The sequence below is a fragment of the Protofrankia sp. Cas3 genome, assembly GCF_963555955.1.
In the GTDB taxonomy this organism is placed as follows: domain Bacteria; phylum Actinomycetota; class Actinomycetes; order Frankiales; family Frankiaceae; genus Protofrankia.
The window spans coordinates 1-57,671 of sequence record NZ_CAUVXP010000002.1 but is presented as its reverse complement, the minus strand read 5'-3'; the positions used below and the strand labels follow the sequence as shown (position 1 = coordinate 57,671).

Below are 57,671 nucleotides of genomic sequence, written 5' to 3'. Positions count from 1 at the left end.
TAACTGGTGAACCTCAGTAGCGTCGTGACGACGATAGGTGAACTCAACACCCTGCGCCAAGTCACCGAAATCCTCGACGGTGACGGACTCCGCTTTTCCGGCAAGCACGAATAGGAGGTGCCGTACCGTCCAGGCCCCTTCGTAGCGATTGCCGAACTTGTCGGCCTCACCACCAGACCTTGGACTCACGATACCTCCTCACCCATCCCCAGCCGGAATAGACTGCGAGTCAGCATATATGAATTCTCTCCAACTTTGTTCTTATTTTGAACCAGTTTGGGAGTATGTCAATGTGGCCTTGCCTAACGTGCGTACCCATCCTGTAGATACTGCACGCGCCCCGTCTTCAGTGCGTCGAGCGCCACCGCCACCCGTCGCCACACGTACGGCCGCAACCGTTGCTGCGCCTGCTCGGGCGTGCAGAACTCGAACGCCGACAGCTCTTCGTCACGCAGCTTGAGCCCAGCGATCTGCTCGTCGCTCAGCTCGCCGCCGTCGAAGACGAAGGCGAGCAGGTCATCCCACGGCCCATGTGGCGATACCCAATCGACCACGAGCAATCCGCCCACATGCACGTCCAGGCCGAGTTCTTCCTTCAGCTCACGGCGCACGGCCTCGTGCGGCGGCTCGTTGGCCTCGGCCATGCCGCCCGGTGTGTCCCAGTTGGGCTTGTACTGCGGATCAACGAGCAGAATCCGGCCCGCGTGGTCGCGCAGGATCACGTCGGCGCTGACTCGCTTGCGTGGTTGCTTCGCGTTGCCCTCTGCCAAGTACGCCTGCCAGGCTTCCGGGTCACGCTCATACAGCGGAGCGTCAGCGTTCACCATCTCTCCCCGAGCGCCGTTCCATCGCCACGTCCGTCCTGTGTGAGCCACTGGTAGAGCCACACCCGCTCCCTGAGCGCCTCATCGAGGCAGCTCAAGAACTCGGCCACCATCCGAGTACCCCGGTGCGGCTCCAGCAGGCGCTTGAGATCAAGAAGCTGCTGGATGACGAGATAGGAGCCGAGCTGCTGGGTCGCGTCCAGCACCTCCTAAGCCACGGCACAGGCTTCGTCGGGCCTGCCTTGGGCAATGAGCACAGTTACAAGGATGAGCTGCCCGAATGCCCGGCTGCGTGTGCGGTCCCCCGGCCGCAGCTCGATGACACGCTCCGCTTGCCGTTCCGCCTGAGTCAGGTCTCCGAGTTGGCGTAGGCACCGGGCGGCCTCGTTCGCTAGTGAGCCTTCATCGAAGTGGCTCACCCATGGCGACCGTTCCTCGGCCGGCTGCGCTTCAAGCACCCGCTCCGCCTCGGTGAGGAGCTGCGTGCAGTCGTCGGATCGTCGCAGCACTGCAAAGCCACGAGCCTGCATCGCAAGGAGACGAGCTTCGAGTTCAGGCAACCGCGGACCACGGGCCAGCACTTCACGTCCTCGTCGCGCGTACTGGATGGCGTCGGCCGACTTGCGCTGGTGGTGGGCTAGATGGCTCATGCTGGCCAGGATGTGTATGCCGAGCTGCCGGTCGTTCCCGAGCTTGACGAGATCAAGAGAGCGCGCAAAGTGCTGCCCGGCGGCTTGGTCCCGCCCGGCGTCGTGAGCCATCCACCCAGCCATCTCGGTCAACGCGGCTGCGGCCGTGAAAGCCAACCTTCCATCGCTGCCGTGATCGACTCCGAACATGCGTGGCGCGACCTCAGCTTGCAGGTACTTGACGACCGTGGCGTAGAGATGACCGCCGCCGACCTGGCGATCCGCCGCCCGGAATGACTGTATCGCGGAGGCGTAACCATTGCTGCTGCCAAGCGGCAGTCTGAATGACGGAGCCTGAAGCAATACGGGCCGCGGCGGGGCTTGCTGCGGTATAGTCGCCATCTCTCCCTCGGTCATACGGACGTTGCCATTTGCAGGCAGCTCACCGGGCAATTTGAACCACAGTAGATGCTCGGGAATGCGAAGCGTCCGTGCCCAATGCGTCAGGCTGTCGAGATGGCGGACGGGTGCGCCGTTCTCGATACGACTGATTTGCGCTTGCGTCAGGCCGAGCCAACCGGCGACAACACCCTGCGGAATGCCGTCTTTGCCGTATACGGCGATGTGCTGCGGGTGTTTGCGATACGCCCGCGAGACGTGGCCGATGTGCTGCGCAGTGAAAGCATCCCGAAACTGATCGGTGTCCCAGAACTCATCAGGCAAGTCCGGCGGCTGAATGATGAAGTCTCGGGCCTTGGTCTGGCACGGGGCGCACTGGCTGCTCTTGTTGTCGCGGGCAAGGCGCGTTCCGCAGCGGCAGTAACGTGCCGGGCGGTTCGCGTCCATGATCGTCCTGATCTCCGGGTGCGGCATCCTGACCAGCAATTCTAGAGCCTGGTCCACCCTACGCGGCGAACGACATACACGGCATGTATGGCGTGTATACCCCCGCGATCATGCCCGGTACGGCCCAGCCGGGCCACTCTCTGGTTACCCGGACACGTCCCCAACCAGGGAGAACGATCCATGACCCGCCAAACATCGGCTCCGGCCGCACCGATCGTCGCTGACTACTTCCCGCCGGAGCTGCGGCAGCTGTGCCGGACCGCAGTACGGGTACTGCACGAGCACATCGAGGTGGGCGGCCTATGCGTGGTCTGCGGCGTGAGCTGGCCGTACACTTACGTCGAAGTGGCCTCGCCGGAGTCACGCCATTCACGCAGGTTCTGCACCACTTCTTCGTAGAACTTCTCCAGCGTGTCCACCACCGAGGTGACGAACGTGCCCTTCCCGATACTGCGTTTCGTCCCGAGGGGAGCGCTCAAGGAAATACGAAAGGCCCTGATCTCACATCCCGGATCGGTGACCAGGATGTCCGGCTTCTGGCGCACCAAGGCGAGAAGCTCGGCTCGGGCTGCTTCCCGCGATCCCTGGTCGAACGATTCGACCCGCAGATTTCCGTTCGCATCCCCGAGCTGCCTCACCATCCACTTCACCCGGGTGAGCGGGCGTCCCTGGCGAGGTGCGTCAATGCTTACCGAGCACACGACCCGGCCTGCACGCAGATCCGCGGTGACGGTCACTGGACCGACCGCCCCGGGGATCCGCAGCATCGCAGACAGGGTGCCGTTCCCGCACAGCTCCTCGGCCAACATCTGCCGCCGCTGCGTCGCGTCCACACGGCGGTTCACCTGGGAGATGACCTCGATACCCAGCAGCCCACCCAGGTGTAAGCACAGACAGTGGGCAAACTGGTCGAAGCGTTCGGCGACGGAAGGCAGTCCTTTGTCCGTGGGTCGCAGCGTGCCCGCCGACACGCTGTCCCTCACCGCCACCCAGTGAGGTCCCAGGTCGTCGAACGTCTCCGCCCCGGAACGCCCGTGATCGAGGTACCGGAGAAACTCGCCGAGGATATACTCCTGGGTGGCGTCCGCCACCGAGCTATTCTCTATCAGGAGCTGGCAGCGGAATCGTATCTCCGCCCACGACAGATGGTAGACGCCGACTTTCTTCGTTTTCCGCCCGTCGATCGCGACAGGATGGCGTTCGTCTGCCGTCGTGATCAGATTGGAGATGGTGAGCACGGCGTCGAACCGCTGTTCCCGGGCAATGTCGAGGTACGCCTCGACCTGCCCCGAGCGGAGTTCACCAGTGCCCGTCTTCACCTCGACCAGCGCGGTCCACGATCGCTGCCCCCGGGTCACTCTGATCAGGCCGTCCGGCACGTAGGGGTCGTCGCCCCGGTTGAACGGCACCTCGATGAACGTCTCGACCTGGCCGGCCGGCGCCCCGAAGCGGGTGGTCAAAGCACGACCGAACTCGCGCACCGAACCCACGACGGCCAGCAACGCCGACGTCGCGCGCCGTTCCTGCTCCGCCGCACCACCGATACCCGCAACGGGGAACAGCCTCGCCGGTTGCCACCGCTGCTCTACCTCCCCGGCATCGGGCCTTCTCGCCTTCGACGCCGGCAGCCGCCGCGCTGACCTGCTTTTCTTCGTGGTGACCGTCTGGGTTCGCCGCTCCCTCCTGTTGGCCGGCGGGCGGGACACATCTGGCGGACCTGCAGCGCTGGAAGCATCTACCCCGGCAGTGGTGCCGGCACTGTCCGCAGGATCCGCGCCTACGGGCGCCACCTGCTCGGTTCGCCCGGGTGCGGGGCTGTCTTCCTCGTCGGAGTCGACCTCGACACCGTATTCGGTGACGAGGGTCGCCAGGCCTGTGTCGTATCCCTGGCCGACCGCGCGGAACTTCCACTGCCCGGAACGGCGGTAGACCTCCCCGAGCATGAACGCGGTCTCGGTGGATGCACCCGTGACGTCGTACCGCAGCAGCTCCACTGCGTCAGCCCCCCGCAGTAGCCGCAGCCGCAGGTACTCCAGCCGGCCAAAGCCATCACCTTCACCGCCGTCCAAACTGGCGGCGAAGAGCACCCGCTCGACGCTGTCCGGGACGTCATCCATGTCGACCTCAACGACGTCGGTGAAGGCCGTGTGCCGCTCCCCGGCAGCGGACGTCTTGCCGCGAAGCCTGACCGCCCCGCCTGCCCCGGACGGCTGGTTGTAGAAGACGAAGTCGTCGTTCGACCGGACCTTCCCGTCATCCCCAAGCAGCAGCACGCTCACATCCGCGTCAAGCGGATGCCCCTTCTCAGCAGCCCATTCAAGAATGACCGAGACCGAACCGAGCTCGTCAGCCAGGGCGCTGAGGGTTACGTTTCCCCCCTTGCGCATGGCCGCAACCGTCGCAGCGCACATGCCCGAACCATACAGCCAGAGACTTTAATAAAAGAAGATCAACTGCTTGATCTACAATCGAGCATCGATGGGAAAACAATAAGAAGCGATGCAACATAAAAATCGGCCGTTCCAGCCGGGCACGCAACCCGCTCAGATCTTCATAAAGCAGACAAAACACTGCTGCGTGAGACGCTGACGGGACTGTCCGGAGCCTGTGGATCGCGTGTCGGACCGTTCAGCTGGCCCGGCCAGCTGAGGGCGAAACCGATGACGTCGCCGACGATGGAATGACTCAAGTGCGGCCGGGGGCTTCCAGCCGGGTGGTCTGTCCGGCTGCGAGCCCGCGGACGGTATCGCCGCGGCAGTGTGCTCCCGAGTGGGTGGTCACGACGGTGCCCACGGTAGCGAGCAGTGCTCTGCCGGCATCGTCGAGGTTGTCACCGTGGTGTTGGTGAAGGCGTAGTGCCATTGCTCGTAGGTGAAGCCGACGGCCCTGTGCCGGTTCGCCGGGTTCTTGAGCACCGGGAATGTCGCCTTGACTGGGACGGGCCCGGCGCCCACGTGCTCTGGCACGGCAAGGGGCGCAAAGGGCGGATCACCCCGCTCAGGGCGCCCGCCGTCGCCGCACTGCGGCTCTGGCAGCGCGAGAACCCCGCGCCCGAGGACGCCGTCGTGTTCACCGCCCGCGGCACCACCAGGACGATGAGCACCGACGCCGTCGCCGACCGCCTGAAGATCCACGCCAGGGCGGCGGCTGCTGGCGCACCCTCCAGGGCCTGGTCGACTTCGCCGTTGTGCAGTCCTATCTGTCTACCGCCACCAAATGGGGATTGCACACCCTCGACGTGCTCATCCAGCTGTTCACTATCGGCGCCTGGCTTCCGTCCCGCGGCTCAACCCTCCTGAGGCCATGCTCAGCAACCAGCAACCAGCAACCAGCAACCAGCAACCAGCAATCCCAGCTGAACAGCTACATCTCCGCGGCTTTGGAGCGCCCGGCAACAGGGGACGCGGCGTCGCGGCGTCGCGGGCAAGGGCATTGCCCCGACCCGGGCACGGTTGAGATCATCCCAGGAGCGGGCGCGGTGAGGACAGGGCACCTCGTCCAGACCTCCGGGGCCCGGCCGGAGCGATCCGCACGCCAGACAAGGAGCTCCCGTGAGCGCGATGACGTTCCAAGAAATGACCCCGGTGTCCTTCCTCGAACGAGCAGCGAGGGTTTTCGCCCAGCGGCCGGCCGTGGTGGACGGCGATCTGCAGTATTCCTACGGCGAGTTCTGGCAGCGCGCGCAGCGGCTGGCCGGGGTGCTCGCCGAACACGGGGTACAGCCCGGCGACCGGGTGGCGGTCCTGTGCCCGAACACCCACGTGTTACTCGAGGCGCACTACGGGGTACCGCTCGCGGGTGCCGTGCTGGTGGCGGTGAACACCCGACTGTCCGCGAGCGAAATCGGCTACATCCTGGACCACAGCGGCGTGACGGTGGCCATCGTCGACGCCGAGTACCGCCCGGTGCTGTCGGACGCGCTGCGCGCCGGCACCGGGCGCCCGACCGTGATCCTTGCCGGGGACTGCGGCCCAGGGCAGGACGCCGGGTACGAGTTGCTGCTGGCGGACGCGCAGCCGCATCGAGTGCCGGTAACCGACGAGCGTTCGCTGCTGTCGCTGAACTACACCAGCGGTACCACCGGCCAGCCCAAGGGGGTGATGTACCACCACCGCGGCGCCTACCTGCAGGCGGTCGCAATGGCCTACCATGCCACGCTCGACACGTCCTCGCGCTATCTGTGGACACTGCCGATGTTCCACACCAACGGCTGGTGCTTCCCGTGGGCGGTGACCGCGTCCGGCGGCGTGCACCACTGCCTGCGCAGGGTCGATTCCGGCGAGATCTGGCGGGCGATCCGAGACGAGGGAATCAGTCACTTCTGCGCCGCGCCCACCGTGCTCGCCATGCTGGCTGATCATCCTGCGGCGCATCGCCCGCCGTATCCGGTCAAGGTGTTCACCGGGGGGGCACCGCCGTGGCCCGCGTTGCTGGAGCGGATGGAGACCTTCGGAATCGATGTACACCACCTCTACGGACTGACTGAGACCTTCGGTCCCGCCGTCGTGTGCGAGTGGCAGCCGGAATGGGACGGCTCGACCGTGCAGAAACGGGCGCGGTTGACCGCACGCCAGGGAATTGCCAACGTGATCAGTGAACCGGTCCGTGTGGTGGACGCGTCCGGAGCGGACGTACCGGCCGACGCGGCCACCCTCGGCGAGATCGTGCTGCGAGGTAACAACATCATGCTGGGCTACTACCGGGACGAGCAGGCAACCGCCGAGGCCTCGATCGGCGGCTGGTTCCACACCGGCGACCTCGGGATCATGCATCCCGACGGCTATGTCGAACTGCGCGACAGGATCAAGGACATCGTCATCTCCGGTGGAGAAAACATCACCTCCGTCGAGGTGGAAAAAGCCCTCGCCGAGCATCCGGAGGTCCTTGAGGCCGCGGTGGTCGGTGCCCCGCATCCGACGTGGGGCGAGGTTCCGATCGCGTACGTCACCCTGCGATCACAGGACGCCGCCGACGAGGCGGAACTCATCGACTTCGTCCGGACCCGGATCGCTCGGTTCAAGGCACCGCGCCGGATCATCTTCGGCGTCCTTCCCAAGACCTCCACCGGAAAAATCCAGAAAGCCATGCTCCGTGAACGAGCCATCGACCTGACATTCGGCTAGGAGAATTCCCGGAAGGCCGAACCCCGCCCCCGCGGGACCGGGCGGTGGGACCATCCCCGGACGGGCACACCGGTGCCCAGGCACGCAAGGAGGGGCGGCATCGTGAGCGTCGGTTTCGCGGAGAAGGACGAGCCGGTGACCGGCGCCCGTCGGTATATCAGACGATCCACCGGGCAGCCTCCGCTCGCGGTAGGTACACCGGTGGCCTGCCGCGACGGCGTGCAGCTCAGCACGATGCGGCTCCGCGCAGCCATGAAGATCTCAGGCTAGGCGGCCGTGTCGAATCCCTGGCTCGCGTTGGAACCCGGCAGCGACCCGGCCGAACGGACGGCCGCACTACGCCGGGCACACGAGGCGTTCGTGACCGCGGGCGCGGCACCCCCGGTGTGGCCGGTGCTGCGCCCAGTGGTTGCCGATTCGTGGCGCCGCTCGGCGGAGGCCGGTGTGGATCCCGACCGCAACCTGCCCCCGGTCGTCCTCACCGACGGCGACCTCGACGCCTACCGACGCATCCATCCGCTCGCCGACGTCCTGCCACTGCTGCGCGAACTCCTCGGCGGTGTCACCGATGACTGCCGCCACCTCATGGCCATCTCAGACGCCGCGGGGCAGTTGCTGTGGGTCGAGGGCCATTTCGGGGTGCGGCGCCTGGCCGAGCGGGTGAACTTCGTCGAGGGCGCGGCATGGGACGAGCGGAACGCCGGGAGCAACGCGCCGGGAACCGCACTCGTGGTCGACCACGCCGTGCAGCTGTTCGCCGCCGAGCACTTCAGTCGGATGTCGCAGTCGTGGACGTGTTCGGCGGCTCCGATCCATGACCCCGCATCGGGTGAAAGCCTTGGCGTGATCGACATCACCGGCGGCGACCAGCTGGCGACCCCATACAGTCTGGCTTTGGTGCAGGCCGCCGCGCGGGCCGCGGAGGGTGAGCTCGCGCGGATCCGGGAACGCCGCCGCGAACGGCTGGGCGACCAGGGCGAGATGGTGCCCTGGCTCCGTCCTGGCGTCCGTTCATCAGCAGGCCGGCTGCAGCTGGAGGTACTCGGGCGCGACGAGGGCCTGCTTCGGATCGGGGACCGGCGGATGCAGCTGTCGCCTCGGCGGAGCGAAATCCTCGTCATCCTGCTGGCGCACCCCGAGGGCCTCACCGGAGAGCAGCTGGGCGTCGAGCTGTACGGCGACGACGCCAACCCGATCACGCTGCACGCGGAGATGTGCCGGCTGCGTCGGCTTGTCGGCCCGCAGCTGTTGCACTCCCGGCCGTACCGGGTGGGGCCCGGTATGGAGGCCGACTTCATGACCGTCGCCGAGCTCCTTGAATCGGGCGCGCTCCAGGTGGCGCTACGTCATTACCAGGGGCCGCTGCTGCCGCGTTCCGAGGCGCCGGGTGTGCGTCGTGCGCGGTCCCTGCTCGAGCAGCAGGCCCGGGCGGCGCTGCTCGCCTCCGGCGACCCGGACGCACTCACCGCGTGGACACGCGCGCCGTGGGGACAGGACGACCTGGAGATGTGGCGGGCACTGACGGACAGTCTCCCCGTGTCCTCACCGCGCCGTATCCTGGCCGCCGCGCGGCTCACGCGGTTGTCGGCCGAGTTCGCCGCGCCCCAGACATCCGCTGCAAGGTCGCTGCAAGGTACCCGAACCTAACGTGCCGGTGACAGGCGTCTTTCCTGACGGAAGACGCTACTTCTCTTCGGGGAGGCACGTCTTGACGGTGTACGCAGCACCCGGCCAGCCGGGCAGCCCGGTCTCCTACGCGAGCCGGTACGAGAACTTCATCGACGGCACGTGGGAGCCCCCGGTCAAGGGACGGTACTTCGAAAACATCACGCCGGTGACCGGCAGGCCGTTCACCGAGGTGGCCCGCAGCACCGCGGAGGACGTCGAGCTCGCCCTCGACGCGGCCCACGGCGCCGCTGCGGCCTGGGGGCGGACCTCGGCCACCGAGCGGTCGAACATCCTTTTGAAGATCGCAGACCGGATCGAGCGGAACCTTGAGGCGCTCGCCGTCGCCGAGGCGTGGGACAACGGCAAGCCGGTCCGCGAGACGCTGAACGCCGACATGCCGCTCGTCATCGACCACTTCCGCTACTTCGCCGGTGCGCTGCGCGCCCAGGAGGGGTCGATCGCCGAGATCGACGAGGACACGATCGCGTACCACTTCCATGAGCCACTCGGCGTGGTCGGCCAGATCATCCCGTGGAACTTCCCGCTCACCCTGGCGGCGTGGAAGCTCGCGCCCGCGCTCGCTGCGGGCAACACCGTCGTACTCAAGCCGGCCGAGCAGACCCCCGCGTCGATCATGAAGCTGATCGAGATCATCGCCGACCTGCTGCCGCCCGGGGTGGTCAACGTCATCAACGGCTTCGGGCCGGAAGCCGGCAAGCCACTGGCGTCAAGCAGCCGGGTGGCGAAGGTGTCGTTCACCGGCGAGACGACCACAGGCCGGCTCATCATGCAGTACGCCAGCCAGAACATCGTCCCGGTGACACTGGAGTTGGGCGGCAAGAGCCCGAACATCTTCCTCTCCGACGTCGCCGCGGCGACCGACGAGTTCTACGACAAGGCGCTCGAGGGCTTCACGATGTTCGCCCTCAACCAGGGCGAGGTCTGCACCGCCCCGTCCCGCGCGCTCATCCAGTCCTCGATCTACGCATCGTTCATCACCGACGCGATCGACCGCACCAAGGCTGTGAAGCAGGGCAATCCGCTCGATACCGAAACCATGATCGGCGCACAGGTGAGCAGCGAACAGCTGGAGAAGATCCTTTCCTACGTCGAGATCGGCAGAGCGGAGGGCGCACGGATCCTCATCGGCGGCGAGCGCGCCGACATGGGCGGCGAACTCTCGGACGGTTACTACGTCCAGCCGACCATCTTCGAGGGTCACAACCAGATGCGGATCTTCCAGGAGGAGATCTTCGGTCCGGTCCTGTCCGTCACGAACTTCGACGACGCGGACGAGGCCCTGAAGATTGCCAACGACACACCGTACGGTCTCGGTGCCGGTGTCTGGTCACGCGACATCAACACCGCCTATCGACTCGGCCGCGGAATCAAGGCCGGCCGGGTCTGGACCAACTGCTACCACGCCTACCCGGCGCACGCGGCTTTCGGCGGATACAAGCAGTCGGGCATCGGCCGCGAGACCCACAAGATGGCGCTCGACCACTACCAGCAGACGAAGAACATGCTGGTGAGCTATTCCCCGCGCAAGCTCGGCTTCTTCTAGAACGACGGCGTCAGGTCGAACGACAGTGGAACCACGACTCCCGAAGGGAAAGCGATATGGACCATGCACTTCACCACGTCCTCGAACCAAGCCTGGAGCAGGATGTCGAACTCGCTGTCACTGCCGGGCAGTGGCCCGACAGGCTGAGCGGGCACGCGTTCATCATCGGCCCGTCCCAGCCGACGGCGGTCGACTTCTTATGGGGTGGCCCGGGGATCGTCACCCGCGTCGACCTGGCCACCCGACACTGGCGCTCGAAGCGGGTGGTCACGCCGGACCTGGCGATCCTCGGCGGGCTGGCGCAGACACTGCCGCCGGCCGAGCTGGCCGAGCTCATGGTCGGGGCGCATCCGTCCCTCACGAACACCTCGCCGCATTTCCTCGGCGACCGACTGCTGCTTACCTTCGATCCGCAGCGACCGGCGGAGTTCGACCCGGTCACTCTTGAATTCAAGAGCTTCCTCGGCGGGGTGGACGAATACCCCGAGGTGAACGCCCATCCGCTGTTCCCCGGCGTCTACACGACGGCACACCCGGTCGAGGATCTCGATGACGGCTGCATGTGGTGGTGCAACGTGGACCTGCGTCCACGGGGAAACTCGACCACCGATGTGGACAGCCCTTTGTGGGTGGTCCGCTTCGACGGTCAGGGCCAGCTCGACACCTGGTATGTCCCGGGTGCGCGGGTGCTGCACGGCATCCACGAGGTGACCGTGACCGAGGACTACGTCATCTTCACCGAGGTCGGCTTCCAGCCGGAGCCGGGCAGTTTCGCCGGACGCAACCGCACGAAGCCGCATCTGCCGTTCACCGACATCTACCTGGTGGCCAAGCGTGACCTGACCCGTTCCCGCCGGGGTGGGGCGGTGCCGGTGACCCATGCCCGGGTGCCCTACGAGTCGTTCCACGAGTTCGCCGACTACCGTCAGGACGGCGACGACGTGACCATGTACATCGCGCACTCCAACGGCTGGGACATCAACTACGCGCTCTCCGACCAGGACACGATCTGGGGCACGGACACGGCCATGCCCAAGGGCCTCTACGGTTTCCTCTCCACCCCGGTGGACGCCTCACCGGTGGGCCGCTACGTCATCAACGGCACCACCGGCGAGGTCAGGGACACCAAGCTGTTCCTCGATCCCGACCGGCACTGGGCCACGCTGCTCTACAGCCGCGACATGCAGCGCCCGGCGCTGGAACGCGGCCGCTACCTGTGGCAGGCGTACTGGGGATGCGACACCGAGATGCTGGCCACGCACATCGTCGAGATGTACCGTGATCACCCGTACCGGGTCGTCCCGGTCGACGAACTGCCCACCCGGGAGATCCCGTCCTCGCTGGTCTGCCTCGACCTGGAGACGATGACCGAGCAGTCGGCCTGGTCGTTCCCGGAGGGGACCTTCGGCCAGTCGCCGGTGTACGTACCGGACGACGCCACCGGCGGCGACGGCTGGGTTGTGATCTTCCTGCAGCATCGCGACCGGACCGAGGTGCAGATCTTCGACGCGCTCACGCTCGGCAAGGGCCCGATCGCAACGGCGACCACACCAGGGCTCAAGCAGTCGTTCCAGGTGCACTCCGGGTACATGCCGACCATCCGCTCGCAGGACACGGGATACCGGCGCTCCTACGCCGACGACCTCGGCGACGGCTGGCAGAACCTGTCTCCGGCCGTACGCGGCGTGGTCGAACAGGTGCTCGCACAGTTCGGCTGACGGACAGGCGGGTTCAAACGGTCGTAGCGACGGTTCGGTGGAGCGTGAAGTGGTCAGGGAGGACCTGCTCGCCCTCGACGCCAAGCACGTCGTGCGGCAGATACCAGCCCACGCATGTCCTCGCCGCTGAACTCGCTCGCCTGGGGCCGTGTGGCGTGCCGGCGCAGCGTCTCCACCTGGAGTCGGACCGGGGCGCGGTGGCAGCGTTGCCGCTGCTCCGTTTCCCCGGCCCGCTCCCCGCACCCGGCGTGCCCGTCACCAGGCACCGGGCGGTCCACAAGCCCCGCGTCTACTCGGGTCGTTTACCTCATGTTGTGGCAGCCCATGGGGAGGGAATGGCTGTGCCCCGGTATCGGTATAGCGCGTGGTGGGCACCCTCGCCGGGTTGAACAGTTCCCGTTCCCCCGTCGGCTGGCCGGTGACCACCCTGAACTCAGATGATCTCAAGACAGGCGAGCGGAAAGCTCAGCGCCGACCGGCCTCGTCGATGCGCGCGAGGAGCTCCTTGATGAGGATCTCGATCTGGTCGCGGATCGGACGGACCGCGTCGACGCCTTGGCCGGCCGGGTCGTCGAGATCCCAATCGAGGTATGCCTTACCGGGGAAGATCGGGCAGGCGTCGCCGCAGCCCATGCTGATCACATAGTCGGATGCCTGCACCGCGGCCGTAGTCAGCACCTTCGGCTTCTGGTCGGTGATGTCGATGCCTACCTCGGCCATGGCGGCGACGGCGGCGGGGTTGACTTCCTCGGCGGGCAGCGAGCCGGCGGAGCGGACCTCGACCCGGTCACCGGCGAGGTGGCGCAGGAAACCGGCGGCCATCTGGGAGCGGCCGGCGTTATGGACGCAGACGAACAGCACGCAAGCAACAGGGCTGGTGGTCACGGCAGTCTCGTAGCCTTCCTCAATGGGTGCCGGGCAGGCGGAGCGGCGAAACGATGTTGTCCGCTGACCGCGGCGATCAGACCGCGGCGATCAGACCTCGACGTCGACCAGGACTTTCAGATGGTGGCTGATCGTGGGCTGGGTCAGCCCGAGGGGCTCGGTCAGCTCGCAGACGCATTCCTAGCCACCCTCATGGGCGTAGATCAACGACAGCAGCCGCAGCCGAGTGGGATCAGCGACTGCCTTGAGCACGGCGGCGAGGCGGGCGGCGGCCTCGGCGGACAGCGCTTCGCGGGTCAGGGGGGTGCAACACGCCCATGCACCGGTCGCCCGGTCCGGGACGGCCGCGGGGGCTGACGGGTCGCGGGGGCGGGTTGCGGTGGTCATGGCATCCAGCATGCCTCAGCTATTGACAGCGGTCTATGCCTCGGCGCATCCTCGGCGCATCCTCGGCCCCGAACAGGTGCTATAGATGCTGGTCGATGTCTGGAGGTCTGTGATGGCGAGAGTGCAGTTGGCGTTGAACGTTTCCGACGTGGACGCCGCGGTGGACTTCTACACGAAGCTGTTCGGGGTCGCTCCGGCGAAGCGCCGGCCGGGGTATGCGAACTTCGCGGTAGACGTCCCGCCGCTGAAGCTGGTGCTGATCGAGAACCCGGACGCCCGGGGCAGCGGGGTCGCCGGGGCGCTCAACCACCTCGGGGTCGAGGTGGAAACCTCCGACGAGGTGACCGCGGCGACCGGCCGACTCGCCGCCCTGGGCATGGCCACGGCGACCGAACAGGGCACGACCTGCTGCTATGCGGTCCAGGACAAGGTGTGGGTCGACGACCCGGACGGAGCGCCGTGGGAGGTGTACACCGTCCTGGCCGACGCCGAGGAAGGCCGAGCGGGAACCCTGCCCGACGCCGCTGCGGGAGACGCCGCTGCGGGAGGGCCGGGGTCGGCGTGCGACTGCGGACCGGTCTGCGGCCCGCAGAGCACCGGCGCGGGTGAGTTTCTGACCATCGGGTTCGCGTCCGGCTTGAGCGTCTGACCACGTGATGTCGGGAAAACAGCGGCAGCCAGCGCTCGCGCGGCGACTCGCGGCGGAGGCGGTCGGCAGCATGCTGCTGGCCGCCCTCGTCATCGGCTCCGGGATCGCCGCGCAGCAGCTCAGCCCGAACCAGACCGGCTTGGAGCTGGCGGAAAACGCGGCGGTCACCGCCGCCGGCCTGTTCGCGATCATCCTGATGGTCGGACCGGTGTCCGGCGCACACTTCAACCCCGTCGTCTCCGCCGTCGACGCCGTGTTCGGCGGGTTGTCGTGGCGGGACGTGGCCGCCTACCTACCCGCCCAGGTCGCCGGCTGCACCGCCGGGGCCGTGCTGGCGAACCTGATGTTCGACCGGGCGGCCGTGTCGATCGCCACTCACCATCGAGCGTCCGGGCCGCATCTACTGTCCGAGGTCGTGGCCACCGCCGGCCTGCTGCTGGTCATCTTCTCCCTGGCCCGCTCCGGCCGCTCCGAGCGGGCGCCGGCCGCGGTCGGTGCCTACATCGGCGCGGCGTACTGGTTCACCTCGTCCACATCGTTCGCCAACCCTGCGATCACCGTCGGCCGGATGTTCTCCAACTCCTTCGCCGGGATCGCGCCGGCGTCGGCTCCCGGCTTCATCGCCGCCCAGATTGTCGGTGGCCTTGTCGGGATCGGACTGATCCACCTGTTCTACCCGCAGCTCACGCCCGCCGCCGCGGCCGACGTCGTCATCGCCCACCCCGGCAGCGCCAACGGCACCGCCTCACCTGATGGCACCGCCCCACCTGATGGCACCGTACCGTCCACCCGATCGGCCTCGAGAAGTGCGTCCCATGACTGACAACAGCGACCCGGCCAGCGGATTACCGGCCACGGAGCCAGCAGGAGACGGGCATCTACACGTCGATTTCAAGTCCCGGGACGTTCTGCTCGGAAGGCGGCCAGCCAGGGACGGGCAGACGGCGAGCGAGCGCAGCGATTACCCAGTCGTCAGCCTCAAGGCGCGTGACGAACGAATGCACAGGAATCGTGGCACCGTCCGGGTAGCACCCGATGCGCTCGGGGGCCGTCATGACCACGAGCTCCATGTCGGCCCCAACGACGTTCACCGCTTTGCGCAGGCCGGCGCCGTGCCGCAGCGTGGTGTAAACGGATCGCCAATGCTCGGCCAGTACGGCGAGCATGTCCCCGAAGCGCCGGTTGTTGGAGTCGTCAGCGGCAAGGTCTTCCGCCAGGTCGTCGTCACGCAGCCCTGACTCGCCCAGAACCCAGCCTTGCGCAAGGGCCAGGCGCAGCGGATCGTCGAGCACAACCCACAGGCAGCGCCCTGGCTCTCTGCCGTACAGGTCGCGAATCCAACGGGTGACCGTGGCTGCACCCCCAGGCTCTTCGTCAAGGATCACGCGTCGACCAGCTCGACGCCACCGCGGGCGACCTCAAAATGGAACTCAAGCCCGGTGGCCCTGCTCAACTTCGCGAGCGTGTCGAAGGAAGGCTGGTGATCGGCCCTCTCCAGCCTGGCGATCTGGGGCTGTACCAAGCCGACGATGGCCGCCAGCTCACGCTGGCTCAGGTCGTGCTCGGTCCGGTACCGGACCACCCTGTTGGCGACATCCCGCGCGAAGGCCATGCGGTCCCACACGTCACAGAACTCAGCGTCCTCACGCTGGTCCTCGATGACCCGGCCGAGGGCCTTCAGGTCTGAGAACTTCATGCGTCAGCCTCCACATCGTCGAGCCGTTGCTCGGCCAGCCTGACGGCTCTTGCGAAACCCTTCGGGTCGGTGTCGGCCTCTGGGCCGAAAGCACCGACGACCAGGGCGGGCCCGATCTGTCGGTAGAAAACACGCCATGGGCTGCGACCTTGGCGTGGTCGTAGTTCCCGCAGGTGCTGGGCGGTCTTGATGTCGCTGGTGTGTGGGTGGCCGAGCGCCGGCCCGATGGCACGCAGCTTGTCGAGGGCAGTGACGACCGCGGCACGCTCCCTCGAAGGGATCTTGCCCAGTTCGACGTCGGCGTCGGGATGGACGAGGACCTGCCACACCACCGTCTGACGATAACACGCGTGTTATAGGACTGACGTGCCGTCAACAGCAACCTGGATCTCATAGCCGCAAGGCCAGCTGATCGGCTCAACCCCCGAGACCGCTGTCAAGAACCTCCCTGGTCCGGGTTGCCTGCGACGGGACTACTGCCTGTCGCCGGACGGCTTTGGCAGGTCACGGCCCGGTGGGAACGGTGAAATCAGCTTCGCCCGAGTTGGGCAGGCTCGTCACCGACCTGACGATCGTTGCCCACACACCATCAGCACTCCCCCGGCAAGCCGACAGCATGGTCGACGAGGCCGGCGCGAGCAGCCTGCTGTAACCGCCAGAGATCGGTGTGCTCACTACGGCCAACCGCACAACCGTCACCGTATGCAACGAAAATCGAAAGAAGGGTGAGGGGACTCGAACCCTTGGCCTCCTCCGTCGGTCACGTGCGACTCCCGCTCAACCGTGTAGAGCCCCATAACCCAGAGGCACCCACCGAAAGACGTGATCTTCCACGCCGACCGGGGCAGCCAGTACACCAGCAAGGAGTTCGTCGACTTCTGCAAGATCAATAATGTGCGGAACTCGGTCGGACGTACCGGAATCTGTTTCGACTGCGAGCATCATGTTGTCGCTGAATCGTTTGGGCGACTTTGAAGAAGGAGTTCATCCACCTCCACCCCGTCGACACCGTCGAACGCCTCAGAATCGGGGTCTTCGAGTATATCGAAGTGTACTGCAATCGGTTGCGGATCCATTCCACGATCGACTATCTCACCCCCGTCGAGTTCGAGGAGGAATTTGACAAAAAAGGTGATCGCGCAGCACGATAAGGACTGTCCACGAAAGTGGGAACCCTCCAGTCTGGACGAGCGGGCCGGCGGTGCCCGGATGTGTGCCATCGCGCTGCTCACCAACAACGGCGCGAACGACTTCACCGTCAGCCGCGAGATCCGGTACGTGAATGGGCACCGCGAGCTCGACGCGGCATACACCTGGGGACTGGACTGGACCCCGGGGAGGAAGTGACGGCTGGCTGATAACCACCCTTCCGCCAGCGCGGACGATCCGGCCGATGCGGACCGGGATGACTCCAGCCGCGCCTGCACGGTGAAGTCGCTCGGGTCGAGGCCGAGCGCCTCGGTCGCCTCCCGGATGACAGCCTGTTCTACCGGCGGGGAAGTTGGTCAGACCGGGTCGGTGGCCGCAAACGCCCGCAGCCCGTCGCGTTCCGCCGGGTCGACCCGCCCGTCGGCCGCGGTCAGCCAGGCCATCGAGGTGGCGAGCCAGCGCGGGCTCTATGCCCTCACCCGTCTCGACCGGTCCCCCGGGCAGCACATTCCAGGCGTCCCCCGGCGGCCGGGCCAGCACCACCTGGCCACCGTCGCGTGCCACCAGCCGGACGTCGAGCCGGACGGCCATGGCCATCCCGACGCCCTCCCGAACACAGTGGCCGGCACCAGGCGGCCGGCCGGAACGCCACCATCAATCACCGAGCCGTGACGATCATCCGTTGTGCGGTGGCTGGCCATACCCGCCGGCCGGCGGCTGCTGGCCATACGGCGGCTGCGGCGGCTGCTGGCCATACGGCGGCTGCGGCGGCTGCTGGCCATACGGCGGCTGCGGCGGCTGCTGGCCATACGGCGGCTGCGGCGGCTGCTGGCCATACCCGCCGGCCGACCGGGGGCCGCGGCCGGGGATCGGCTCACCGCTGGCGAGCAGACGCAACACCGCGAAGCCGGTCATCACTGCGGCACCGATCAGGCCGAGGAACAGCCCGACCTCTGGACCCGACTTGATCTGCGCGGCGAACAGCGAGCTGCCCGCGTCGGGCAGTGTGATCCAGCGGAGCAGGATGAGCAGGACGGCCACGCCAGTGCCGAGGACGAACGCCAGCGACGGGCCGACCGGGCCGACCGTGGGCAGCCGCACGTTCCCGAACGTCGCCGCGGCGACGACCCCGGCCACGGCGAGGCAGAGCAGGATGGGGAACCAGGCGATGAACCCCGAGTTCCACCCACTGACGCTCGCGCGGTAACCACCGAAGCTCGCCCCGTACCACGGCAGGAAACTCGAGACGAAGACGGCGACACCGGCACCCATGATGCCGACATCGCCGGTCGCGACCGTACGACCACCGATCTGTACCACTACAATTCCACTCCTCCGGTAGCGCCGGACCCGATCAGTCGGTCTGCACGCCGAGCCCACTCGCGCCCGCGACCGCCGGCATCGTTGCAGCGGAGCAAGGATCCGAAATCAGGACACCTGCGCCACAAGCGCAAGATAGCAGCTATCCGACACCCGCCCCCGCCGGAGCACTGATCGTGGACCCACGCCGAACACCCATCCCGGTTCCCCTGGTCCGTACCGCCATCCTCGGACAGCACCGTGACCAGACGGATATCAGTGCCCCCGTTGGTACCCGCCGACGGGGACGTAGCATCAACCACGCGCCGGTGCCGACACCCGGACCGGATGACGTCTGTCATGTCAGCCTGGCGCGTCGGAACTACTCGTCACCGCATTCGTGCCGCTCGGCGCCGGCTCATCCCGCAGGGGTGCCCGGCCGGCGCTGACCGTCACAACCGCCCGCAGAGTAGTCCCCGACCGAGCAGGAGACGCCGCCTGTGCTGCCGCTGCCCACCCCGCGATCGCCAAGGCGCTGATCGCGTTCGCGATTGCGATTGCGATTGCGGCCATGGTCTGCTTCATCCTCGAACCGCACATCCTGAACTTTCTGAAACAGCCGTACTGCTCGCTGGTGCTGTTCGCGGCCGGCGGGTCCCTCGCCTACCTCACCCTGCCCACCGGGCTGAAGCTGCTACTCGGCTTCTCCGGCGACGGCCTCGTCAGCATCCTCGACGCCGAGAAATACCTCAGCTACATCACCACCATGCTGCTGATCTTCGGGCTGTCGTTCGAGGTTCCGCTGCTGGTGTGCATGCTCAACCTGGCCGGGGTGGTCAGCACCGCGAAGCTGCAGTCCTGGCGCCGGCCGGAAATCTTCCTGGTCTTCGTGTTCGCCGCGATCGTGACCCCCAGCCAGGACCCGTCCACCATGCTCGCGCTGGGCATCCCGATGTGCCTGCTCTACGAGGTGGTCCTGCTCATCGGATGGGCCAACGACCGGCGCGCAGCCCGCCGCGCCGCCACCTCCCCCTACGCGGGTCTCGCCGACGTCGAAACCTCCCCGCTCGACCTCGACGACCTGGAGTCCAGCCGGTCGCGGCGGGCTGTCCGCCGGGTCCGCTCCTCGCCGGTGGGCTTGACTCCCGCTGACTGACGCCGCCGAGGAAATGCCGCTACTCTGCCTGCCGGGCCGGCGGCCCTCCACCCAGCCGAGGATCATGCCGGTGGGGGTGGCCGGGCGCAACTCCAGCCTAGTCTGACGGGCGACGGTGCAGCCACCCGCGGACACAGGTGGTCAGCCCGTACATTTCCAGGTCTCGGCGCACGGTGAACGCGCGGCCGTCGTCGGTGGCGAGCCACTCGTCGATCGCGAGCAGCACGCCACCCCACCCGGCGTTGACCGGACGCAGGCCGGCGACGTCGACGATGCCGTCCTCGACGACGAAGTAGCCGCCGGGGGCGACGAACCGGCCGAACCCGGCCAATGCCGCCATGGTGGTGTCGTACTCATGCGCGGTGTCCTCGACAACCAGACAGCGGGCTTCGCCCGGCAGCACGGCGGCGACCCGGCCAGGCAGGTCGGGGTCGCGCACGTCCCCGTCGATGAAGACGATGCTGTCCGCATGGCCAGGGTCGCGCAGCGCAACCCCCTCGCGGGCTGGTGTGGTATCCAAGCTGACAGAAACGACCAGCGGCCTGCCCAGCGGCCGGTAACGGGCCAACGCCACCAGCCGGTCGCGGAACCACAGGGCGCTGCCACCCCGATGCCCACCGAGCTCGATCACCACATTGGGCTGGTACTCCCACAGCAGATGCTCATACACCCGCAGGTCTTCGGGGAACTTCTGGAGCCGCAGACCCATGTACCAGTCACGCACATGCTGATCGACACGGTGCTGCCACAGGCTCGCGACCGAGCTGTCCAGCCTTACCGACACCGGCGGCGGCAGCGCGGGCTGGCCGGGCCGCCGCGGCGCGGACGACAAGCTGATCAAACGACCCCCAACGGCCCTCACTTCACCGTCACCGGCGGCCATGCAAGCCAGCCGGAGCACCCCGTTCCCCGTTTATTCTGGCAGAATCTACCGGCAGCGACCGGACTGGCCAGGGCAGGGCAGACCCGGGTCTGCCGCCGGTCCGCTACGCCATCAGAGGGTTTACCGGCGGATAACCCTCTCACCCGTGACGTACCCGGCCGGGTCACGGCACAATGGGGTTGGCGCCGTACCCATTGAGCCGGAGCACCGTCTCCGGGGAGCGGATCTACCCGACCTGCGCGAATCGAGGAATCGTGATGGGTGCGTTGAGCCCCTGGCATCTGCTAATCGTCGCCGTGGTGTTCGTGGTGCTGTTCGGCTCCCGCAAACTGCCGGACTCGGCCCGTTCGATCGGCCGCTCATTGAGGATCTTCAAGTCGGAGATCCGCGCCTTGAACGACGACGACACCACCACCGCCCAGGCGGCCACGCCCGCTGCGGTGACCGGCAACGGGAGCCCGGCCGCCCTCGCCAGCGCCGATAGCGCCACTCTCGCCGCTGTCCGGGGCGGCCCGCAGGCCGGCTGACCGCTAACAGGCCGACGGTTGGATCGGCTGGCGGCGGAGGCCGAGGCCGAGGCCGGTCATGACGTTGCAGAGCTGCGGCAACGCGGGGGCCGCCGTCCGCTGGGATCATCCCCCGCGGACGTGGTATCGGTATGACTGGACCCGGAACTGCGGGCGGCGCTCGCCGCACGGCCGGCTGCCGATCACACGAACGCCGGCGACGTCATCCGCCAGACACTCCGGGCGTCGCTCGATGTCGCGTAGGCGTCGACGTCTCGCATGGGTACGGGGAACGACACCGACGACCGGAGCCCGTTGACCTACTCCGCGGTCTACGATCTGGTCGTCCGGCTGCGCCATATCACCGGCATTCTGTTCAGCCCACATCTCTTTCGCCACACATATGCGACCTGGCTGCTGCGCAACGGCGCCGGAATGGAGAGCGTGAAGGAGCTACTCGGTCATGCCTCCATCACGACCACCGTCGATACCTACGGGCATCTGAACAGTGGAAGACGCCCGGCGGGTGTTGCCCGCTGCGGCGAATTCCCCTGCGAAGTCCACCGCATCGGCCGCCTCTACCGCGTCAAGACCAGCAACCTCCTCCACACTCTCGACACCGCCCGCTGAGCCTGTCTGCGGGGACGACCCCTTTCTTACCGGCAGTCTCCGGGTCGGCGCGACAGGCCCCGCGCGGCCGTCACCACGGCGAGCACAACCAAGACGGCGGCGACGAAGGCCCGGCCGCCGATGCGCACAGCGCCGAGGCCGTTGTGGTGTTCGAACCGGTCGAGCCCCCCGCGACAACAGCGGCGAGCAGGGAAATGCCGGCGACTGGCCCTACGGGTGTCCCTGAGCTCCACGAACCGACGGACCGTGTGATGCTCACCGATCCAACCGGCAAAAACGATCATCAGGGTAGTGCGGTCCCTGGCCGCCTACGGGAGTTTCCCGTGGCCGCCGGCAGCATCACCAGGACAACGTCACGCTGGCGATCACAGTCGACACCGGCGGTGGTGCGATTCCCGGGACGGGTGTGGCTGGCCTCTGTCCAAGTACTGATCGCGCCTGAGCTACGGACGCCCGCAAAGCGGGCCCTGTGGTGAGGGTCACAACCGGCTGGTCCTGGAGGGTACCGGTCTCTGACGTCCAGTCCCGCGGACGAATGACGGACAAACGATCAAAGGCTTTGATCAGATCAATCTGATCAAAGCCATGACCTAACAATATGTGTGGAGGTGAGGGGACTCGAACCCCTGGCCTCCTCCGTGCGAGGGAGGCGCTCTACCAGGCTGAGCTACACCCCCTGGAGCTTCTGAAGCTTACCGCAGACCCGGACGGGCGTGACGAGCCGGCCCCGGCCGAAGAGAACACGATCGTCGTCCTGCGCAGCTCCGGAGGTCACCCTTCAGCTCAGCTGGTCCTGACTGGAGCCAGCGGAGCCTCTCCCGCCCTTGCGCGGGGTACCCGTACCACCGCCGGGCCGGCACCGCGGGCCGCGTCCGCCTCGGCCATCAGCCAGGCGAACAGCGTCGCCGCAGCAGCCGGCCTCAGCAGGCCCGCCTCGTGGCCACGCCAGCCACATTCCCGGCCACCGTCGAAGAGCACCTGGTGGTCGGGAGCCTCCTCGCGGTCGAAAACCATCCGCGCACGGTCGGGAACAGCGCTGGGGTCGGGAACAACGCTGGGGCGCCTCGAACCGCTGCCGCACGCATCGCCGCCGCACGCATCGCCGCCCGGGTCCGATGCAGACAGAACCCGGCTCCCGAACGTCCGATACCCCGACGATGGATGATCGATCGGATGGTTCACCCAGAGCGACAGACCTTCCTCCGGAGTCCACCTCGGGTCCCAGTGCGGCAGCTGCCACATCGCCCGCCCGGGGCAAAACAACGACAGTGTCACCCGCACGCCGCGGCAGCGCAGATGGAAGCCGAACCCATCCGGGCGCAGCCCGCGCAGCTCTACCGGCACCCCGCAGCTGGCTGGGCAGAGCCAGAAGCCGGCAGCGCGCAGATCCGCGGTCCACTCGTTGAACGTCCGCGCCCGGGCAGCGAGGCCACCGGAGAACCTTTTGTTACGCTGAGCGCTATGGTCATAACTCACCATGACACCCCTTTGCGCTCATATCAGTGCTGACTGGCGAATGGCAGGCAATGGCACAAGAAACAGGAGAAGCACATGATACCGAGCGATACCGGACACGGGCCGTATACCCACGTGGTCGTCAAACAGCAACCTGGTGGATGCATCAGCTGACTGCCGCCTGATCTGGACAGGTCAGGCAGAACCGATCAGGGCTTCTCCGACAACGGTCCCTCGCGTGCAGGACCGGTCGGACGACCAGGCCAGGGACGTCAGGACGGCAATGCCGACGTCAGCGCACGCGAGGGCACCGACAACAAACCCCCGCGTCGGCGCGCGCGACAACCCCGGCGATCAGCTCGGCGAAGCGCGGCGCGGACATGGTCACGCAGCCATTATGCACAGCCCGTGCGACCGCCAGCCCGTGCGTCCACCAACCCGTTCGACCCCGGTCAGCCGAGAGTGGACACCTCGACGACGGGAAGGCCCGCAACCCTGGCCTTGTCCACCAGATCGTCGGCTACCGACGCGCGGTGCGAAACGATCGGACGCAGCACCAGCGCGACCACTTCCTCCGCGGGTGTTCGTCTCAGTTGCGCGGCGCGTGCGAGCAGGCGGGTATTCGTGCGGTGATACACCTTCTCGTCCTCGACCTCACCGAGGATCTCCAACTCGCACGGCTTCAACGAGGCGATCAGCTCGTCATACCGGGCACACCAGAGCGGCCCGCGGTTCTCGACCGACGTCCGTCGGAACGTGTCGACGTCGAACGGCAGTACCACTCGCACGCCAAGCCCTTCCGCGCGCGCGACAGCCAGCACCACCAGGTCGGCCCCGGACGCAGCCGCCCCGACCAGCAGCCGTGGACGCAGTTTCGCGAGGGCCGCCGCCGTCCGCCGTTCGACATCAGCCAGGTCACACTCGCGGAAGCGAGGCGGGTCGGTATCACGGTTGTCGATCTGGACGCCACCGAAGGCAGCGATCATCGGCAGGCTGCGATCATCGGCAAAAAATGATCATCAACGGCTCATCACGAGGTAGATTTTTGCACACGTTCGTCAATCAGACGACTCACCCACCATATTCGATCTTCGCTCTGAGAGCCGCCGGCACCCGCCGGTGCGCTCAACTTCCGACCGCGTGCCGACGGAGCAACTCGTCGAGCTCGTCCGGATCCCTGGTCTCCGCCCCGGTCTCCGCCCCGGCTTCCGCCTCAGTTGCCGCTTCGGGTTGCTGCGAGCCGGCTGCCGGCGCCGGCCCCGCGGTCAGACCGCCATGCGTCCCCGGCGGATTCACCTGCACCCGCCCCGGCTTGGACGTGTTCGGACGGGTTCCCGACCGGCCCGCCGCACGTCCGCCACCTGGGGATCCCGCCCCCTGACCGGAGCCCTGCTCGGCATCGGCCAGGGTCTCATCCTCGATCGTGTCGGTGTACTCGGTGTACTCGGTGTACTCGGTGTAGTCGGCATCGGCATATGCCACATTCGCGGGGTCGCCGGTAGCGCCAACCGCGGTCGGCGCGGATCCCGCGGTGACCGTTGCGTTTCCGAGCAGGTCGTAGGTGCCCTGACCGGCGGCGCCCCGACCATCGACAACCGTGCCCTCGACAACCGTGCCGTCGACAACCTGCGGTTGCCGCCCGCCGCTGCCGACCCCGGTACGCGCTGCTGCTGCAGCAGCAGCCGCTGCGATCTGGGAAAGGTCGACGGTCTCCGCGGCGGCGGCCCCGAGATCGCGGTCAGCACCGAGGTCGGGGTCACGACGCACCACGACGGAGTCCGACAGCCGGAAGGGCTCACTGTCAGACGCCCACGGCCCGGCCACGCTGTCAGCGGCACCGGGGTAAGCCGTCCGATGGCCGTACCGGGCGACCCGCTCCGCCGCGATCCGGCGGTCCAGCGCCAACCGGGAGGCACGCAGGCGTTGGTCAGCCTGGGCGGTCCGGCGCAGATGCACGAGGTAGCCGATGAACGCGACATCCATCAGAAGGTGAAACGCGATCAAGATACCGCTCAACAACCCGGCGAGCAGCGCAGTCACCGATACGGCGGTGAACAGTACCAGGAGTCGCCGGCGGCGAAGCCGAACCAGCGCCAGCCGGTCCGCGTCGGCCTTCCGTCGCGGTGGGGGCGTTGCGCGCCGGCCGCTTCCGGCTCTCTCTCCGGACGGGACATGACCAGGAGTGACGGGAGCGGAAGCCCTGACACCGCGCGCCCGGGTTTCCGCCGAAGAGACAGAACGCGCAGGTCCGGAGGCCGCGTCCTCATCCGGCTGGGAAGCGACTGGCCGCATCACGGACCCCCTACCCGGCCGCGACGCCCCTCGCCGTGACAGGACTCGCATGGCCATCGTGAAACGTTCGGCTGACCGCTGTTCCAACGTGCTGTCATGGTGCCTCAGCCACATGGGGATTAGCACGAAACCCCAGACCGCGACGATCGCGAGCCAGATGAGCGCGCTCATGGCCGTGGGTTTGGAAGACAGTACCGTGCCGCGAACCCGCAACCACCCGCGCGTGGCTGAGGCGGCGCAGACTGCCGCGCGGGCGAGCTGACCATGGACGGTTGCCTTCCTGCCGACTCGGATATCGAAGATGACGCCGGCCGGCCCGGACCTCGCATGTCAGCTGCACCGAAATGCGAGGATGCCCGAGCGGCGCGATCATGAAATGGCTCGCGCAACCAGCGGCAGTAAGAGCGACCGGCAATAGGGACGCGGCGTCGCGGGGCCGGGGCACGCACCTCGCAGTGTTGTCGTCGGTCGACACCCAGAACCAGGGTGACTCCCTCCTCCACCTCGCGATGCACCCACCGCAGCCCCGCTCCTTGATCCACACCCCTATTGTCGGGCGCTCTAAGAAACGCTAGTGAGGGAATACCGTCTGGTCACCGACCTGATGCCCGCGTGTCGCACCATCGCGATCTATACCACGTTCACATCTGGCAACATCTTCGATACAGGCAGACACCATTAAAGTCGATCAACCCTCCGACGGCGCCGCTTCCACGTCACAAAAAGATCTTATCGGACCGACAAACCGTGACAACCGCATCCTTCACGTGGACACCATCACACGCGAAAGTCGTCATATGACTACCCGAAGTTAAGAAGCGACCGGTACCCGGTCGCACTCAGGTACGTGAGGCGCGGGTGTCACGCCAGCGGTTCAGTAAGCCCTCCGGGGCGTCCTCCACGGTGATGGCATAGCTGATGTGATCCCGGTAAGCCCCACCGATCGCCAGATAGCGCCGGTGGAACCCCTCCTCGCGGAACCCCAGTTTTTCCACCACCCGGCGGCTCGCCGTGTTCTCCGGCCGGACGTACGCCTCCACCCGGTGCAGTGCCGCCGCGGCGAAACAGTGGTCCACGACCAGCGCCACCGCGGTCGGCGTGATACCGCGCCCGGCATAGCCGCGGTCAACCCAGTAGCCGAGATGCCCGCTGTTCAGCGCACCACGAACGATCGTGGAGACGGTGACCTGCCCCACCAGTCGCCCCTGGAACGTCACCGCAAAGGGCAGTGCGGCACCGAGACGTGCCTGCTGATGCAACCGTCGCACCATCCGGCTGTACACCCCGATGGTCTGGCGCTGCGCCCATGCGTCCGCCGTGGCCGACATCGCCTTGGGGGTCGCCTCCCAGGGTCCGAGCCATTCACCGTTGCGTACCCGGATTTCGACCCAGGTGACAGCCTCACGCAGCCGCAGTGGACGTACGCCCACCGACCCGTCGGTGAGACGTGCCGGCCACCCCGGTGCCCTCATCCCGTCCCTCCGGACCCACGGCCGGAACGGCCCGGATCGACCCCGCCCGGATCGACGCGGCCCTGATCGACATGACTATGATCACCGCCGCCGCGGATCTGGGCCACCGCATGCCCGACCACCCCGGCCAGCACGCGCACCCCGTCGGAGACGCCGCCCGCAGAACCCGGCAGGTTCACCACCAGTGTTCCGCCGCGGACACCGACGACGCCACGGGAGAGCACCGCGGTCGGAACCGCCGCCCGGCCGGCATCGCGCAGGGCTGCGGCGAGCCCGGGCACCTCTCGGTCGATGACCTGTCGGGTCGCCTCCGGCGTGACGTCCCTGGGTGCGAGACCGGTACCGCCGGTGGTGACAACCAGGTGAATGCCGGCCGCAACGGCAGCCTCCAGCGCGATCACGATCGCCGAGCGATCATCGGGGACGACAACCACATCGTCGACGGCAAAACCGATCAGACCCAACGCCTGGGCAGCCAACGGCCCGGACCGGTCAGCGTAACTGCCGGCGTACGCGCGATCCGAGACGGTGATCACCCGGGCGCGGGCGCCGTCGGGTACCTCCAGCGCATGACTCACCGGGCGCCACCGCCACGCCCATCGGTCGGCGTGCGGTGCCAGTCACCGGAGCGCCCACCGGTCTTGGCCAGCAGGCGGATGTCGGTGAGCGTCGCCTCCGGATCAACCGCCTTGACCATGTCATGCAGGGCGAGCCCGGCCACCGCGACCGCGGTCAACGCCTCCATCTCCACGCCGGTGCGGTCCGTCGTCCGGGTGGTCGCGGTGATCTCAACTCCATGATCGTGGACGTCCAGCTCCACCCGGACCCCCGACAGCGCGATCGGATGACACAGCGGGATGAGCTCGGGTGTGCGCTTGGCGCCCATGATGCCGGCCACCCTGGCGACACCGAGCGCGTCCCCCTTGGGTACACCGGCGCCGCGAAGCAGATCGACGACGGTTGGTGCGACCCGCAGAAACCCCCGGGCGACCGCGGTCCGTACGGTCACGTCCTTGGCGGAGACGTCGACCATGCGCGCGGCACCGGTGGCGTCCACGTGGGTCAGCCGTGGCTCGATCATGTGTCCGCCGCCATCCCGGCATCGGACCACGACACCCCGGCATCGAACGGTGCCATGTCGTCACCGAGCCGCAGCGCGGTCAGCTCCGTCCCCGCCGGCCGGTCGGCACCGTCCTCCGGAACAATCAACAGGGCGTCCGCGACGGCCAGGGCCGACAGCTGATGCGATCCCTGGCCACCCGCCAGATGGGCGACCGGCGGCCGCCCGGCTCCGGCCGCGGCCAACCGGACCCGCAGATACGAACGCCGGCCCCGGGACGAGCGCAGCTCCTGCGCGGTCGTGGCGACCAGCGTCGGACGGTGGACGGACGCGAGCCCCCGCATCCGCAGCAACGCGGGTCGGACGAACAGCTCGAACGACACCAGGGCGCTGACCGGATTACCCGGCAACGTGAAGATCGGCACCCCGTCGATCACCCCGAATCCCTGTGGCATCCCGGGCCGCATGGCCAGCGGCTCGAAACGGACCTTTCCCGAACCGGCGAGGACCTGTTTGACCACGTCGAAGGCTCCCACGCTCACCCCGCCAGTGGTGATCACAACATCGACGTCGGCGAGAACGCCGGCAAGCACCGCGGCGAACGCGTCCGGGGAGTCGGGGACGCCGCCAAGCCGCCGTATCTGCGCGCCCGCCTCCCGTGCCGCCGCCGCCACCGCGTGGCTGTTGGAGTCGACGATCTGCCCCGGGCCGAGGGCTTCCCCCACCTCGACCAGTTCGCTGCCGGTCGAGAGCACCGCGACCCGAGGGCGCGGATGAACAACCGGAGTCGCCACGTTGAGCGCGGCCAGCAGGCCGATCTGAGCCGCACCGAGCAGCCGCCCGGCGGGCAGGACCAGGTCACCCACGGCCACGTCGTCGCCGGCCCGCCGGATGTTCTGACCGGGCCCGGGCGCGCGCGTCACGGTCACCCGGTCCATCCGACCGTCGGTCCACTCAAGTTGGACGACGGTGTCGGCACCGGGCGGCAGCGGCGCGCCCGTCATGATCCGCGCCGCGCTACCGCGCGTCACCGGCGACGGTATGCCCGCCGCAGCCGGAATATCCCCGGTGACCGCCAAGGTGACCGGACGCCCGGGGCCGGCGTCGGCCACGTCAGCGATGTGCACGGCGTATCCGTCCATGGCCGAGTTGTCGAACCCGGGCAGGGCGGAACCGGCGCGAAGGTCCGCTGCGAGCACGCAGCCGTGCGCGGACCGCAGCGACAGCGACCGCGACCGCAACGGGACGACCACGTCGAGGATGTCGGCGACATGCGCATCCACCGACTTCATCCGGCCATCACAGACCCCTGATCATCACAGACTCCGGTCAAACGGGCGCCCGGTCGACACTAGGCGCCCGGTCAGCACAGGCCGGGTTCGGCCTTGGGGCCCCCGGCGGAGACGTACTCCTCCAACCACGGGTACAGCTCCGGGCCGATGTCGGACCGCTCACAGGCGAGCCGGATCACGGCCTTGAGGTAGTCCACCCGGTCACCGGTGTCATAGCGACGCCCAGTGAAGACCACCCCGTGGACGGGCTCACCGGCGTCGTCACCGAGCGTCGCGAGTGTCCGCAGCGCGTCGGTGAGCTGAATCTCGTTCCCACGGCCGGGCGGCGTCTCCCGTAGGACGTCGAAAATCGACGGTGACAGGATGTACCGGCCAATGATCGCAAGATTGCTGGGCGCCTCGGCTACCGGAGGCTTCTCGACCAGGTCCCGGATGCGGACGGTCTGGTAACCGGCGGCCGGCGCTGTCCCGGCTGCGGTCGTGACGGGTGTCGGGTCGACGGTCGCGACCCCGTACAGGGAGACAAGATCCTCAGGTACCTCCATCAGGGCTACGACGCTGCCCCCGAAACGCTCCTGTACCGCGAGCATCTCCACCAGCAGCGAGTCACGCTCGTCGATCAGGTCGTCACCGAGCAGAACCGCGAACGGCTCGCCTCCGACGTGCGCGGCCGCGCACAACACCGCATGCCCCAGGCCGCGCGGTGCCTGCTGCCGGACGGAGTGCACCTCGGCAAACCCGGCGGACGCGCGGACCCGGTCCAGCCGGGTCGTGTCGCCCTTGCGTTCCAGGGCGGCCTCAAGCTCCGTCTCTCGGTCGAAATGATCCTCTATCGCCTTCTTGGTACGACTCGTGACAAGAAGGACATCTCGTAGGCCGGCGCGCGAGGCCTCCTCCACCACATACTCGATAGCCGGCCGGTCGACGACCGGCAGCATCTCCTTGGGAAGGGACTTGGTCGCGGGCAGGAACCGGGTGCCCAGCCCCGCAGCCGGAATCACCGCCTTCGTTACTGACATGGGCGAAACCATAGCCGGATGCCGGCCCGAGGGTCGCCGCGGCGCGCATCATCGCCATTTGCTCACAGCTGATCCCCTTGTCCCGGTGTGGTTCCAGCCGACGTGGTGCAGGCCCAGTCCATGGCAAGCAGGATCGGAGTGTCCGGCGGACCGGACAGAGCGAACCGGCACGTCCAGTCCGCGACTTTCGGGCGGCCGAGACGCTCCCAGGCGTCGATGAGCGCGATCGCGGTGTCGAGGGCGACCGGGTCCCCGGCGAGGATCACCTCGTCGTGGGTGAACAGCGCCGCGGATCCGGTGTCCGGGTCGAAGACGCCACAGCCGCCCCACTCCTCGGGCGCCCCGGCGACATGTACCCGGGTCACCCGTTCGTCCAGGCACGCCGCGGCGAAGCACAGGTCCGCCAGATCGTGCGGATGCAGGTCCGCGGGCAACACCCGGTGCCGGGTGACGGGCGCCGCGGTCGAACGGACGAACGGCGGCACCGAGGACGGGCCGTACCAACCGAGAGGTCCGGTGACCGGCAGAAATCCGGCCGGTGCCAGGCCCCGGCCATGCATCGCGCCGGCGGCCGCGTCGGTGCCGGCAGCCGCGTCCGCCGCGCCGGTCGTCACCAGAATGATCGGTGAGAGGCCGCCGTGACGCATCGGAGCGAGAATTCCCCCCCGGGGGCCGAGCTGCTCCACCCACGACGGCGCCAGGCCGTTCACCGCGCAGGTGACGACCACCCGGTCATAGGGTGCACCGTCGGGCCAGCCCTGGTAGCCGTCGCCGTGGACGACCGTGGCGAGCGACGTGTCGACACCGTCCGCGGCCAGCCGTGCCAGCGATGCGCGCGCCTCGGTGGCAACGAGCGGGGACACCTCGACCGAGGTCACCCGGCATCCCAGCACGGCCAGGAGCGCCGCGTTGTATCCGGTGCCGGCGCCAATCTCCAGTACGCGCATGCCCGGCATCACATCCAGCCATTCGATCATGCGGGCGACCAGCGACGGCTGGGAACACGACGACAACACCGCGTTCTGATCCCCGGAAGTCTGTGTGCCACCGGACGTCTGCGGGATGTGGGTGACCAGCGCGCTGTCGGCATAGGCCGCGTCGAGGACGTCGCCGGACGGTGGGTCGTCCTGAGAGACCGTGAGGTAGCGCGGTGTGGGCCCCACACCGTCATAGAAGCCGGTCAGGCAGCGGTCCCGGCGGACGGTGGCAAACGCGCGCGCGACATCCGGCCGGGTGACGGCTCCGAGCATCCGCAGCCGCTCAACAAAGGCGTCGAGCCGGGCCGATATCGATGGACCGTCGTTTGCCGCATCCGCCGGGCCGCCCACGGCGGACGCTGCCTGATCCGTTTCGTCCACCTTCCCAGCGTCGGCCAGCGTGGCATCGTTTGCCAGCCATTCGACCGATTCATGATCGCAGTTGTTGATATATTGGCCATCTCCGCAATACAGACCACAAATATATCAATGGAGCATCCAGTTTCGGACAACAAAGAATCAGGCCGTTCACCTACCGGACACGCCGCAGATCGGCCAGTTCGCGGCGCAGGTTGGCACGGGCTGCCGGCTCCCAGTGGTGAAATGCCCAGGGCGTCGCATATACCCGGCAGTCGAGCAACGCACGCAGGACGGCCGCCCGGCCGGCGACCCACTGCTCCGGGGAGGCCCAGCCGTATTCCCGCCTTACTCTGCGGACGTAGACGTCGTACGCAGGCGCCGGACGGGCGAGCACCCGCAGGTCCGCATCGTTGATCATGGCTTCGTCGGGTTCGGCGGACACATGCGTCCCCGTTGCCCGCACCAGCCGGTCGACGTCCCGGATCACCGACCGTGGACATCCCAGATCGGTCAGCGTGGCAACGGCCAGCTCCCCGGAGCGGGCCTCGTTGTCGCCCGCACATGTGTCATAGACCGCGTCATGGAAGAAGATCGCAAGCCTGCCGCCGGCAACCGCCGACAGCGCGCCGGCGCGCCCGGTCAGCTGATCCCAGGCCCGATCAGCCGCGACGAGCAACTGCAACGCCGTCAGCGTCTCGCCGACGTGACGGAGTGTATGGTAATAACGACCAGACTCGCAGTAACGACGAGCCAGATCCGCAAAGGCGGCCGCCCGCCCGGCCTCGTCCGCCCGCGCGCCCACAGCCAGCAGCGCGCCGTCAAATGATCGCGCCAGCGGCGACAGCACGGCGGTGCCCACATACCCCTCCGATGATCATTACTTCTGGGCGGCTCCGCGCACCGCACCTGCGAGCGCATACCCAGACCCGATCATCGGCGCATTTCCGCTCCGAGGCGACGGAAGCGCGGACCACAGCGTTGCTTTGATCGAACACACGTGCGATCATTAAACGGTGGCAGCGATCATCACCATCGATGGCGAGGACTACCCCCTGCCCGACGACACCAATGTCGAAGAGCTACGCCGTCGCATCGCTCAAGCAGTGTTCAGGTGCGAGGTCGAGCAGCTGCACCTCGCTGACAGCCACGTCATGCTGGTCAACTGGCGGTCGGTCCGGACCATCCGGATCCGCCGGGTGGACGCGACGGCTCCGGGCTCCCCCACCCACCACCGCCGGGGGTACGGATCATGACGACCGCGCCGGCTGCCAGCTCAAGACTTGTCTTGGGTGCCAGCGCAACACCGTCCACCTCGTTACGACCCACCGCGCCCGGACCACCGCCGGCGGCGCCCTGTGGTGCATGCCGACGGCGATCGGTGAGCACCGACAGGGTCGCCGGTTCCAGCACCCGGATCGACCGCACCAGCCCGGCGCCACCGCGATGGCGCCCCGGCCCGGATGTGCCCGGGTCCAGCTCGTAGCGTTCGACCCGCATCGGGTATTCCAGCTCCAGCGCCTCGATCGGGGTGTTCAGGGTGTTGGTCATACCGACATGCACACCGGACGGCCCCGGTCCGCGAGAGGAGGCGCCCTGGCCACCGCCCAACGTCTCGTAGTACGTCCACCCACGCCCGCCGATGATCAGATTGTTCATCGTGCCCTGCCCCTGCGCGGGCAGATCGGCCGGCCCCGACTGGACCGTCTGTGACCGGGCGGCGAGGGCCGGGGCCAGGGCCGCGAGCACCGTGTCCGCGATCCGCTGGGATGTCTCGACGTTGCCGGCGACCACCGCTGACGGCCGGCGCGCGTCCACCAGCGACCCTGGCTCGGTGCGCACCGTGAGCGGAGCGTAGGTGCCGTCGTTGGCCGGGACGTCGTCGGGCAGCAGCACCCGCAACGCGAAACAACAGGCCGACCGGGTGACCGCCCGCGGGCAGTTCACGTTGCCCGGTACCGCCGGCGAGGTTCCCGCGAAGTCGACGGTCAGCCCGTCCCCCTCGATCGTCGCGGTCACCCGGATCGGGATGTCGTCGTCCCTCACGCCGTCGCCCTCGACCTCGCCGACAGCGGTGTACCGGCCGTCCGGCAGACTCGCGATCATTGCCCGGCTCCGCCGTTCGCCGTAGGCCAGCACCTCGGTGAACGCCTCCAGCACGACGGCCAGACCGCGACGGTCGACGAGTTCGGCCAGCCGGGTGCCGGCGAGCCGGTTGGCGGCGGCCTGCGCGCGCAGGTCGCCACGCCGCAGCTCGGGGGTCCGGGAGTTCGCACAGATCAACTCAAGGATGTCGTCCTGCCACTCACCGTCGGCGACAAGCCGCACGGGTGGGATGATGAGCCCCTCCGCATAGATCTCCTGCGAGTCGGCCGGCATCGACCCGGGCCGCATCCCACCCACGTCCGAATGGTGCGCGCGGGTCGCGGCATAGGCGATGATCTGGCCATCGGCGATCTGGCCATCGGCCGCCAGCGGCGAGACGAGGGTGATGTCGGGCAGATGGTTCCCCCCGGCAAACGGGTCGTTGAGCACCCACACGTCACCGGGCACGGCACCGCGTTCGGCCACGGCGCGCACCGACTCGTACATCGCGCCGAGGTGCACGGGGACGTGGGCGGCCTGGGCGACCATCCGCCCGGCCGCGTCGAACAGGGCGGCGGAGCAGTCCCGGCGTTCCTTGATGTTGGACGAGTAGGCGCTGCGCACGAGCAGTGTCCCGGTCTCCTCGGCGACACCGGCAAGGGCGCTGGCCAGTACCGACAGCGTCACCGGATCCATCCCGTCCTCCGTTCGAAAGCAGGCGGATGTCCGGTGTCGCCGGCTCCCACAGCCAAGGCTGGCATACGCCGTAGAATACGCTTCGGGTAATTACAGGAGTACCAGTGATCATCACCCCGGAATTACTTCCGGGGTGATGACCAACCCGCCGGTGTGGGCTGGTCGGTGTGGGCTGGTCAGTGTGGGCTGGTCAGTGTGGCCGCGGGCAACAGCCGGGCCAGATAGAACGGAGAGGGCCATGGCGGATCTGAGCAACAGCACCGATCCGGCCACGAAGGCTGCGCTGTCGGCACATGTGACTCCCCGGCGCTGTTCGAGGGAATTCTACGACAAGGAACTCGTTCGCCTGCAGACCGAACTCGTGCGGATGCAGGAGTGGATCGTTCATCGGGGCCTACGGGTCGTGGTGGTCATGGAAGGCCGGGACACCGCGGGCAAGGGCGGGACGATCAAACGCGTCACTGAGAAACTCAATGCCCGGCACTGCCGGGTCGTCGCTCTCGGCACGCCAACCGAACGCGAACGGACACAGTGGTATTTTCAACGATATATCCAACATCTGCCGGCGGCGGGTGAAATAGTGTTTTTCGACCGGAGCTGGTACAATCGGGCGGGCATCGAACGGGTCATGGGATTCTGCACCGACGAGGAGTACGAGGATTTCCTGCGGACCTGCCCCCAGCTCGAACGGGCGCTGGTACGGTCGGGCATCATCCTCGTGAAGTACTGGCTGTCACTGAGCGACAAGGAACAGGAAAGACGCTTCGGTGATCGGATCAAGAACCCGGACAAGCGGTGGAAACTGTCAAACATGGACCTTGAAGCCCGTGCCCGCTGGGTCGACTACGCCGAGGCCAAGGATCAGATGTTCGCCTATACGGACCTCAGGGACGTGCCCTGGTACGTCGTGGACGCCGATGACAAGCGAAGCGCCCGATTGAATCTCATCAGCCATCTGCTGACCATGATCTCATATGAGACCCTCCCGCAGACGGACATTCAGCTTCCGGCACGGCAGGAACGCGCTTACATGCGTCCGCCGATCGACACCCAGACCTGGGTGCCCCGCCGCTACGTCGTCGACTGATCCGGCGCCGGCCGAATGCCCACAGTCGGCCGGCGCCCGTGGAACTTCTCCGTAGTCGGAGGTGGATGTGCGCAAGTTCGTCATCATGGGTGTGCAGGGCAGTGGGAAGGGCACGCAGGCGAAAATGCTCGCGGACGACCTCGACCTCGTCCACATCAGCGTGGGTGACATATTCCGCTGGAACATGCAGAGCCATACCAAGCTGGGCGCTCAGGTCAGACGCATCGTCGCCAGCGGCCACCTGGTTGGCGACGATCTCGTCGAGTCCGTCGTCCGCGACCGCCTAGCCAGCCACGACTGGAACTACGGCTTCGTCATCGACGGCTTCCCGCGCAACGCCCGGCAGGCCGAGTTCTTCCTGGAGAGCTACGACATCGACGGCGTGATCTACCTGGACCTCCCCGACGAGGAGGTCTACCGCAGGGTGCTCGCCAGACGGCTGTGTTCACGCTGCGGACTGGACTACAACCTCATCGCCAGTCGCCCCCAGGTCGCCGACACCTGTGACGTCTGCGGCGGTCAGCTGCTGACCCGATCGGATGACAACCCCGAGGCTCTCGGGGTCCGCCTCCGGGAATATCACGAGAAAACCCGACCGGTGATGGAGATCTTTCAGCGCAAGGAATACGTGGCGGTCGTCGACGCCCGACATAAGGCCGTCGACGTGCAGGCCGAGATCCGCGAACACTTTGATCTACCCAAGATCGCTTCATCGTAGGCGGCGGGCAGCCGGCGCCCGCGGTACGGACGCCGGCCGGCAATTCGTCAGAGAATAAGGCTTGCCGCGGTCGACAGATTGCGGAAAACCAACGTCCAGAACACGCTGCAGTCAAGCAGTCCGATCAACGGAACCTCCCTATGGCGAGTAACACGTTGCATCACGTACTGTATCTATTTCGATACACAGAGTAGCCACATGACTCGCGATTGGCAGTGACCGCGCTGGGTGTGTTGACGCTCGAACTCGGGGGCTACGGCCTCCGGGCGCGCGATCTGACGATCGTCGCGCGCCCTTTGGCCCTCTCGGACCCGGGGACGCTGTCGATCGTGATGGGCGGGATACGGTACGGCCTGCGTGCCGCGCCGGGATCGCGGCACCGCGAGAGGAGAAACGTCCGCGATGAGCGACGAGCAGCTCGTCCGACCCGCGCAGGTCAGCGGGTTCCCCGAGTGGCTGCCGGAGGTCCGGCTGGTTGAGCTGCGCTGGCTCGACGAGATCCGCCAGGGGTTCGAACGCTACGGCTTCTGTTCGGTCGAGACCCCGTCCGTCGAGGCCCTCGAGGTTCTGCTGGCCAAGGGCGAGACGTCACAGGAGGTCTACACGCTACGCCGGCTCCAGGCCGAGGCTGCCGACGACGGCGATGCCCGACTCGGCCTGCACTTCGACCTGACCGTGCCGTTCGCCCGGTACGTCGCCGCACACTTCAACGACCTGGTCTTCCCGCTCAAGCGCTACCAGATGCAACGGGTCTGGCGTGGCGAGCGTCCGCAGGAGGGCCGCTACCGCGAGTTCACCCAGTGCGACATCGACGTCATCAACGTCGACCACGTTCCGCTGCACTTCGACGCCGAGCTTCCCCGGATCATCCACGAGATCCTGACCGGCCTGAACATCCCCGCCTGGTCGATCAATATCAACAATCGGAAGGTGCTGCAGGGCTTCTACAGCGGCCTGGGCATCGACGACCCGCTCGGCGTCATCCGGATCGCGGACAAGATTGACAAAGTGGGTGCTGCCGGGGTCGAGAAGCTGCTCGCCACGCGGACCGCGCTGACACCCGCACAGATCAGATCCTGTCTGGATCTCGCCCACATCCGTGGCGTCGACGCGGGCGTGACCGCGGACATCCGTCGCCTCGGTGTCACCTCCGACCTGCTCACCGAGGGTCTGGACGAACTCTCGTTCGTCCTGGACGAACTGTCGGACCTGCCTGCCGGCAGCGTCGTGGCGGACCTATCCATCGCCCGCGGCCTGGACTACTACACCGGCACCGTCTACGAGGGAAAGTTCCTCGACTGGCCCGACTACGGCAGCATCTGCTCGGGTGGCCGCTACGCAGATCTCGCCGGGTCGTTCATCCGCCGGCACCTGCCCGGCATCGGGATGTCGATCGGGCTCACCCGCATCTTCGCCAAACTCGTGGCCGAGGGCCGCCTGAGCACCGGCCCCAGCTGCCCCAGCGACATCCTCGTCGTCATCCCGAGTGATGCCCGCCGCGCGCAGGCGCAGGCCACCGCCGCGGCGCTGCGCAGCCGCGGCTACAACGTCGAGGTCTACCACCAGGCCGACAAGCTGGGGAAGCAGATCCGCTACGCCTCCCGCAAGGGGGTCCCGTTCGTCTGGTTCCCGCCGTTCGAGGACGGCAAGCCGCACGAGGTCAAGGACATGGCCGGCGGCGAGCAGGTCACCGCCGATCCGGCCACCTGGCGCCGCCCCTGACCCGAGTAGGCCGCACCAGATCCCCTGTTCGATCGGCGCTGCTCACCGGCAAGATCGGCGTAAGTTTGTCGGTATGTACGCTTATTCGTCAGAAAAGCGTACATACCGACAAACTTACGCCGATCATCTACCGCGCAGGCGGTCACGCGCAGCATCCGGCCGACTTGGACGACCCTTACCGCGGCACCTCGCCCCGCCTTCGCCGCATACCAACCTGGCACCGCCCCTGACCCCAGGTAGGCCGCGGGTGAGATTCCTGCTGCCTTCCCGGCAATGAAATCCGCATCTTAAAACCAAAGAGTGACACAGCCATATTACTGGCTTCAATCACCAGGCTCTGCGGAAGGGACGTCATGTCGAGGCTATTCGTACACGCATTGGGAGCAGCCGATCTCGGCGTCTACACACCCCCTCGGGGAAAATCCCCCGAACCTGGGGAACCAACCTTTCCGGTTCAGTTGAATCGGCTGACCGAGGCAGTCACCCAGAGGGATATGGAGACGGTCCGCGCTATTCTTCTGACACCGGCCCGGGATCTTCAGCGGCAGTACAGAAAAGTCCCGCTACAAATTCTACTCGATGGAATGCGCGAGACGGACCGAATACTTCTGGCAGTTACCGATCAGCGACCCCGAGTAAATTCAGCCGACACCAAACCACTCGGTGATCTCGTATATTCGACCACGGAATTCTTGCCACAGATCTATGGTCCAATCTTAACAAAGGAGCAGGTCGAGATTCTACCGATTACCGCTCCTACACTGCCGGCCGGTCGAATTGCGCTACACGACTGGCTGGCCACCGCGAAATCACAGCGCGAAATCGTACTGGGCATCGGCTCCGGCTCAACAGGCCTCGTCGTGGGTTTACTCCTGGCCGCGCTCGCCTCCGGGCAAGCGGTAGTCGTCCGTCCGGTACAACCCGAAGAAGGCGATGCTCTCGATCTACCGGTGGTAGGCGATCCGAAGCCGTGGTTGATGCGCCGACGTTTGTTCAGCGGCCTCGCTCTGCTGACAGATGATAAACGCCAGCGCGACGTCTTCCGACTTTTGGACGCACGGCAGCGGCTTGACTTGTCACGATTTTCTACCTACGCCCAGAGGCTCGGGATCGATCCCAACGGCCCTTTGGCCCCGACCGAGACAGTGGCCATCGAAAACGCCTTCTTCGATCGACTCGTCAGACGCGAGGTGAAGGCCGTCATGGTAGGTCGTGCCTGGGTTGCCACTCAGTATGAACAGCTACGCGACAAACGGGCCACCGATGGGCGCGATCCCGCGCAGACGGGTACTCTCGGCGATTTGTTGGGCAAGCTACGGGAACCGCGTGTACCTCGTACGCCAGCCAAAAAGTTTGTTCTGGATCGGGCCTACATCAACAAGATAGCGAGTGGATCCGCCCATGATCTGCGACCACCCACGCGAACCTATCTGGTGAATGCTGCACAAGACGCTCGTACGGCCGACGCCCGGGATCCTCGCCGTGGACATCCGCTACTTACCGGGCCATGTGACCTGACCCGCTGGTCGTCCGCTGCCTCGGGCGAGGTAATCGTCGCCTACTGCGTCGGTCTCAACGAGGTTTCCCCCGACGGCAGACGACCATTTGTTGAAGCGATTCGGAATCCGAAGCTACGGCTGCGAATAACCGAGCTCATCGAACCGACGAAAGCCGCTGCGGATCAGAACGAACTACTGGCCATACATACTCGCCTGATCTGCAGTGACGACACGATCGAGATGGGCCGGGAGTCCGCTCAGCTTCTTCAGAAACCACCGCACAGCACCGATGATCATCAACTCGAAAGTGGCGCAGCGGCAATCAGGGTACCGTCGAACACCTCGGCAATACGTGGCACCCTGGCCGACGAATTCCGTCGGATAGAGGGAGTTTACAATCTGGAGGCAATAATTGTACTGGCCGGTCCGGGCACTAATTCAATGAATGCCGGCACACTGCTCGCCGCCACCGACCTGGCGGCAGAAGCCGGTTGCCCACTTTATATCGGCGGCATGCGACCGGACGGCCACGGTGGCACCGAAATAGATCTTTTCGACGACCAGGTCGCAGCTTTTCCCGGATACACCACAATCCTGGCCTCAGTCGCTGTCGCACATCTATTGGATCTTGAATTCACTGCTGCGGCCGAGGCTCTCCGCCGGGCGGGAACCAGACTTGCGGAACTCGCGAAGCGAGCGGATATTCTTCGTGACGCAATGCTTCAAAAATGCCCTCCCCATGAAAAGCCCGGAGCCGAGACTGCCCGCCGCATCGAGATTGCGAAAGTACTGGCCGAACCCCAGCGCGGGCCCGACAGCAACCACATCGTCGATCAATGGCATGCGGTACACTTGGCCACCGCACTGGCCGACCTGTTGATGCCCAAGCCGGATGGCGCGAAAGGACGGCAATGGAACCATCCATCCAATCGGGCATGTCGCACGGCATACAGTCTCCGTAATAAGAGCGGAACCACACACGGAGCGGTCGTCCCATTTGATAAGGCACTTGTTCAGGTCCAGGCCAATAATCCTCGAAAATACCTGGATACGGTCAGCCTGCTGTCCGCCGTACAGAACGAGTTGGACCCAGAGTGCGACGACCGGTCACGGCTGCGGGCTGCGTACGACAAACTTCTTCAAGATGTGGAAGCCGCCGTGGCGGGGGTGGCGCCGTGAGGCCGGCGCCGTCCGTCAGCGGTGAGGTTGGCGGCCGTCAGGGGGACGGCGTCTGATCAGAAGGCGGTAGACGATGAGCAGCGGCACGGCCAGTGAGACCGCCAGCGGGACGAACGGTGAGACGACCAGCCAGCACAGCGGGCACGCCGTGACAATTGACGGGCTGCGGGTGGTTGTGAGCCCGGGGCGGGTCGTGAGCCTGGCGGATCTGCCCCGGTACAGCATCGCGCTGGACGGGCTGGTGCAGGGTCCGCAGCTCGATCTCGACGGACGCCGGCTGAGCTTCGACCACCATGGCAACTGCGTGCGGCTGGTGACCTCGGCGACCTGCCGGCAGGTGCTGGACGCGCTGCTGCTCGGGCTCGACCCCAGCTCCTACACCGTCTACGTCAACGACATCGACGCCGACACCGCCCTCGCCGTCGCGCTGCTGGCCCATCCCGAATGGGTCGCGCCCGACTCCGCGCACGCGCCGCGCACCCGGGCGCTGGTGGAGACCATCGGCAGCCGGGACGCCCACGGCCCCGCCTACCCGGTGGCGGATCCCGCTCTGCTCGCCGAGTTCGCCGCCGCCGTCCCGCTACCGCGCCGCCATGCCCCGGTAGGCGACCCCGCCGGGGCGCTCGCCGGCTGCGTCACAGCCATCACCAGGCTGATCACCCGCGTGCCCGGAGAGAACCCGCAGCGTGCCGTGCCGACCCGAGGGGAGCCGACCTTCACCGTCACCCACAGCGGTACCGGCTGGGTGATGGCCACGAGCGCCGGCGACGGATTCGACCCGGTCTACACCGCCGGGCACACCCGCGCGGTGCTCTGGCAGCGGCTACCGGACTCCTCGATCGCCTACACGGTCGGACGGCGCAGCGACCTCGTCGACCGTTTCCCGGTCGGTCCGCCGAGCGATCCCGGGACGATCCTCGCCGCCCTGGCCGCCCGCGAACCCGGCTGGGGCGGCGGCAGCTCGGTGGGCGGCGCCCCCCGCCATCCTGACGGTTCGCGCAGCGCGCTCACCCCGGACGAGGTCTTCGCGGTCGTCGAGGCCGTCGTCCGTCAGGGGTGGGTGTGAGCACGAACCACTGACCTGGCTAGCGTTCACGTCCTGCTTCGGGGGAACAGAAAGGATATCGGATGGGCGTTACCTGCCACGTCGTCCTCATCGAGACGTCGGGAAACCAGGGATTCATCTTCGACACCACCAAACGGCGGGAAAACGTCGGCGCGTCCGAGCTCATCGACGGACTCCGCCAGTGGGTGGACGACGCGCTGGCTGTGGAGTTCACCGACTTCGACAGCGCGACCTGGCGAATCAGCGACGGCCGACCGGCGCAGCTGCTGGTGAACGCGGCCGGCGGTGCCAAGATCGTCGTCTGCGACCGGGAGCAGGGGACAGCCCTGGTGAGCCTGGTCACCGCACGGGCACTGCGGGCGGCCCCGGGTCTGGACGTCTGCGGTGTCGTCGGAGAGTGCTTCGACTGGGACGCCGTCCACGAAGAAGAGGGGCAACGGCCCATCAGCATGCTGGCCAGGCGGTGCCGCGAGGCACACCACCTGCTGCCCCTGGTCAAGAGCGGCCGTGCCGGCCCGATGAGCCGGTTCCTGCGCATTCCGATCGTGGACGAGTGCGCTGCCAGCGGTCTACCCGCCTACGACGTGGTGGTCGACGGTGATGGTCCGCGATCACGCCAGCCCCGGTCGCGTCCCAGCCGGGCCAAGCGCGCCGCCCAGGATGCCGGCTTCACCCGGCTCGCGCGTTACGCCGGAATCTCCAACAAGGCGCTGGAGGCGGTTGCCGACCATCTGGAGGACGTCCCTGACTGGGTCGCCGTCATCCACGCGGACGGCAACAGCCTCGGCCAGCTGATCACGGATCTCGGCAACAGACCCGAAGGTACGTCGGCTGACGGCCAGCCGGCGCAGGGTTCAGCCGCCGGCGACGCTGACCGGAAGACGCCCAACGACCGCTACGCCGATGCCCTCGGCCCGTTCTCGGCGGCGGTCCAGGAATGCACCGTCGCCGCGTTCACAAAGGCGCTCGAGCACTGCGAACGGGTTCTCCCCCCAGGGCATGACGTGGCCGGCGCCATGCCCGTCCTGCCGCTTGTACTCGGTGGCGACGACCTCACGGTGATCTGTGCCGGCTCCATTGCGCTGGCCTTCACCGAGGCGTATCTCACCGCCTTCGAGGAGGTGACCCGCGCACATGCACTTCTGGGCGGCGGGCTCACCGGCGGCGGGCTCACCGGTGGCGGGCTCACCGCGTGCGCCGGGGTGGCCGTCGTCAAGCCGCACTTCCCGTTCTCCGCCGCCTACGACCTGGCCGAGGAACTGACCAAGGAGGCGAAGAAGACCGTCAAGCGCTACGCACCGCGGTCCTCGGGCCAGGCACGGCCACGGGCGTCCGCGTTCTCGTTCCACGTCCAGTATGACAGCGGGGGCAGCGACCCGGAGCATCTACGGGAACGCATGCAGGTCCCGCCCGGCGCCGCCGACCTCGCCGCCGAGCCTGACCGCAAAAAGCGACGGAAACTGCGTGCCCTGCTGTACGCGCAGCCCTACGTCGTCACCCGTGACATGCGTGAACCGTGGACGCAGGGCCGTCACTGGGACGACCTCGTCCGGCGGGCCGCGGCGCTGATCGACACCGTCGACGAACTCGACGGCGGTGTCGACGGCGCGCAGGAGTCCGGGGAACGAAAGCTGCCGACCAGCCAGATACACGACCTGCGGGAGACGTTGTTCGCCGGGCGGGATGCGGCCGACGGCCGGTTCCGCCAGCTCCTGCGCCATTACCAGGACCGGGGGCTCACGCTGTTCGCCGCGCCCGACACCCCGGACGGCGAAACCACGAATCCCGACACGGCCTCGCTGTTCTGGCGGATCAGCGCCGACGAGCCGCCCGTCACCGGACTGCTCGACGCGATGAACGCGGTCCAGCTCATGGGCGATCCAGCAGCAACGGGAGCACGTGCAACGGGAGCACCGGCAACGGGAGCATCGGTATGACGACCACGACGCGGACCCGCAAGGCCCCGGTGGACGGCCTTGCCCTGACGCTGACCCTGCACCTGGACAGCGACTGGCACTGTGGCACCGGCCTTGGTGTCCCCGGCGGAGTCGACAAAGTGATCAATACCGACCACGACGGCCTGCCGTTCGTGCCCGGCAAGACCCTCACCGGGGTCTGGCGGGACGCCTGTGAGCTGGTCATCGCCGCGCTCGACGGCTCGACCGACCCAGCCGGCGCAGCAGCCGGCGGATGGCATGCCTGGGTCGACTTCCTCTTCGGCAGCCAGCCGGTCCTGACCGACGCCGCCCAACCCGCACAGCAGGCGCCACGCCCGGCGGCCGTGTCGGTGCGCCCGGCACGCTATCCGGACGCGCTCGCCGCCGCGCTACAGCCGACCGCGCGGCGCCCGCTGCGCGACGCGACCACCTTCGTCCGACCCGGAGTGAAGATCGATCCGCGCACCGGACGGGCCGCGGACGCGTTCCTCCGCTTCGAGCAGATGGCACGCTCCGGAGTACAGCTCACCGCGACCGCGACGCTGGCCGGCTGGTCAGATGCAGGCGCGGGTACGGGGTTTGATGACGACGGCCGCCGAGCCGCCGCGGCGGTGCTGCTGCTCGGCGCGCGCCTGGTCGAGTCCATCGGCGGTAAGCGTCGGCGGGGCGCCGGCCGCTGCCGCCTGGAGGTGACCGAGGCAGCCGCCCCCGACCCGGGCGACTCGCCGCTACCGACACTCGACAGCCTGGTCAGCTGGCTGCGGGCCCGCAACGGCGTCGCCCCATCCATTCCGCCGGCCCTCGCGGAAGCGGCGACCTCGGCTGACCCCGAGCGTCCTGGCGAGACCGGTTGGGATGTCATCGAGTTGCGGCTGCACCTCGACACACCGCTGGTCGTCCAGGACCGCACGGTCGGCAACGCCGTCCGGTCGCTGACCTTCGTACCCGGGTCGCTGCTGCTGCCCGCCCTCCTGTCGCGGCTGAGGGAGCTGCCGGGCTGGGATCCGGCCGGGCTGGCCCGTGCCGGCGACCTCGTTGTCACGAACGCGACCGTCGAGGTGGACGGTGCGCCGGGCCGGCCGCTGCCGCGGACCTGGTTCCACCCGAAGGAGGACACCGACGCGGCCGTGAACCGGTTGGTCGACGATCCGCGGGAACCCGGTGCCGCGGCCAAGCCCTACAAGGACAACTACGTCGGCGCGACACCCGCGACGGACGACGCGGACGCGGTCACGGACGCGGTCACGGTGAACGTCCGCCGGCCGGAACGGACGATCCACACGCACAACGTCATCGACGATGCCCGGCAGCGACCCACCTCCGCGCTGGTCGGCCTCTACACCTACCAGGCGCTTGCGGCCGGGTCCGTACTGCGGGCGCAGGTCCGGGTACGCGCCGGGCTGCTACCTCGGGGCGCGGACACGGCGCTGGCGGGTGCCTGGGCGCTCGGCCGGTCCGCAAAGGACGACTACGGGCAGGTCAGCGTGACCGTCGACGGTCCGCCGAAACAGCTACCGGCGTCATCAGGGGTGCGGTCCGGGCTGGACGACAAACCAACGATCACCGTATGGCTACTGTCGGACGTCCTGATCCGCGACCAGCGGCTGCGCCCGTCCACCGACCCCGTCGTGTTCGCGGAGCAACTCGGTGCCGCACTGGGCGTGCCACTCACCCTCGCAGCGAACACGTCGGATGGCCCGGATGGCCTGCTGCGGCGGGTGACCGCGACCCGGCGGGCCGAATCGTGGCAGCGCTCGTGGTGCCGCCCACGCCCGACCCTGCTGGGGCTTGCCGCGGGCAGCGTCCTGACCTTCACCGCCGACCAGCAGCCGTCCCCGGAGAAACTGGCCGCCGTGCAGGCCGGCGGGATCGGTGAACGCACCGCCGAGGGGTTCGGCCAGATCGCCGTCGACGACCCGCTGCTGGTGATGCGGCCCGGCCGCCTCGACGACGGCATGGGGCGATCCGACGACCCCGATGCCAGGTCCGCGATGCCGTTCGTCCCGCCCAGGGACGAAGCCGCCTACGCGATGGCGCAGGTGATCGAGCTGGAGGCGTGGCGGGCGCACATCCAGCGGGAGGCGGTCGCCGTCGCCGCCACCGGGAACGGGCGCGCCAAGGTCCTCGGATTCGCGACCGGTCGCACGGACGGCGACGTGAATCCGACCCAACTCGGCCGGCTGCGCGACGTCCTGACCCGGCTGGAAGAAGAAGGCGAGATCCGCTACTGGCTGAACCGGCTGGCCAGCGGCGATCGCTGGCCCCCAGATGTCCGTAAGCAGATCGACAAGCTGCTGACGGACCGGTCCACGGTGTGGTCGCATCTGCGTCTCGGCCCGGAACACAACGCGAGCGTGGCGGCCGACCTGATTCTCACCGACGGTGGAGCCGACCGGTTGCGCGCCAACACCGAGCTGTGGGCCGAAGCCGTCCGCACGCTGGTCACGAACTGCCTGACCGCACACCGCCGGGCGCTGACCAACCATGCCGAGACCACTGCCGAGACCGTTGGGGACGTGACGAGATGAGCCTGCCAAGCGTGGACACACCGGTTCGGGTCGCAGCGGCACGGGCCGGGCGGCCGATGGTGCGGCGCCTGCGGGTGCGCGGCTGGCTGCGGCTGGAGACCCCACTGCACGTCGGCGGGCTCGGCGGCGACCCGTCCGTCGACCTGGCATTGGCGGTCGACGGACAGTCCCGTCTGTACGTGCCGGGCACGAGCCTCGCGGGAGCGCTGCGTGCCTTCGCCGCACGGTCGGTCACCGACGAGGCGATCCTCGACGGAATCTGGGGCAGTGTCCCGCAGAACTCCTCCGACGCCGGGTCGGCGAGCCGGATCATCATCCATGACAGCCTGGTCACCGCCGACACCGATCCGGGTACGCCGTTGCCGCGGTCGCGGGTCGAGGCCCGGTCGGGCATCGGCATCGACCGGGTGTCGGGAACGGTCGCACACGGCTTCCTCTACGGCCGGGCAGTGATCCCCTGCGGCACCTACCTGCGCCTTGAGATCGACCTCGAATCCGGCGAACCGAACCGGGACGCCGACCCGGCGACGGCGATGCTCGGCACGCTGCTGCTCGCACTGGCGGGCCGCGGTATCCGGCTCGGTGCGGCCCGGACCCGCGGTCTCGGGTCGGTCGTCCTGGCCGGAAAACCAGAGATCGTCGAACAGCGGTTCGACAGCCTGGACGGGATTCTCGACGCGCTCGGTCTGGTGACGGCACCCGCGACCAGCCCGCTCACCCCGAAGAACCTCGGTGGCACCGACCCGGACGCCGATCTGCTCAGGGTGGAGATCACCTGGCACCCGGCCTCGCCGGTGATGGTACGCAGCGGGGTGGACGGCTTCGCGATCAACGCGCTTCCCCTGGTCAGCGGGGTCGAGGGTAGCGATCAGTTCGCGCTCGTCCTACCCGGAAGTTCGATCAAGGGTGCACTGCGATCGCACGCGGAGAGCATTGAGCGGACCGCCCGCGGGGTCGACGCCCCCCATCCGCTAGAAGCGCAGGCCGGACCTGCGAGATCGGCGCGGTTCCGGGCACAACTCGACCAGCTCGCCGCCGTCAACGCCCTGTTCGGCTCCGCCGGCAAGCCGGATAAGCCGGATACCGATGACGGCGCGCCGCACTGGGGAGTCGGAGCGCTCGGTGCCGACGACTGTTACTCGACTCGGCCGATCTCCGGCAAGCTATGGCGCGCGCTGAACGGGGCACACGTCGAGGGCCTGACGGAGGCGCCGGCGAACCAGCCGCTGCGACCGCTGCGATCGTCGGAGAAGAGCCGTGCCCGCGTCGAAGAACCCGTCCGCAAGGGGCTCAAACAGCTCGGGATGGATGAGGCCGAGCACGTCGCGATCGACAGGTGGACGGGTGGCGCCGCCGACAAACGCCTGTTCAGCACGCTGGAACCGCATCACGTCGGGTGGCACCAGCTGAAACTGACCGTTGACCTGCGACGGTTGCGCCAGTTCGATCAGGACGGCCTGGCCCAGCCCGCCCTTGCGCTGCTGCTGTTCGTCCTTCGGGATCTGAAAGCCGGGCGGGTGCGACTCGGGCACGGCGTCAACCGCGGCCACGGCGACATCACCGTGGAATCAATCAAAATCAACGGCTTTCCGGCGTCCACGAAAACCTACAAGGATCTTGACGAGCTGCTCGCGGAACCCGCCGTCGCCGAATGCGCCCAGAGCTGGCGAGACTACCTCGATCACGACCAGCTCGATCACGACCAGCTCGACCGCAACCAGGTGGACGGGAGCCGAGCATGACCACCGACACGAGCAGGACCCTCTACTCCGCCACGTCCGAGGAAGTCACGCTGGCGGACGCGATCCGCCTTACCGGCTTGGGTGCCGATCTCGGTGACGCGGTGGCGCTGCTGGCGAGTCCGAAGCGGTACACCGTGGCCCGGCTGTCCGGCGGCCGGCTCACCGACTCCGAGAAGACGGTCGAGCTTCCCGCCGCCGGGTCCGCGGCCGTGTTCGAAGCGCGGATCTTCAACCGGGACGCCGAGCTGCGCTGGCTGCACACGGGCAACGGCGTCGGTACGGCGGTCATCGTGGCGGAGTCCCCCGACCTGTGCGCAGGGCTCGCCAAGCGCCTCGATCCGCTGGACCCCGTCGAGACGATCGAGAACAAGTACCTGCTGTGGGGCCGGCCGCTGCCCGCGGGCGACGATGCCGATGCCGATGCCGGTGGCAGCGGGCCGCAGTGGGTCCGGCTGGCCGAGGCCCGGATCGGCGCGCTCGACGTGCCGCTACCGCGGGTGCCCCGGCCGGACGAATGCGTCTACCTGCGCACCGTCGAGTACGTCACCACCGAGCCTGAGCACGGCAACGCCGGGGTCGCCGAGGAGCGTCTCGTCGAGCTGTTCGTCGCGCTGCCCAAACAGTCAGACGCCACCAACGCCACCAACGCCGGTATCCGGTCCCGACCTCACGCGGAGGCGAGAAGATGAGCAGCCGTTTCGGCACGATCGCATGGAAGACGACCACTGACGGCGCCCGCAAGATCGTCATCAATGAGGACGGCGCGGGAGAGCGGCGCTTCGAACGCCGATTCCTGGACGAGACGCTGACCGGGTTGAGCGATGACGACCTCGCCGGCCGGTCCGTCGAGTTCGACTGGGCCGGTGGACGGGCCAAGCGCATCCGCGACAAGGGCACCGCGCCTACAGCGCAAACCCCGCCCCCGGGCGCCGCGACGACCACCCCGCCGGAAGCTGCGCGGTCCACCCAAACGCCCGCGCGAACCGCGTCCCGCCAGCCGCCGCGGCACATGGCACCGGCGCGGTCCGCCCGACAGGCGACCACCGCCGAGCGCCAGTCGGCTCCGCCGTACCGCGCTCCGGATCCGCTGAACGCGTTCATCAACCCCTACGGGTTCGTCCCGGCACCGCAACGTGACGTGTCGAACCAGACCCCTCTGGGTGACGTGGGCCACGACCCGACGGATCGCGAGCGCCTGCCCGGCCACGATCGGCTCCGGGCGAACCGCTGGTCGGGCACGATCGGCGTCACCATCACCGTCGCCACGCCGCTGCTGATCCTGGACACCGCCGGCGTCGCCCCCGACAACGACGGCCATGCAACCTACGACGTCCTGAAACGCTCCGTGACTGTTATTGACGGTCAGGACGGCAAGAAAAGAGCGGAGAATCGCCCGCATCTGCCGCCGACGGCCGTGAAGGGCATGCTGCGCAGCGCCTACGAGGCGGTGACGAACTCCCGCTTCGGTGTCTTCACCGGTCACGACTCCCGGCTGGGCTACCGGATGGCGGCCCGCGACGGGCTCACGTCCATCCCGGCGCGAGTCGTCGGCGACGGCGTCGACGCCAAGATCGAGCTGCTGCCCGGGACGACACCCGCGGGCCACCAGGGCCGGCACGGTTCGCCCATGCATGCGGCCTGGCTGCCGGCCTACTGGACACCGGAGGGGTCGAAACACGTCCGCTCCGACCAGAGCGATTTCAACATCGTGATGCCGGACGGCGCACGGCCGGAGCACGGCGCGGAGGTGCGGGCACGCATCCAGCTCGTCCAGCATCACCGGTGGGACCGCCGCTCGGCCACGCATACACCAGACTTCCAGCTGTGGTGGGTGCGTTCACTTGCCGAACCCGGCCAGAAACCACCTCAGGCGCCGCTGCGGACGTCCCGCCAGAACGGGGCGTCATGGTATGAGCCGATCGGCCCGGAGAAGGTCGTCGACGGCTGGGTGTGCGTGACGAACCGGAACATCGACCGCAAACACGATGAACGGGTCTTCTTCTACGACGCCGACGACGACCTGCGGGAGACGTTCGAACTGAATAAAGGTTTGCGGCGTATCTGGCACGACATCATCCACGGTTACAAGAACGCGCACCGGCCCGGTGAGCTGAAGGACCCGGACCCAGAAAATCTGGAGAAAAAGGTCTCAAGTCGTCATCTGCTTCTGCCGGACGGTGCGAAGCCGGACGCACTTAAGGACGGCGATCTGCTCTACGTCCGGCTGGACGCCCGCGGTGAGATCGACAGTCTGTATCCGGTGACGATCGCACGAGAGTTGTTCAGCGTTGCGCCGATCGACCTGCTCGATCGCTCGCTGCTGCCCGCGGACTCGATCAGCGAACTGTCCCCGGCGGATCGGGTGTTCGGCTGGGTCCGGACCGAAGTGCGGGCAGAGGCCGACAACCGGGCCGCCCGCGACGAGGCTGACCCTGCCGGTGCCTGGCGGGGCAGCCTGCGGATCGGACCGGTCCGCTGCGACCAGTCGTGGAATTCGGCCGTGGAACGCTTCGAGGGCCGTGGATTGCCGCTGGCGATCCTCGGTCAGCCCAAGCCCGGCCAGGGCCGCTTCTACCTGGGAACCAACCAGGCAGGCCAGCCCGTGCCGCTGCGGGCCGGACTGCCCAAGGCGGCCTGGTTCGACTCCGCCGCGCAGATGCTGCGCGGGCGCAAGGTCTACCCGCATCACGCCGGCCTACCCGAGGGATACTGGAAGAATCCGACGACCGATCGCACCCAGAAACTGGACGGCGGGCGTTACCAGGAATACCGCCGGCCACGGAACGTGCCTTCGGACCCCAAGGCGAACCCGTTGAACAGTGACGGAACCGCCTTCGTCACGCAGCACTCGGGCGGGGTTAACGACGAGAACCGCGACGACCAGAACCGGTCCGTGAACGGCTGGGTCCGCCCCGGGACCACGTTCACGTTCACCATCGACGTCCGCAACATCACCGATGTCGAACTGGGCGCGCTGCTGTGGCTGCTCGACCTCGGCAAAAACGGCGGCGACGACAGCGGGACCAGCGGAAGCCGTGGGGAAGCAGCCCGGTTCCACCGGCTGGGCCTGGGCAAGCCGCTGGGTTTCGGCAGCGTCCGGCTCACCCTCGACCCCGCCCGGACGGACCTTCGCACCGGCGAGTCGTGGACGCAGTACTACCGGTCGCTCGGGCCGGAGCAGCGCCCGGAAGACGGTTATCCGGCGCAGGCCCGGGCCAGCGTCGACGCATTCAAGAAAGCGGTCTCCCCCGGGGACCAGTTCGAGAAGGTCCCGCACATCAAGGCATTTCTCGCCGCGGCAACCGGTGACGCCTCGGTGCCCGTGCACTATCCGCGGGTGCGGCCGAACGGCCTACGGGTCGACGTCCCGGTGCCGCCCGACCCCCGGGGCCGCTCGTTCGAGTGGTTCGTCCAGAACGAGCAGCAGCAGGGTGGCCGCGTCCGCGACAACCGCGGCGTGAGCCTGCCCGACCTCGGCGCCGGCCACCTGCCCATCCACCCCGAAAAGGACCGGTAGTCAATGTCAGTAGATCCAGGTAATTTTCAATCCGAAAACCTACCACTCGAAACAAATCTTGGATCGGCAAGTCGCTTTGGCGTCAAGCGAGCCGTCCTAACAGCCGTCCATATCGGTAACTTCAAATCCTACGGGATGATCGATGATCTACCGTACACGGTATCGCTCGCGCCACTCACATTGCTATACGGCGCAAATTCCGCCGGAAAGTCAACACTGCTTCAAGCCCTGCTCGCACTCAAACAATCACTCGAAACAGAGCCGCAAAAATCCTCCGAAAACCCCCTCCTTCTGACCGGACCTCTCGTCAAGCTTGGCTCCTTCAGGGACGCAATATACAATCACGATATCGACGGTCGGACTCTCTGGATTGGCGTCGATTATGACCTCTTGACAGGGTCCGACGTAATCGTGAGCGGCGCGGCCGTCTACGGCTTCCAAGCCGACCATACTTCAGTACCACGGGTCGCCTACTGCGAGCTCCGCGACGGCGATCGAACCGTCCTCCTTCGTAGACCATCTCTTTCTCTTGGAAGCCAGTTCGAAAATGAAGAAATTCTTGAACCCATTGAAGAGAATCTTCAAGAATACCTCGACATCGTAAATGAAGAATGCGCTGCAAAGTTCTCACTAACCGAAGGCAACGGCTCGACCGAAAAGATCACCCATTCCACCATCCCGGAACACTTCATTCCGCTGGTTAGGATAAATGGCCTTCAGGTTGGAGGAATTGCGGGATTCCGCCTGCCATCGGGGTCGATTGTTCACCTGACACGAGGCCATATTGGCGGCCCCGAACCGAAGCCAGAAGATCTCAATTGGCTAAGATCGACAGCGGCATGGAGAACGGCACAGGCATCGGAAATTGTTGCCAATAGTTGGAATAATGCGACTGTTTCCGCATTGAATGCAGTACGTCACCTCGGCCCCAGCAGAATAGCACCGCCAGATATACCGGTTCCGCTAGGCGGACATGTCGAAGGCGTCGGCTCCAGTGGAGAGCGCCTCGCAGAATTCTTGGCCTCGGATGAAGGCCAAGGAATACGCAACGCAAGCAATGATGCCCTCGAACGACTCGGAATCCCCTACCAAATAACTTTGACGTCATACTCGCCCTCCGTTGAGACAGAATTTTACCGCCACGCCGGCTATGGCTCCTTGGCCCTACGCGATCAACGGGGAAACGATCTCAATGTGGCCGACGTTGGATTTGGAATTGTTCATGCTCTGCCCATCGTAGTAGAATGTTGCCGATCCGAGCCGGGTATAGTGCTGATTCAACAACCAGAGACTCATCTACACCCTGCACTTCAGACCGACATGGGGGAACTTTTCCTCGAAGCAGCGCTACGACGCCCGACGGAATCCAGCCGACATCAAATTATTATCGAGACCCATAGCGAGAATATACTTCTCCGCCTACAAGAGGCGGTGATCAACAAACGGATCGAACCTGACCATGTCGGAGTCGTCTTTATCGACAGAAACGAATATGGCGAGCTCGAAATTTTTGATCAAGAATGGCGACGCGACGGAAATCTTGACCCCGGCCTTCCGCTTTCATTTTACGACTCGAGGCGTGACGCCCTCGACGGACCGGAGGGTTGATAAGATGCTCGTCAATGTCGGAGTGCACAGGGGATTATTCTCGGAAAGCTTTTTTACCAAGGATCCAGGTGGAGCGAAGCGCTGTCACGCCAATGTCACCGACCTGCTCCTTCGTCATGGGCGTGTTACCTTCGATAGTTGCACGAGTAAGAACGACTTCACGAAGATCGTAGAATCCCAGCCAGTATTGCCATACTGGGAAAAGATTCTGAACAAATCGACTGTCACCGAGAAGATCCCCGGCAAGGATGTTCCGTGGTGGAAAATTACGTCAACGAGCGATCTCGCCTCCAGGAACGACGATCTGGCGGTACTGCTCGTTGAATTCGATGCGGCTCAGCATATTTTCTCCATGAAAGATACACTTTCGCTCGAGCATTATGGAGTAAGTGTTACTCGCTGCGATATTACGGGAGTGCCGAGTCCCCTCGATAGTCTTGTCGGAATAGGCAACTATCGATATGAATATCAGGAACTAGATCAGAATACGGTGAGGCGAGACTACATTGAACCATTCCTAAAAGAATCCTCGCGAACTGTAATCATGGATAAGTTTGTAGGTCACGTACTCGATCATGATGACCTACAATGGTTCTGGCGACTCCTCAAGGATCACCGCAGCAACCACGGTCAACGGGAACTTGAAATCATTACCATGATTCCGAAGCGTAACCCTCCAAATGAGGGTGATCCTATTCAACTGCTCCGAGAATTGCACGAGGCACTCGCTGATAACTACCTTGACGGCGACTCTAATCTCGAGAGCATCACGATCCGCTGGCTGACAAAGAAACGGTGGGGCGCCGAGGGAAAGCATGATCGCCATATCCGGTTCGATGACCGGGTTATTGAGATCAGTTCGGGCTGCGAAGTACTGTATGCGCCGCAGAAGACCGATGTGCGCTTCACCTATTGTGTAAAGGATGCTCGACACAGCGCCTATACCAAGATAACCTCCGAAGAAAAGCGCGCATCAAAAGCAGCATTCTATAACGGTTGCGCTGTAACTAGAAATGGCAAGATTGAGGTAGAAATTACATCAGCAAGATCAGAGCAGAAAGCAAAAAACGGCTCGACCGGCGTCGATTCAATGAACTGACCTGCCGCTACGACGCGAGCAGCAGGTGGGTGATCGTGGTGTCATGGACGTAGCCCGAAGGGAGGGATGCCGGATGGCGACAAGCGCGAGTCTGTTGGCGGCGCTGGCCGGCGTCCCGTCCGCATCCCGGCACCTGCAGGGCAGTTTCGGGCCTGCCACGCTGCGCCTGGCCGGGGCGCGGGCGGTCCTGGAGCTCGACGACGGCGGCGCCCCCCCACTGCGGTTGACCTGGACCGATGGACCCGACCACACGGTCGGCGCCCAGATCGCAGCCCTGTTGCGCACCCAAGGAACGGCCGTGTTCGAACGGCTCGACCTACTGCGGATAGCCAGCCGCAGAAAGATCACCGACCCGCCGCCGGCCCCGGGGACGTCGGACGCGCCCCGATCGGTCCAGACCACGACGGTGGACGACGGGATCCGCATCGAGATCGCATCCCACCCCGCCACACGAAACGTGGTGCTGTCCGCGGTGCAGGCCCATGACCTCGCGGATCTGCTGGAGGCATGGGCCGCGCTGCCCGCGTAACGGTCGCCGGCATGACGGTCGCCGGCATCACGCGGGCAGCCCGTCGAGGTCGTGCAGCAGGACGTCGACCCATTCGACGCCGGCCCCGGCGACAAGGCGCGCGAGGCGGTCGACCTCACCGCCGGCACGTTCCTCGTCGAGGCGCAGCAGCCGCCGGGCAAGCACCCCAACGTCGACCTTCCCGCCATGGGCGATGTCGGCGATTGCTTGCAGCAACCTTTTCGTCACCAGGTTGACCTCGAGCTCGGCGAGAATCGCGTTCCGCGGAACACTCGTCTCTGCCGCCGCCGCACAGATGTCCTCAGGCGAGGGTGCGTGCCCACCGGCGATTCCATCCGGCGCGGTCTCCGCGAGCGGCACTGCCACGGCCCGCTCGTAGAAATCGCGATTGCACCGGCGCAGTAACGCCAGGGAGCCCTCGAGCCGCTCGCTAACCTCACGCGCGGTGAGCCCGAACTTCAGTTCCATGGACGGCAGCGAAAACGGGTCGGTGATCTCATCGCGAATTCCGAGCAGAAACACGATGAGGATGTCCCGGTCGACCGGATCGACGCGCAGCGGTGCCGCCCATGCCGCCGTGGAGATCGCCACCTCCGGACGGGTCGGCAGACCGCGCTCGTCAGCCGATTCCCGCCGCACCGTCGGCACGATCCGCCCGGACGTCGGGTAGTTGACGAGCTGCGCCCATGCCTTGCGCAGCCAGTCCAGCTCAGCCGGGGTCTCGTCGCGGGGCGTGAAGTCACGCAGCAGGACACCGAAGACGGACACGTCCTCCAGCTCGGCCTCCGGCGCGACGATGTGGTCACGGACGATCCGCCATTCGTGGATCTCCTCGCCCGCGTTAGAACCCGCGCCAATCGTCGGCACGCTGCCGGCGAGTGCCTGGCGCAACACCCGAAAACCGTTCATCAGCCGATCCGTCCACAGATTCATGCAACGCTCGCACAACGACTCGGTGAGGGTATCGGTGACGTTGAACAGCGGCGGGCGCTCGGGCCGGCAGGCGCAGGTACCGGGCTTGGCACGGCGAACGCCGCTGACAACCCGCGTCCACAACGCCGGGCCGACAAACTCCACAAAAGCCGAAAATGCGATGTCGTCGTTCTCGCTTGCGATGTCGGCGATGGTCAGCGGAAGCATCGGTCCTCCTGTGAAGGGCATGCCGAACCCCGGGTGGGACAGCAACGCAACGACGCCGTATAGACGTCACAGCACCCAGATCTTCTGGGCGCTTCACAGGAGACCGAGATCGCAATGATCCTGGTCGGCGGTCGGGTGACACCCGAGCTGGGCTGGCTAGCTGCCGGCCCGCCCTTCGGGCTCCCAATTTCGATCTTCACCTATCCCCCTGTGATCCTCACGATGGAGAACAGGTCAGAATAGGGGACGCCGCGGCAAAGCCAGCATGGGGGTACCCGAGCCCACTCCCACAGGCCGCTACCGTACGTATCGGTAACCTTTTCAGGCCGGGACCGCCAGTCGGTGGGGAGTGGCGGCAGCCCGCACGGCTGGCGGGGAGGGCGCACTCAGCAGGGTGAGCGGGGTGGGCTACGCTCCGGGAACACGTACGGGGGGTTGGCATGCACGGGCTTCTTTGTCTATCAACCAATGGGGTCCCACCAGGCCCGCATCCAAAGGGCCGGTCGGTGAAGCTGACAGCTCCGGCCTAATCCGTGGCATGCCCAGCGCCTGTCGTTTTGCACTCCGTGCTGACGAACGACTCCCACTGATGGGCGAGCTGCGTAGCCTTTGCCAGTAGGGCGTTGCTATCTGTCTGCCATATGAGCGGACCCCGCAACGGTGTGTCGGTGTCGTCGCTCTGCGTCCGGCACTTCGCGGTCGAGGAATTCTGACGCACCTATGTGACGCGGGCCGGCTGCCAGCTGGCCGTCTCCGGTAAGACCATGAGAGGTATCTGATGCGGGTGTTGACAGGTTGCGACCTTTCCAGGTCGGTCGGCGCTGCGGCCCTGCGACGGGTCCTGGCGCTGGTCGTGGGCTTGCTGCTGGCCTCGACCCTGGCCGGGACCGGTCGGTCGACTGTCACCGCACCCACACCCGCAGCTGGCCAAGCACCGGCAGCAGCACCGGCAGCAGCACCGGCAGCAGCAGAGCCCGCGGGCGCGCACAGGTATCTGCGAGCTGTGGCAGTGGTCCCTGGCAGGTAAAAGGATCTGCGCGGCATCGACGAGGTCGCGCCCTCCCCGGGACACCAGGCGTCTGAAGGGCTGAACGCCGCACGCGGTAGGTCGCAAGCGCGGCTATAGCAGCCTTCTCCACCTACCCCGGACCGATTCGAGCCGAAGCGTTAGGTCATTTTGGTCGTTATGGCGACGGAAATCACCTACTCCACGATCGCAGTCAGGCCGAGGGACGTCTCCGAAGCCCACGGCCTGAGCATGCCGGCCTCGGCGGCCATCCGTCCGTCAGTAGTCAAGGAGAATCCGCGTCAGCGCATGGGAGCCCGCGACGGCGGCCCTTCATGCCGACGGCCGGGCGACGGGTCCTACCGTGATGTCCGCCCACCAGCAGACAGGAGGCGGCTTGTGCCCGCTCGCATTATCGTGACCATCAGTCCGGCATCCGCGGGGGCGCTGCCGCCGCCGCATACGGGCCCGGCGGTGAACGCCGCCATCCTGGCCGCCGTCCGCGATGGGCTGTCACCCGAGGCCAGCGCATACCTTCACGAGGGTTCGCCATCCCGCCCGTTCGCCGTCACGCCGCTCCTCGACGAGCGCCAGCGAACCCCGGCCAGAACGTCCGAGCACGTCCGCTTCGAGGTCGGCGTGCTGCTCGACGCGATCGTCGGGTCGATGCTCGCCGCGCTGAGTGCCCCTGACAGGTGGCGTTTCGGTTCCACCGACTACGCCACGCAGTCGGTTGCTCTGGTCGAGGCCGAAACCTACGCGGATCTGCTCGCCGCCGCGCCACCGGCCACATCCTGGGCGTTCGGGCTGGTCACCCCGGTCAGCTTCGCAACGGGTCGCGGGGACGGCGCGCGGCGCCAGCGCGTCCTGCCCGATCCCGAACGGGTCTTCGGAACCCTCGCTGCACGGTGGCGGACCTGGGCGCCGGACACCCCGCTCCCCGCTGACCTCGACGACGCGATCGACGATCACCTTGA

General features: G+C 66.9%; 48 protein-coding genes, 1 tRNA gene and 7 pseudogenes (1 of these 56 running past the window's edge). 29 read left to right on the top strand and 27 right to left on the bottom strand.

The features are described 5' to 3' along the window. The 6 genes and pseudogenes from U9983_RS00795 to U9983_RS27615 form a co-directional block, all read right to left on the bottom strand. A protein-coding gene (locus tag U9983_RS00795) for a hypothetical protein (RefSeq protein WP_322752175.1) crosses the window boundary here: on the bottom strand, positions 1-189 show its 5' portion. 30 nt of this gene lie to the left of the window's left edge; the window shows 189 of its 219 coding nt (coding positions 1-189); it begins with the start codon at positions 187-189; its stop codon lies beyond the left edge, outside the window. A 113-nt stretch (positions 190-302) separates the two neighbouring features. Continuing rightward, entirely contained in the window at positions 303-827 is a 525-nt protein-coding gene (locus tag U9983_RS00790) for an NUDIX hydrolase (RefSeq protein ID WP_322752174.1), read from the bottom strand. Further along, positions 821-1,030 (bottom strand): hypothetical protein, encoded by a 210-nt coding sequence (locus U9983_RS00785; RefSeq protein ID WP_322752173.1) that lies wholly within the window; start codon positions 1,028-1,030, stop codon positions 821-823. The genes U9983_RS00790 and U9983_RS00785 overlap by 7 nt, the downstream gene beginning before the upstream one ends. Before the next feature lie 3 nt (positions 1,031-1,033). Continuing rightward, complete coding sequence (locus U9983_RS00780; protein WP_322752172.1) at positions 1,034-2,299, bottom strand: hypothetical protein; 1,266 nt, start codon at positions 2,297-2,299, stop codon at positions 1,034-1,036. 335 nt (positions 2,300-2,634) lie between these two features. Then, positions 2,635-4,710: a TerD family protein gene (locus tag U9983_RS00775; protein WP_322752171.1), complete on the bottom strand. Its 2,076-nt coding sequence runs from the start codon at positions 4,708-4,710 to the stop codon at positions 2,635-2,637. Positions 4,711-5,136: 426 nt separating this feature from the next. Then, positions 5,137-5,232, bottom strand: a pseudogene (locus U9983_RS27615) (alpha/beta hydrolase); the annotation flags it as partial. Positions 5,233-5,432: 200 nt separating this feature from the next. Here U9983_RS27615 and U9983_RS00765 point away from each other — a divergent pair. The 6 genes and pseudogenes from U9983_RS00765 to U9983_RS00740 all read left to right on the top strand — a co-directional run. After that, positions 5,433-5,598 (top strand): annotated as a pseudogene (locus tag U9983_RS00765) (IS66 family transposase); the annotation flags it as partial. Between the two features lie 261 nt (positions 5,599-5,859). Continuing rightward, positions 5,860-7,422 (top strand): AMP-binding protein, encoded by a 1,563-nt coding sequence (locus U9983_RS00760; RefSeq protein WP_322752213.1) that lies wholly within the window; start codon positions 5,860-5,862, stop codon positions 7,420-7,422. A gap of 102 nt (positions 7,423-7,524) precedes the next feature. Continuing rightward, complete coding sequence (locus tag U9983_RS00755; RefSeq protein WP_322752169.1) at positions 7,525-7,692, top strand: hypothetical protein; 168 nt, start codon at positions 7,525-7,527, stop codon at positions 7,690-7,692. A gap of 6 nt (positions 7,693-7,698) precedes the next feature. After that, entirely contained in the window at positions 7,699-9,069 is a 1,371-nt protein-coding gene (locus U9983_RS00750; RefSeq protein WP_322752168.1) for a helix-turn-helix domain-containing protein, read from the top strand. Between the two features lie 61 nt (positions 9,070-9,130). Further along, entirely contained in the window at positions 9,131-10,654 is a 1,524-nt protein-coding gene (gene adh, locus U9983_RS00745) for an aldehyde dehydrogenase (protein ID WP_322752167.1), read from the top strand. A 56-nt stretch (positions 10,655-10,710) separates the two neighbouring features. Next, entirely contained in the window at positions 10,711-12,372 is a 1,662-nt protein-coding gene (locus U9983_RS00740; RefSeq protein WP_322752166.1) for a carotenoid oxygenase family protein, read from the top strand. Between the two features lie 13 nt (positions 12,373-12,385). Here the strand turns inward: U9983_RS00740 and U9983_RS27610 are convergent. The 3 genes and pseudogenes from U9983_RS27610 to U9983_RS00725 all read right to left on the bottom strand — a co-directional run. Then, positions 12,386-12,545, bottom strand: a pseudogene (locus U9983_RS27610) (kinase); the annotation flags it as partial. 292 nt (positions 12,546-12,837) lie between these two features. Next, a complete protein-coding gene (locus tag U9983_RS00735; RefSeq protein ID WP_322752165.1) occupies positions 12,838-13,257 on the bottom strand; it encodes an arsenate reductase ArsC in 420 nt (139 codons plus the stop codon). A 102-nt stretch (positions 13,258-13,359) separates the two neighbouring features. Then, a pseudogene (locus U9983_RS00725) lies at positions 13,360-13,644 on the bottom strand (ArsR/SmtB family transcription factor); the annotation flags it as partial. Between the two features lie 112 nt (positions 13,645-13,756). Between U9983_RS00725 and U9983_RS00720 the strand changes: the two are divergent. Both U9983_RS00720 and U9983_RS00715 read left to right on the top strand, forming a co-directional pair. Next, positions 13,757-14,293 carry an ArsI/CadI family heavy metal resistance metalloenzyme gene (locus U9983_RS00720; RefSeq protein WP_322752163.1) on the top strand — a complete coding sequence of 179 codons (537 nt, stop codon included), beginning with the start codon at positions 13,757-13,759 and terminating at the stop codon, positions 14,291-14,293. Between the two features lie 7 nt (positions 14,294-14,300). Next, positions 14,301-15,116, top strand: coding sequence for an MIP/aquaporin family protein (locus U9983_RS00715; RefSeq protein WP_322752212.1), 816 nt, complete (start codon positions 14,301-14,303; stop codon positions 15,114-15,116). Between the two features lie 55 nt (positions 15,117-15,171). Here the strand turns inward: U9983_RS00715 and U9983_RS00710 are convergent, their stop codons facing one another. The 3 genes from U9983_RS00710 to U9983_RS00700 all read right to left on the bottom strand — a co-directional run bounded on the left by U9983_RS00710 (position 15,172) and on the right by U9983_RS00700 (position 16,321). Then, positions 15,172-15,585 carry a hypothetical protein gene (locus U9983_RS00710; protein ID WP_322752162.1) on the bottom strand — a complete coding sequence of 138 codons (414 nt, stop codon included), beginning with the start codon at positions 15,583-15,585 and terminating at the stop codon, positions 15,172-15,174. A gap of 89 nt (positions 15,586-15,674) precedes the next feature. Continuing rightward, a complete protein-coding gene (locus U9983_RS00705; RefSeq protein WP_322752161.1) occupies positions 15,675-15,989 on the bottom strand; it encodes a helix-turn-helix transcriptional regulator in 315 nt (104 codons plus the stop codon). Continuing rightward, complete coding sequence (locus U9983_RS00700; protein ID WP_322752160.1) at positions 15,986-16,321, bottom strand: type II toxin-antitoxin system RelE/ParE family toxin; 336 nt, start codon at positions 16,319-16,321, stop codon at positions 15,986-15,988. Before U9983_RS00700 ends, U9983_RS00705 begins: the two co-directional genes overlap by 4 nt. A gap of 191 nt (positions 16,322-16,512) precedes the next feature. Here U9983_RS00700 and U9983_RS00695 point away from each other — a divergent pair, with 191 nt between their 5' ends. The 4 genes and pseudogenes from U9983_RS00695 (at position 16,513) to U9983_RS00680 (ending at position 17,810) form a co-directional block, all read left to right on the top strand. Continuing rightward, the gene (locus tag U9983_RS00695) at positions 16,513-16,641 is read left to right on the top strand and encodes a hypothetical protein (protein ID WP_322752159.1); all 129 of its coding nucleotides are present in this window, start codon (positions 16,513-16,515) and stop codon (positions 16,639-16,641) included. A gap of 319 nt (positions 16,642-16,960) precedes the next feature. Next, positions 16,961-17,140 (top strand): IS3 family transposase, encoded by a 180-nt coding sequence (locus U9983_RS00690; protein WP_322752158.1) that lies wholly within the window; start codon positions 16,961-16,963, stop codon positions 17,138-17,140. 31 nt (positions 17,141-17,171) lie between these two features. Then, positions 17,172-17,336: pseudogene (locus U9983_RS00685) on the top strand (Tellurium resistance); the annotation flags it as partial. A gap of 126 nt (positions 17,337-17,462) precedes the next feature. Further along, positions 17,463-17,810, top strand: a complete 348-nt coding sequence (locus tag U9983_RS00680; protein WP_322752157.1) for a hypothetical protein — start codon at positions 17,463-17,465, stop codon at positions 17,808-17,810. A gap of 3 nt (positions 17,811-17,813) precedes the next feature. On the opposite strand, the gene U9983_RS00675 is transcribed toward U9983_RS00680, so the two are convergent. Further along, positions 17,814-18,458, bottom strand: coding sequence for a hypothetical protein (locus U9983_RS00675; protein WP_322752156.1), 645 nt, complete (start codon positions 18,456-18,458; stop codon positions 17,814-17,816). Between the two features lie 502 nt (positions 18,459-18,960). On the opposite strand from U9983_RS00675, the gene tatC reads away from it, so the two are divergent. Further along, a complete protein-coding gene (gene tatC / locus U9983_RS00670) occupies positions 18,961-19,593 on the top strand; it encodes a twin-arginine translocase subunit TatC (RefSeq protein ID WP_322752211.1) in 633 nt (210 codons plus the stop codon). A 97-nt stretch (positions 19,594-19,690) separates the two neighbouring features. Here the strand turns inward: tatC and U9983_RS00665 are convergent, their stop codons facing one another. After that, complete coding sequence (locus tag U9983_RS00665; protein ID WP_322752155.1) at positions 19,691-20,425, bottom strand: CmcI family methyltransferase; 735 nt, start codon at positions 20,423-20,425, stop codon at positions 19,691-19,693. Between the two features lie 308 nt (positions 20,426-20,733). Here U9983_RS00665 and tatA point away from each other — a divergent pair, with 308 nt between their 5' ends. Beyond that, on the top strand, positions 20,734-21,003 hold the full coding sequence (gene tatA / locus U9983_RS00660) for a Sec-independent protein translocase subunit TatA (protein ID WP_322750266.1): 270 nt from the start codon (positions 20,734-20,736) through the stop codon (positions 21,001-21,003). A 291-nt stretch (positions 21,004-21,294) separates the two neighbouring features. Then, a pseudogene (locus tag U9983_RS00655) lies at positions 21,295-21,523 on the top strand (tyrosine-type recombinase/integrase); the annotation flags it as partial. A 692-nt stretch (positions 21,524-22,215) separates the two neighbouring features. Here U9983_RS00655 and U9983_RS00650 read toward each other — a convergent pair. The 12 genes from U9983_RS00650 to U9983_RS00595 form a co-directional block, all read right to left on the bottom strand. Continuing rightward, positions 22,216-22,289 (bottom strand) — tRNA-Ala (locus U9983_RS00650). A 106-nt stretch (positions 22,290-22,395) separates the two neighbouring features. Next, positions 22,396-23,091, bottom strand: coding sequence for a hypothetical protein (locus tag U9983_RS00645; protein WP_322752153.1), 696 nt, complete (start codon positions 23,089-23,091; stop codon positions 22,396-22,398). 428 nt (positions 23,092-23,519) lie between these two features. Next, positions 23,520-24,053 carry a hypothetical protein gene (locus tag U9983_RS00640; protein ID WP_322752152.1) on the bottom strand — a complete coding sequence of 178 codons (534 nt, stop codon included), beginning with the start codon at positions 24,051-24,053 and terminating at the stop codon, positions 23,520-23,522. Between the two features lie 139 nt (positions 24,054-24,192). Further along, a complete protein-coding gene (locus U9983_RS00635; RefSeq protein WP_322752151.1) occupies positions 24,193-25,107 on the bottom strand; it encodes a hypothetical protein in 915 nt (304 codons plus the stop codon). A 1,091-nt stretch (positions 25,108-26,198) separates the two neighbouring features. Next, positions 26,199-26,831, bottom strand: coding sequence for a GNAT family protein (locus tag U9983_RS00630; protein ID WP_322752150.1), 633 nt, complete (start codon positions 26,829-26,831; stop codon positions 26,199-26,201). Further along, complete coding sequence (locus U9983_RS00625) at positions 26,828-27,409, bottom strand: MogA/MoaB family molybdenum cofactor biosynthesis protein (RefSeq protein ID WP_322752149.1); 582 nt, start codon at positions 27,407-27,409, stop codon at positions 26,828-26,830. Before U9983_RS00625 ends, U9983_RS00630 begins: the two co-directional genes overlap by 4 nt. Then, the gene (gene moaC / locus U9983_RS00620; protein WP_322752148.1) at positions 27,406-27,912 is read right to left on the bottom strand and encodes a cyclic pyranopterin monophosphate synthase MoaC; all 507 of its coding nucleotides are present in this window, start codon (positions 27,910-27,912) and stop codon (positions 27,406-27,408) included. Before moaC ends, U9983_RS00625 begins: the two co-directional genes overlap by 4 nt. Continuing rightward, a complete protein-coding gene (glp, locus tag U9983_RS00615; RefSeq protein WP_322752147.1) occupies positions 27,909-29,183 on the bottom strand; it encodes a gephyrin-like molybdotransferase Glp in 1,275 nt (424 codons plus the stop codon). The genes moaC and glp overlap by 4 nt, the downstream gene beginning before the upstream one ends. 71 nt (positions 29,184-29,254) lie before the next feature. Beyond that, entirely contained in the window at positions 29,255-30,202 is a 948-nt protein-coding gene (locus U9983_RS00610) for a UTP--glucose-1-phosphate uridylyltransferase (protein ID WP_322752146.1), read from the bottom strand. A gap of 62 nt (positions 30,203-30,264) precedes the next feature. After that, positions 30,265-31,560 carry a hypothetical protein gene (locus U9983_RS00605; protein ID WP_322752145.1) on the bottom strand — a complete coding sequence of 432 codons (1,296 nt, stop codon included), beginning with the start codon at positions 31,558-31,560 and terminating at the stop codon, positions 30,265-30,267. Positions 31,561-31,711: 151 nt separating this feature from the next. Beyond that, positions 31,712-32,398 carry a hypothetical protein gene (locus U9983_RS00600; protein ID WP_322752144.1) on the bottom strand — a complete coding sequence of 229 codons (687 nt, stop codon included), beginning with the start codon at positions 32,396-32,398 and terminating at the stop codon, positions 31,712-31,714. 299 nt (positions 32,399-32,697) lie between these two features. Beyond that, entirely contained in the window at positions 32,698-34,317 is a 1,620-nt protein-coding gene (locus tag U9983_RS00595; RefSeq protein ID WP_322752143.1) for a hydantoinase B/oxoprolinase family protein, read from the bottom strand. Between the two features lie 238 nt (positions 34,318-34,555). On the opposite strand from U9983_RS00595, the gene ppk2 reads away from it, so the two are divergent. The 13 genes from ppk2 (at position 34,556) to U9983_RS00530 (ending at position 54,548) form a co-directional block, all read left to right on the top strand. After that, positions 34,556-35,404 (top strand): polyphosphate kinase 2, encoded by an 849-nt coding sequence (ppk2, locus tag U9983_RS00590; protein ID WP_322752142.1) that lies wholly within the window; start codon positions 34,556-34,558, stop codon positions 35,402-35,404. A 67-nt stretch (positions 35,405-35,471) separates the two neighbouring features. Next, positions 35,472-36,122 (top strand): nucleoside monophosphate kinase, encoded by a 651-nt coding sequence (locus U9983_RS00585; protein ID WP_322750323.1) that lies wholly within the window; start codon positions 35,472-35,474, stop codon positions 36,120-36,122. Positions 36,123-36,524: 402 nt separating this feature from the next. After that, positions 36,525-37,844, top strand: coding sequence for a histidine--tRNA ligase (gene hisS, locus U9983_RS00580; protein WP_322752141.1), 1,320 nt, complete (start codon positions 36,525-36,527; stop codon positions 37,842-37,844). 692 nt (positions 37,845-38,536) lie between these two features. Beyond that, on the top strand, positions 38,537-40,522 hold the full coding sequence (locus U9983_RS00575; protein ID WP_322752140.1) for a hypothetical protein: 1,986 nt from the start codon (positions 38,537-38,539) through the stop codon (positions 40,520-40,522). Between the two features lie 73 nt (positions 40,523-40,595). Next, positions 40,596-41,588: a hypothetical protein gene (locus U9983_RS00570; RefSeq protein WP_322752139.1), complete on the top strand. Its 993-nt coding sequence runs from the start codon at positions 40,596-40,598 to the stop codon at positions 41,586-41,588. 62 nt (positions 41,589-41,650) lie between these two features. Then, positions 41,651-43,525, top strand: coding sequence for a Cas10/Cmr2 second palm domain-containing protein (locus U9983_RS00565; protein ID WP_322752138.1), 1,875 nt, complete (start codon positions 41,651-41,653; stop codon positions 43,523-43,525). Next, positions 43,522-46,053: an RAMP superfamily CRISPR-associated protein gene (locus U9983_RS00560; RefSeq protein WP_322752137.1), complete on the top strand. Its 2,532-nt coding sequence runs from the start codon at positions 43,522-43,524 to the stop codon at positions 46,051-46,053. The genes U9983_RS00565 and U9983_RS00560 overlap by 4 nt, the downstream gene beginning before the upstream one ends. Then, positions 46,050-47,795, top strand: a complete 1,746-nt coding sequence (locus tag U9983_RS00555) for an RAMP superfamily CRISPR-associated protein (protein WP_322752136.1) — start codon at positions 46,050-46,052, stop codon at positions 47,793-47,795. Before U9983_RS00560 ends, U9983_RS00555 begins: the two co-directional genes overlap by 4 nt. Continuing rightward, positions 47,792-48,484, top strand: a complete 693-nt coding sequence (gene csx19 / locus U9983_RS00550; protein ID WP_322752135.1) for a CRISPR-associated protein Csx19 — start codon at positions 47,792-47,794, stop codon at positions 48,482-48,484. The genes U9983_RS00555 and csx19 overlap by 4 nt, the downstream gene beginning before the upstream one ends. Continuing rightward, complete coding sequence (locus U9983_RS00545; RefSeq protein ID WP_322752134.1) at positions 48,481-51,312, top strand: TIGR03986 family CRISPR-associated RAMP protein; 2,832 nt, start codon at positions 48,481-48,483, stop codon at positions 51,310-51,312. The genes csx19 and U9983_RS00545 overlap by 4 nt, the downstream gene beginning before the upstream one ends. A 3-nt stretch (positions 51,313-51,315) precedes the next feature. Continuing rightward, positions 51,316-52,920, top strand: a complete 1,605-nt coding sequence (locus U9983_RS00540) for an AAA family ATPase (protein ID WP_322752133.1) — start codon at positions 51,316-51,318, stop codon at positions 52,918-52,920. Positions 52,921-52,924: 4 nt separating this feature from the next. Next, entirely contained in the window at positions 52,925-54,019 is a 1,095-nt protein-coding gene (locus U9983_RS00535; RefSeq protein WP_322752132.1) for a hypothetical protein, read from the top strand. A gap of 73 nt (positions 54,020-54,092) precedes the next feature. Further along, positions 54,093-54,548 (top strand): hypothetical protein, encoded by a 456-nt coding sequence (locus U9983_RS00530; protein ID WP_322750670.1) that lies wholly within the window; start codon positions 54,093-54,095, stop codon positions 54,546-54,548. A gap of 27 nt (positions 54,549-54,575) precedes the next feature. Here the strand turns inward: U9983_RS00530 and U9983_RS00525 are convergent, their stop codons facing one another. Further along, on the bottom strand, positions 54,576-55,688 hold the full coding sequence (locus U9983_RS00525) for a hypothetical protein (protein WP_322752131.1): 1,113 nt from the start codon (positions 55,686-55,688) through the stop codon (positions 54,576-54,578). Between the two features lie 1,405 nt (positions 55,689-57,093). Here U9983_RS00525 and U9983_RS00520 point away from each other — a divergent pair. Continuing rightward, a pseudogene (locus U9983_RS00520) lies at positions 57,094-57,671 on the top strand (hypothetical protein); the annotation flags it as partial.

Excerpts from the sequence above, each read along its gene's own strand:
- U9983_RS00545 (WP_322752134.1), top strand. The coding sequence starts at position 48,481 with ATGAGCAGCCGTTTCGGCACGATCGCATGGAAGACGACCACTGACGGC.
- U9983_RS00760 (WP_322752213.1), top strand. The coding sequence starts at position 5,860 with ATGACGTTCCAAGAAATGACCCCGGTGTCCTTCCTCGAACGAGCAGCG.
- U9983_RS00715 (WP_322752212.1), top strand. The coding sequence starts at position 14,301 with ATGTCGGGAAAACAGCGGCAGCCAGCGCTCGCGCGGCGACTCGCGGCG.
- U9983_RS00645 (WP_322752153.1), bottom strand. The coding sequence starts at position 23,091 with ATGGTGAGTTATGACCATAGCGCTCAGCGTAACAAAAGGTTCTCCGGT.
- U9983_RS00555 (WP_322752136.1), top strand. The coding sequence starts at position 46,050 with ATGAGCCTGCCAAGCGTGGACACACCGGTTCGGGTCGCAGCGGCACGG.
- tatA (WP_322750266.1), top strand. The coding sequence starts at position 20,734 with ATGGGTGCGTTGAGCCCCTGGCATCTGCTAATCGTCGCCGTGGTGTTC.
- U9983_RS00565 (WP_322752138.1), top strand. The coding sequence starts at position 41,651 with ATGGGCGTTACCTGCCACGTCGTCCTCATCGAGACGTCGGGAAACCAG.
- U9983_RS00720 (WP_322752163.1), top strand. The coding sequence starts at position 13,757 with ATGGCGAGAGTGCAGTTGGCGTTGAACGTTTCCGACGTGGACGCCGCG.
- U9983_RS00535 (WP_322752132.1), top strand. The coding sequence starts at position 52,925 with ATGCTCGTCAATGTCGGAGTGCACAGGGGATTATTCTCGGAAAGCTTT.
- glp (WP_322752147.1), bottom strand. The coding sequence starts at position 29,183 with ATGAAGTCGGTGGATGCGCATGTCGCCGACATCCTCGACGTGGTCGTC.
- U9983_RS00530 (WP_322750670.1), top strand. The coding sequence starts at position 54,093 with ATGGCGACAAGCGCGAGTCTGTTGGCGGCGCTGGCCGGCGTCCCGTCC.
- hisS (WP_322752141.1), top strand. The coding sequence starts at position 36,525 with ATGAGCGACGAGCAGCTCGTCCGACCCGCGCAGGTCAGCGGGTTCCCC.
- U9983_RS00540 (WP_322752133.1), top strand. The coding sequence starts at position 51,316 with ATGTCAGTAGATCCAGGTAATTTTCAATCCGAAAACCTACCACTCGAA.
- csx19 (WP_322752135.1), top strand. The coding sequence starts at position 47,792 with ATGACCACCGACACGAGCAGGACCCTCTACTCCGCCACGTCCGAGGAA.
- U9983_RS00790 (WP_322752174.1), bottom strand. The coding sequence starts at position 827 with ATGGTGAACGCTGACGCTCCGCTGTATGAGCGTGACCCGGAAGCCTGG.
- U9983_RS00680 (WP_322752157.1), top strand. The coding sequence starts at position 17,463 with ATGACAGCCTGTTCTACCGGCGGGGAAGTTGGTCAGACCGGGTCGGTG.
- U9983_RS00595 (WP_322752143.1), bottom strand. The coding sequence starts at position 34,317 with ATGGATCCGGTGACGCTGTCGGTACTGGCCAGCGCCCTTGCCGGTGTC.
- U9983_RS00740 (WP_322752166.1), top strand. The coding sequence starts at position 10,711 with ATGGACCATGCACTTCACCACGTCCTCGAACCAAGCCTGGAGCAGGAT.
- U9983_RS00525 (WP_322752131.1), bottom strand. The coding sequence starts at position 55,688 with ATGCTTCCGCTGACCATCGCCGACATCGCAAGCGAGAACGACGACATC.
- U9983_RS00570 (WP_322752139.1), top strand. The coding sequence starts at position 40,596 with ATGAGCAGCGGCACGGCCAGTGAGACCGCCAGCGGGACGAACGGTGAG.
- U9983_RS00775 (WP_322752171.1), bottom strand. The coding sequence starts at position 4,710 with ATGTGCGCTGCGACGGTTGCGGCCATGCGCAAGGGGGGAAACGTAACC.
- U9983_RS00640 (WP_322752152.1), bottom strand. The coding sequence starts at position 24,053 with ATGATCGCTGCCTTCGGTGGCGTCCAGATCGACAACCGTGATACCGAC.
- U9983_RS00780 (WP_322752172.1), bottom strand. The coding sequence starts at position 2,299 with ATGGACGCGAACCGCCCGGCACGTTACTGCCGCTGCGGAACGCGCCTT.
- U9983_RS00560 (WP_322752137.1), top strand. The coding sequence starts at position 43,522 with ATGACGACCACGACGCGGACCCGCAAGGCCCCGGTGGACGGCCTTGCC.
- U9983_RS00705 (WP_322752161.1), bottom strand. The coding sequence starts at position 15,989 with ATGAAGTTCTCAGACCTGAAGGCCCTCGGCCGGGTCATCGAGGACCAG.
- U9983_RS00610 (WP_322752146.1), bottom strand. The coding sequence starts at position 30,202 with ATGTCAGTAACGAAGGCGGTGATTCCGGCTGCGGGGCTGGGCACCCGG.
- moaC (WP_322752148.1), bottom strand. The coding sequence starts at position 27,912 with ATGATCGAGCCACGGCTGACCCACGTGGACGCCACCGGTGCCGCGCGC.
- ppk2 (WP_322752142.1), top strand. The coding sequence starts at position 34,556 with ATGGCGGATCTGAGCAACAGCACCGATCCGGCCACGAAGGCTGCGCTG.
- U9983_RS00630 (WP_322752150.1), bottom strand. The coding sequence starts at position 26,831 with ATGAGGGCACCGGGGTGGCCGGCACGTCTCACCGACGGGTCGGTGGGC.